The 57,671-nt window shown below is 61.5% G+C and carries 37 protein-coding genes and 2 pseudogenes (1 of these 39 running past the window's edge); 23 read left to right on the top strand and 16 right to left on the bottom strand.

Annotated elements, in window-relative coordinates; genetic code table 11:
• The 4 genes from ACQRBT_RS03795 to ACQRBT_RS03780 all read left to right on the top strand — a co-directional run.
• On the top strand, positions 1-264 hold the 3' portion of the coding sequence (locus ACQRBT_RS03795) for a hypothetical protein (RefSeq protein ID WP_060754472.1). The gene continues 33 nt to the left of window position 1, outside the view; only the last 264 of its 297 coding nucleotides appear in the window; its start codon lies beyond the left edge, outside the window; it ends in the stop codon at positions 262-264.
• A complete protein-coding gene (locus tag ACQRBT_RS03790; RefSeq protein ID WP_412047602.1) occupies positions 261-1,235 on the top strand; it encodes a CobW family GTP-binding protein in 975 nt (324 codons plus the stop codon). The genes ACQRBT_RS03795 and ACQRBT_RS03790 overlap by 4 nt, the downstream gene beginning before the upstream one ends.
• The gene (locus tag ACQRBT_RS03785; RefSeq protein ID WP_060754470.1) at positions 1,232-2,407 is read left to right on the top strand and encodes an ABC transporter substrate-binding protein; all 1,176 of its coding nucleotides are present in this window, start codon (positions 1,232-1,234) and stop codon (positions 2,405-2,407) included. The genes ACQRBT_RS03790 and ACQRBT_RS03785 overlap by 4 nt, the downstream gene beginning before the upstream one ends.
• 207 nt (positions 2,408-2,614) lie before the next feature.
• The gene (locus ACQRBT_RS03780) at positions 2,615-4,951 is read left to right on the top strand and encodes a putative bifunctional diguanylate cyclase/phosphodiesterase (protein WP_412047601.1); all 2,337 of its coding nucleotides are present in this window, start codon (positions 2,615-2,617) and stop codon (positions 4,949-4,951) included.
• 121 nt (positions 4,952-5,072) lie between these two features.
• Here ACQRBT_RS03780 and ACQRBT_RS03775 read toward each other — a convergent pair whose 3' ends face one another.
• Both ACQRBT_RS03775 and ACQRBT_RS03770 read right to left on the bottom strand, forming a co-directional pair.
• A complete protein-coding gene (locus ACQRBT_RS03775) occupies positions 5,073-7,490 on the bottom strand; it encodes a glucose/quinate/shikimate family membrane-bound PQQ-dependent dehydrogenase (protein WP_161548195.1) in 2,418 nt (805 codons plus the stop codon).
• Between the two features lie 438 nt (positions 7,491-7,928).
• Positions 7,929-9,947: a TonB-dependent receptor gene (locus tag ACQRBT_RS03770; protein WP_412047600.1), complete on the bottom strand. Its 2,019-nt coding sequence runs from the start codon at positions 9,945-9,947 to the stop codon at positions 7,929-7,931.
• A 213-nt stretch (positions 9,948-10,160) separates the two neighbouring features.
• Here ACQRBT_RS03770 and ACQRBT_RS03765 point away from each other — a divergent pair, with 213 nt between their 5' ends.
• Both ACQRBT_RS03765 and ACQRBT_RS03760 read left to right on the top strand, forming a co-directional pair.
• Entirely contained in the window at positions 10,161-10,394 is a 234-nt protein-coding gene (locus ACQRBT_RS03765; protein ID WP_060754466.1) for a VF530 family DNA-binding protein, read from the top strand.
• 4 nt (positions 10,395-10,398) lie between these two features.
• On the top strand, positions 10,399-11,022 hold the full coding sequence (locus ACQRBT_RS03760) for a Pr6Pr family membrane protein (protein ID WP_244384202.1): 624 nt from the start codon (positions 10,399-10,401) through the stop codon (positions 11,020-11,022).
• Between the two features lies 1 nt (position 11,023).
• On the opposite strand, the gene ACQRBT_RS03755 is transcribed toward ACQRBT_RS03760, so the two are convergent.
• A complete protein-coding gene (locus ACQRBT_RS03755; RefSeq protein ID WP_161548192.1) occupies positions 11,024-11,791 on the bottom strand; it encodes a siderophore-interacting protein in 768 nt (255 codons plus the stop codon).
• The gene (locus tag ACQRBT_RS03750) at positions 11,788-12,330 is read right to left on the bottom strand and encodes a PadR family transcriptional regulator (RefSeq protein ID WP_060754463.1); all 543 of its coding nucleotides are present in this window, start codon (positions 12,328-12,330) and stop codon (positions 11,788-11,790) included. Before ACQRBT_RS03750 ends, ACQRBT_RS03755 begins: the two co-directional genes overlap by 4 nt.
• A gap of 454 nt (positions 12,331-12,784) precedes the next feature.
• Between ACQRBT_RS03750 and ACQRBT_RS03745 the strand changes: the two genes are divergently transcribed.
• The 5 genes from ACQRBT_RS03745 to ACQRBT_RS03725 all read left to right on the top strand — a co-directional run bounded on the left by ACQRBT_RS03745 (position 12,785) and on the right by ACQRBT_RS03725 (position 18,425).
• Positions 12,785-13,285, top strand: coding sequence for a CS1 type fimbrial major subunit (locus tag ACQRBT_RS03745; protein ID WP_060754462.1), 501 nt, complete (start codon positions 12,785-12,787; stop codon positions 13,283-13,285).
• Between the two features lie 119 nt (positions 13,286-13,404).
• A complete protein-coding gene (locus tag ACQRBT_RS03740; RefSeq protein ID WP_412047599.1) occupies positions 13,405-15,927 on the top strand; it encodes a TcfC E-set like domain-containing protein in 2,523 nt (840 codons plus the stop codon).
• A 27-nt stretch (positions 15,928-15,954) separates the two neighbouring features.
• Positions 15,955-16,695 carry a molecular chaperone gene (locus tag ACQRBT_RS03735; RefSeq protein ID WP_412047598.1) on the top strand — a complete coding sequence of 247 codons (741 nt, stop codon included), beginning with the start codon at positions 15,955-15,957 and terminating at the stop codon, positions 16,693-16,695.
• A gap of 19 nt (positions 16,696-16,714) precedes the next feature.
• Entirely contained in the window at positions 16,715-17,203 is a 489-nt protein-coding gene (locus ACQRBT_RS03730) for a CS1 type fimbrial major subunit (RefSeq protein WP_412047597.1), read from the top strand.
• A gap of 10 nt (positions 17,204-17,213) precedes the next feature.
• Entirely contained in the window at positions 17,214-18,425 is a 1,212-nt protein-coding gene (locus ACQRBT_RS03725; RefSeq protein WP_412047596.1) for a hypothetical protein, read from the top strand.
• Here the strand turns inward: ACQRBT_RS03725 and ACQRBT_RS03720 are convergent.
• Entirely contained in the window at positions 18,383-21,562 is a 3,180-nt protein-coding gene (locus tag ACQRBT_RS03720) for a transglycosylase domain-containing protein (RefSeq protein ID WP_412047595.1), read from the bottom strand. The two genes, ACQRBT_RS03725 and ACQRBT_RS03720, sit on opposite strands and share 43 nt — an antisense overlap.
• Before the next feature lie 402 nt (positions 21,563-21,964).
• On the opposite strand from ACQRBT_RS03720, the gene ACQRBT_RS03715 reads away from it, so the two are divergent.
• Positions 21,965-23,365 (top strand): amino acid permease, encoded by a 1,401-nt coding sequence (locus ACQRBT_RS03715; RefSeq protein ID WP_412047594.1) that lies wholly within the window; start codon positions 21,965-21,967, stop codon positions 23,363-23,365.
• 30 nt (positions 23,366-23,395) lie between these two features.
• Here the strand turns inward: ACQRBT_RS03715 and ACQRBT_RS03710 are convergent, their stop codons facing one another.
• The 8 genes and pseudogenes from ACQRBT_RS03710 to ACQRBT_RS03675 form a co-directional block, all read right to left on the bottom strand.
• Positions 23,396-29,848, bottom strand: a complete 6,453-nt coding sequence (locus ACQRBT_RS03710) for an NEL-type E3 ubiquitin ligase domain-containing protein (protein WP_412047593.1) — start codon at positions 29,846-29,848, stop codon at positions 23,396-23,398.
• A 108-nt stretch (positions 29,849-29,956) separates the two neighbouring features.
• Positions 29,957-31,087: an OpgC family protein gene (locus tag ACQRBT_RS03705; protein WP_090366509.1), complete on the bottom strand. Its 1,131-nt coding sequence runs from the start codon at positions 31,085-31,087 to the stop codon at positions 29,957-29,959.
• Between the two features lie 165 nt (positions 31,088-31,252).
• Positions 31,253-32,872, bottom strand: coding sequence for an FMN-binding glutamate synthase family protein (locus tag ACQRBT_RS03700; RefSeq protein WP_161548183.1), 1,620 nt, complete (start codon positions 32,870-32,872; stop codon positions 31,253-31,255).
• Positions 32,869-33,055: pseudogene (locus tag ACQRBT_RS03695) on the bottom strand (LuxR C-terminal-related transcriptional regulator); the annotation flags it as partial. The gene ACQRBT_RS03700 and the pseudogene ACQRBT_RS03695, both read right to left, overlap by 4 nt.
• A gap of 54 nt (positions 33,056-33,109) precedes the next feature.
• Complete coding sequence (locus ACQRBT_RS03690; protein ID WP_104995628.1) at positions 33,110-34,489, bottom strand: ATP-binding protein; 1,380 nt, start codon at positions 34,487-34,489, stop codon at positions 33,110-33,112.
• Entirely contained in the window at positions 34,486-36,300 is a 1,815-nt protein-coding gene (locus ACQRBT_RS03685; protein ID WP_412047592.1) for a DAHL domain-containing protein, read from the bottom strand. The genes ACQRBT_RS03690 and ACQRBT_RS03685 overlap by 4 nt, the downstream gene beginning before the upstream one ends.
• A complete protein-coding gene (locus ACQRBT_RS03680; RefSeq protein WP_412047591.1) occupies positions 36,297-37,259 on the bottom strand; it encodes a cytochrome-c peroxidase in 963 nt (320 codons plus the stop codon). The genes ACQRBT_RS03685 and ACQRBT_RS03680 overlap by 4 nt, the downstream gene beginning before the upstream one ends.
• A gap of 21 nt (positions 37,260-37,280) precedes the next feature.
• Positions 37,281-39,155, bottom strand: coding sequence for an EAL domain-containing protein (locus ACQRBT_RS03675; protein WP_412047590.1), 1,875 nt, complete (start codon positions 39,153-39,155; stop codon positions 37,281-37,283).
• 253 nt (positions 39,156-39,408) lie between these two features.
• Here ACQRBT_RS03675 and ACQRBT_RS03670 point away from each other — a divergent pair, with 253 nt between their 5' ends.
• The 3 genes from ACQRBT_RS03670 to ACQRBT_RS03660 are packed head-to-tail and all read left to right on the top strand — an operon-like array spanning position 39,409 to position 41,632.
• Positions 39,409-40,719 (top strand): HD domain-containing phosphohydrolase, encoded by a 1,311-nt coding sequence (locus ACQRBT_RS03670; protein ID WP_412047589.1) that lies wholly within the window; start codon positions 39,409-39,411, stop codon positions 40,717-40,719.
• Positions 40,719-41,129, top strand: a complete 411-nt coding sequence (locus ACQRBT_RS03665; RefSeq protein ID WP_060754448.1) for an NUDIX hydrolase — start codon at positions 40,719-40,721, stop codon at positions 41,127-41,129. Before ACQRBT_RS03670 ends, ACQRBT_RS03665 begins: the two co-directional genes overlap by 1 nt.
• Complete coding sequence (locus ACQRBT_RS03660; protein ID WP_060754447.1) at positions 41,126-41,632, top strand: GNAT family N-acetyltransferase; 507 nt, start codon at positions 41,126-41,128, stop codon at positions 41,630-41,632. Before ACQRBT_RS03665 ends, ACQRBT_RS03660 begins: the two co-directional genes overlap by 4 nt.
• A gap of 26 nt (positions 41,633-41,658) precedes the next feature.
• Here ACQRBT_RS03660 and metR read toward each other — a convergent pair whose 3' ends face one another.
• Positions 41,659-42,576 (bottom strand): transcriptional regulator MetR, encoded by a 918-nt coding sequence (metR, locus tag ACQRBT_RS03655; protein WP_412047588.1) that lies wholly within the window; start codon positions 42,574-42,576, stop codon positions 41,659-41,661.
• A 91-nt stretch (positions 42,577-42,667) separates the two neighbouring features.
• Positions 42,668-48,274, bottom strand: coding sequence for a dermonecrotic toxin domain-containing protein (locus tag ACQRBT_RS03650; protein ID WP_412047587.1), 5,607 nt, complete (start codon positions 48,272-48,274; stop codon positions 42,668-42,670).
• Positions 48,275-48,473: 199 nt separating this feature from the next.
• On the opposite strand from ACQRBT_RS03650, the gene ACQRBT_RS03645 reads away from it, so the two are divergent.
• Positions 48,474-49,493 carry an alpha/beta fold hydrolase gene (locus ACQRBT_RS03645; RefSeq protein WP_060754445.1) on the top strand — a complete coding sequence of 340 codons (1,020 nt, stop codon included), beginning with the start codon at positions 48,474-48,476 and terminating at the stop codon, positions 49,491-49,493.
• A gap of 67 nt (positions 49,494-49,560) precedes the next feature.
• Positions 49,561-50,214 carry a DsbA family oxidoreductase gene (locus tag ACQRBT_RS03640; RefSeq protein WP_090366496.1) on the top strand — a complete coding sequence of 218 codons (654 nt, stop codon included), beginning with the start codon at positions 49,561-49,563 and terminating at the stop codon, positions 50,212-50,214.
• A gap of 3 nt (positions 50,215-50,217) precedes the next feature.
• On the opposite strand, the gene ACQRBT_RS03635 is transcribed toward ACQRBT_RS03640, so the two are convergent.
• Positions 50,218-50,988 (bottom strand): MipA/OmpV family protein, encoded by a 771-nt coding sequence (locus ACQRBT_RS03635; protein WP_412047586.1) that lies wholly within the window; start codon positions 50,986-50,988, stop codon positions 50,218-50,220.
• A 226-nt stretch (positions 50,989-51,214) separates the two neighbouring features.
• Between ACQRBT_RS03635 and ACQRBT_RS03630 the strand changes: the two genes are divergently transcribed.
• The 6 genes and pseudogenes from ACQRBT_RS03630 to ACQRBT_RS03605 all read left to right on the top strand — a co-directional run bounded on the left by ACQRBT_RS03630 (position 51,215) and on the right by ACQRBT_RS03605 (position 57,571).
• Positions 51,215-51,913 (top strand): MtnX-like HAD-IB family phosphatase, encoded by a 699-nt coding sequence (locus ACQRBT_RS03630; RefSeq protein WP_060754442.1) that lies wholly within the window; start codon positions 51,215-51,217, stop codon positions 51,911-51,913.
• On the top strand, positions 51,906-53,300 hold the full coding sequence (locus ACQRBT_RS03625; RefSeq protein WP_412047585.1) for an aspartate aminotransferase family protein: 1,395 nt from the start codon (positions 51,906-51,908) through the stop codon (positions 53,298-53,300). The genes ACQRBT_RS03630 and ACQRBT_RS03625 overlap by 8 nt, the downstream gene beginning before the upstream one ends.
• Positions 53,297-54,163 (top strand): alpha/beta hydrolase, encoded by an 867-nt coding sequence (locus ACQRBT_RS03620; protein ID WP_090366494.1) that lies wholly within the window; start codon positions 53,297-53,299, stop codon positions 54,161-54,163. The genes ACQRBT_RS03625 and ACQRBT_RS03620 overlap by 4 nt, the downstream gene beginning before the upstream one ends.
• A gap of 111 nt (positions 54,164-54,274) precedes the next feature.
• Positions 54,275-54,406 (top strand): annotated as a pseudogene (locus ACQRBT_RS03615) (GNAT family N-acetyltransferase); the annotation flags it as partial.
• Complete coding sequence (locus ACQRBT_RS03610) at positions 54,406-56,184, top strand: sensor histidine kinase (RefSeq protein WP_205344510.1); 1,779 nt, start codon at positions 54,406-54,408, stop codon at positions 56,182-56,184. The pseudogene ACQRBT_RS03615 and the gene ACQRBT_RS03610, both read left to right, overlap by 1 nt.
• A complete protein-coding gene (locus ACQRBT_RS03605) occupies positions 56,174-57,571 on the top strand; it encodes a sigma-54-dependent transcriptional regulator (protein ID WP_412047584.1) in 1,398 nt (465 codons plus the stop codon). Before ACQRBT_RS03610 ends, ACQRBT_RS03605 begins: the two co-directional genes overlap by 11 nt.
• Positions 57,572-57,671 lie beyond the last annotated feature (100 nt).

Below are 57,671 nucleotides of genomic sequence, written 5' to 3'. Positions count from 1 at the left end.
CTGCACTGGAGCGATCCCCTCGGCGATGAACTGCCCCGGCGCCGTGAGCGCCTGCGCCGGATCGCCGCGATCAATCAGGTGCTGGCGGTGTTTCGGCTCAAGGTCGAGGACTTCCAGGGCGCCTCTTACCTGCTGCTGGGCGCCACCGGCAAACAAGCCTTGGCCAGTGGCCTGGATGCATTGTGGCAGGCGGCTGAAGACATGCTCGGCCGACCGTTGGACCCGCTTGATCCACGCTTGCTGGAGTCTCTGGAGTCATCATGAGTATCGCCCTCAACGTTATCACCGGCTTCCTCGGCAGCGGCAAAACCACCTTGCTCAAGCGTCTGCTGCAGGGTGAAAGCCTGGGCGACACGGCGTTGCTGATCAATGAATTCGGCGATGTCGGCATTGATCATCTGTTGGTGGAGGAGGTCGCGCCGGACACCGTGCTGCTGCCCAGTGGCTGTGTCTGCTGTTCGATTCGCGGCGAGTTGAAAGACGCCTTGCTCGGCCTGTGGCAACGCCGCGAGCGCGGTGAAATCCCCGCGTTCAAACGGGTGATCCTGGAAACCACCGGCCTGGCTGACCCGGCGCCGATCCTCGCCACGCTCAATAACGACGTGCAACTGCGCGGGCGTTTCCATATTGGCTTGGTGGTCACCCTGGTGGACGCCAGCCACGCCGCGCTGCAGGAGCGCTTGCACCCCGAATGGCTGGCCCAGGTCGCGGCGGCGGATCGGCTGCTGCTGAGCAAAACCGACGTGGCGGGCGACTGTGCTCCTTTGCGCACGCATTTGCAGGCACTCAACGCCGGTACGCCGATCCTCACGACCCAGGACATTCACAGCGGCGACCAATTGCTGCTCGGTGAGGGCTTGCGCAGCGCTGAACCGGTTGTGGAGGTCAATCGCTGGCAGTTGCATCAAACCACCTCCGCCTCCCACGGTGCGGCGCAGGTGTGTTGCCTGACGTTCGAGCAACCGCTGGACTGGGTCGGTTTCGGGGTCTGGTTATCGATGCTGTTAAGATGCCATGGCGAACGAATCCTTCGCGTCAAAGGACTGCTCAACGTGAACGCAAGCTCGGCCCCTATCATCATCCATGGCGTGCAGCATTGCCTGCATGCACCGGTCCATTTGCCTGCGTGGCCGGGCAGCGATCGGCAATCGCGCCTGGTCTTTATCCTGCGTGGGCTCGACCCGGCGCGGTTGCGTCACTCCTTTGAGGTGTTTTCACGGCGGTTCGCGGCATGATCACCCTACGTGTCCTCGGCACTTCGGTGACGCTGCTCGAATGCCTGCGGGTGCGGGCCGAACAGGAGCTGGGCATTCGCCTGGTGTACCAGGTGCACGATGTCGAACAGGCCCAGCGCATCGCGGTGATGCAGCCCGACAGCTACGACCTGTACGACCAGTGGTTCCACAACGTCGACTTCGTGTGGCCGGCGCGGGCGATCCAGCCCATCGACACCCGGCGGATTGCGCTGTGGCATGAGATCAACGACCTGCCCAAGCGCGGTCGTCTATCGGCCAATGACCGCCTGGGCAGTGGCAGCGTGCCGAGCGAGCGTCTGTTCGTGCAGCACGACGGCAGCCTTGGCAGCACGGTGACCGAGCGCATCAGCATGTTGCCGCTGACCCATAACGCCGACAGTTTCGCCTACCGCCCCGAACGCTTGCCCGAGGGTTTCAGCCACGGTAATGAAAGCTGGGGCTGGCTGCTCGACCCGGCGTGGCGTGCGCGTACCGCGCTGCAAAGCGATGCCGCCATCGGAGCCCTCGACGCGGCGCTGGCGGTGCAGGGCGCAGGGCTGGCGCAGTTCAAGGACATCGGCAACATGAGCATCGAAGAGATCGATGTGCTCGCCGATATCCTGGTGCGCAAGCAGAAGGAGGGGCATTTCGCCGCATTCTGGTCGGATGACGAAGAGGCGGCACAACTGATGCTCAGCCCGAGTATCGATATCCAGAGCTTGTGGTCGCCGACCTTGATGCGCCTGCACCGTGCCGGCGTGAAGTACCGCCTGGCCGTGCCCCGCGAAGGCTATCGCGCCTGGTTCGGCGGCTTGTCGTTGTCCCGTCATGCGCGGGGCCCGGTGTTGGATGCGGCCTATGCCTACCTCAATTGGTGGCTGTCCGGCTGGCCTGGGGCGGTGATGGCTCGACAGGGCTACTACATCGGTAACCCGGCGCGCAGCCGTGATCATTTGACCTGCGCCGAATGGGATTACTGGTATGCCGGCAAGCCTGCGCGGGAAGAATTGCCGGGCAGCGATGGCTTGCCCCTGATCGATGTGGGCGAGGTGCGCGATGGCGGTTCTTATGAACAGCGCATGGGGCATGTCGCGGTGTGGAATTCGGTGATGGATGAGCACAACTACCTGGTGCGCCGCTGGGGGGACTTCATGCGCGCAAGGAGCGCTTAATCCGCACAGTCCTCAGTCGCCAATAAAATGACAGGCAAGTTCCAGGTTCTATTGGGTGTACTTATCCCAGGTCCCAGCTAATCTGCTAAAACACAACATCCAATCAAAATGGATGTTTTTTTGACGCCAGATCAGCAGTCGCCAGGGAGGCGCATGACACAGGGACGGCTTGGCAGAGAGCGGCGAATACTGCCCGAGGGCACTGCGATGAAGTGGCGTCACACTTTTCAGACCCGCATTGCCGGGGTGTTGGCGCTGTTGCTGCTGGTGGTCGTCGCGGCCACTTACTTTGCCGTACAGGCCGCCACCACTCGCGCCGTGGAGAACCAGGCCGAGGTGCAGTTGGAAACCGGCCGCCAAGTGTTCGAGCGCCTGCTGGACCTGCGCGGGCGTCGGTTGCAATCCGGGCTGGACTGGCTCACCGCCGATGGCCCGTTCATGCAAGCCGTGGCCGGTGGCCGCAGTGAACCTATCCTGGCCGAGTTGCGTCGGCATGGCGGCGGTATCAGCTCCAGCGAGGTGTTCGTACTGGACCTGGAGGGGCAGGTCATGGTCAGTACCTTGCCGATACTCACCCGCGGTCAGCCGTTTCCCTATGACCATGCCTTGCGTCAGGCGCGACGCAGCGGGCTGCAGATGCTGATCGTGGCGATGGACGGGCAGCCTTACTTGCTGGTGCAGGATGTGGTCCTCGACCCGCAGCCCATCGCCCGAGTGGTCATGGGCTTTCCCATGGACACGTTGTTCGCCAATGAGCTGCGCTCCATGAGCAACCTGGAGGTGTCCTTCCTCAGCGTGCAGGACGGCCAGGTCGGCCGCCTGTTCACCACCCAGCCCTACGAGTACCAGGCCAGCATCATCGAGCGGCTGCGTGACGTGCACTTGAACCCCGAAGCGCAGGTCGGCGTGTTTCATGGCAAGCGTGTACTCAGCCAGGTTCTGCCGCTGGCCAATACCGGTGATGGCGATGAGGTGCGCGTCTTGCTGCAAAGCCCGCTGGACCACGCCTTGGAGTCCTTTGCGCCGCTGGACCGGCAATTTCTCGGGATTGCCCTGGCCGTGCTGCTGGTAGCACTGGCGGCCGCGCTGTTCCTGGCGCGCCGCGTATCGCGGCCACTCGATGCCTTGGTGGCGGCGGCCGGGCGGATTGGGGCGGGTGACTATCGCACCGCCGTACGGGTTCGCAGCCACGACGAGTTCGGCTTGCTGGCCCGGGCCTTCAATGCGATGCAAAGCGGTATCGCCGTGCGTGAGCGGCAGTTGGCCCATAATGCCCTGCATGACCCGCTCACCGGCCTGCCCAATCGCGCCCTGGCCATGGAGCGCCTGGGCAGTGCGATCAGCGCCCGACGCCCGGTGGTGTTGTTATATATCGGCATTGAAAACTACCGGGTGATCAACGAAGGCTTCGGCCCTGAAGGTGTCGAGGACATGCTGCGCGAAGCCAGCCGCTGCTTGTCCATGAGCCTGCTGGCCAGCGACACGGCCGCGCGCATTGCCGGCAGCGAGTTTCTGCTGCTGTTGGAAAACACCGAGATTGACCGCGCCGTGGCGCGTGCCGACCACCTGTATGGGCTGCTCACCGAGCCCCAGCGCATCGGCCATGACGAAGTGCGCCATGAGGTGAGTATCGGCATCGCCGCGTACCCCGCCGACGGCCAGCAGGTAGACGAGTTGATCAGCCGCGCCGCCATCGCCCGGCATGACGCGGCGGCCTCGCCGGGCTACTTGCAGATCTACCAGCAGGACCGCGACTTGGCCCACCAGCGCCAGATCACCCTGATCCGCGATCTGCGCCGTGCGGTGATCGAGGGCGAATTGTTCCTGTGCTACCAGCCCAAGCTCGACCTCAACCAGGGCCACGTGCGCCAGGCGGAAGCGCTGTTACGCTGGCAGCATCCGACCCTGGGCCTGGTGTCGCCCAGCGAGTTCATCCCCTTGGCCGAGCGCACCGGCAGCATGGGCGCCCTGACCCTGTGGGTGATCGAAGAGGCGGTGCGGCAAATCGCCGAGTGGGGGCAACGGGGCTTGCCTATGCAGGTGTCGGTGAATATTTCCGTGGATGATCTGGCCGATGATGACCTGGCCATTCGCGTCACCGCCTTGCTGGTGCAATACGAGGTGGCGGCCGAGCGGCTGATCTTTGAAATCACCGAAAGCGCAATCATGCATAACCCGCAGCAGGCGCTCAGCGTGCTGGAACAGCTGCGTGGATGTGGCATCAGCTTGTCGGTGGATGATTTCGGCACGGGTTATTCGTCGCTGGCGCAATTGCAGCGCCTGCCGGTGCAGGAATTGAAGATCGACCAATCGTTTGTGCGCAACCTCGACAGCACCACCGGTGACGGTGTGATCGTGCGCTCGACTATCGAGATGAGCCACAACCTGGGGCTCAAGGTGGTCGCCGAGGGCGTGGAATTCGAGCCCAGCCTGAAATTGCTCAAGCAATGGAAGTGCGACACCGCCCAGGGCTACCTGATCGGCCGGCCGTTGAACGCCATGGCGTTCGAGATGTGGATGCGGCATCAGGGCTTTTCGGTCTAGCGCCGGGCTCGGCCCGATGTGGGAGGGGGCTTGTTCCCGATAGCGATGTGCCAGCCAAAAAAGATTCAGCTGAAAGACCGCCATCGGGAGCAAGCCCCCTCTCACAGGCTACCGGGATTGCTTAGTCCGGCAGTTTGAACGCCATCACATAGTCACCCTGCTTGGTGCCCAGGGAGCCGTGACCACCAGCCATGACCAGCACGTATTGCTTGCCGTCCTTGCCGGTGTAGGTCATCGGTGTGGTTTGCGCGCCTGCAGGCAGGCGGCCTTCCCACAGTTGCTTGCCGTTTTTCACGTCATAGGCACGCAGGTACTGGTCCAGGGTGCCGCTGAGGAACGCTACGCCACCGGCGGTGGTGAACGTACCACCCAGGCTTGGCACGCCCATGGTCAGTGGGACCGGAACCGGCGAGCTGTCGCGCACGGTGCCGTTTTTATGCATCCAGATGGTTTGGTGGGTGGTCAGGTCGACCGCTGCCACGTAACCCCAGGCCGGAGCCTGGCACGGCAGGCCCATCGGCGACAGCAGCGCTTCGAGGATCACGCCATACGGTGCGCCTTTGTTCGGCTGCACGCCTTGGGTTTCGCTGACGCGTGGGCCTTGCTTGGCGATGTCGGCAGCCGGGATCAGTTTCGATTTGAACGCCATGTAACTCGGGTTCACGAATGCGATCTGGCGGACCGGGTCGACGGAGAGACCACCCCAGTCGAACACACCGAAGTTACCGGGGTACACGATCGAGCCTTGCAGCGATGGCGGCGTGAATGGGCCGTCGTAGCGCATCGACTTGAAATCGATCCGGCAGATCAGTTGGTCAAACGGCGTCACACCCCACATGTCGCGCTCTTTGAGCGGCGGTGGCATGAAGTTCAGGTCGGACTTCGGTTGAGTCGGGGAGGTGTGATCGCCGGCCACTGCGCCTTGCGGTACAGGGATTTCATTGATCGGCACTACCGGTTGGCCGTTGCTGCGGTCCAGCACGTAGATGCTGCCTTGCTTGGTCGATGCCATTACCGCTTGCTTGACGCCGTCGGCGGTCTTGATGTCGATCAGGCTTGGCTGGCCGCCCACGTCCATGTCCCACAGGTCATGGTGAGTGAACTGGAAGGTCCACTTCACGTGGCCGGTGTCGATATCCAGTGCGGTCAGGCCGGCGCTGTATTTCTCAGAGGCCGGTGTGCGGTCGCCACCATACTGGTCGGGCATCTGGTTGCCCATCGGCAGGTACAACATGCCGAGCTTTTCATCGACGCTGAACATGGACCACATGTTCGGCGAGTTGCGCGTGTAGGTTTTGCCTTCGGCCAACGGGGTGGTGTCGTCCGGGTTGCCGCTGTCCCAGTTCCACACCAGCTTGCCGGTGTGTACGTCGAACGCGCGGATCACACCGCTTGGCTCGTCGGTGGAGACGTTGTCGGTCACGTGACCGCCGATCACGACCAGGTTCTTGGTCACGGCCGGAGGCGAAGTGGAGTAGTAACCGCCTGGAGCGAAGCTGCCGATGTTGGCACGCAGGTCGACCTGGCCTTTGTCACCGAAGTCTTCGCACATCTTGCCGGTGTCGGCGTTCAGGGCGATCAGGCGGGTGTCGGCAGTCGGCACGAAAATGCGTTTCGGGCATACGGCGCTGACCGGCGCTGGGCTCGCGCTGCCGGTAGGGCTCTGCTCGGAAGCGTACACGGCGTCATCGTGATACGACACGCCACGGCAGGTCATGTGCGCCCAACCTTTGAAGTTTGCCGCACCTTCGGTGCTCAGCTTCGGGTCGAAACGCCAGATTTCCTTACCGGTGTCCGGGTCCAGGGCAATCACCTGGCTGTGCGGGGTGCATACATAGAGCATGCCGTTGACTTTCAGCGGGGTGTTTTCCGCGGTGGTTTCACCGGGGTCGCCAGGGCCGGGGATGTCACCGGTACGGTAGGTCCAGGCCGGCACCAGCTTGTGCGCGTTTTCCGGGGTGATCTGGGCCAGTGGCGAGTAACGATCACCGAAGGCCGAACGGCCATAGGAGTTCCATTCACCGTCGGCCTGGCTCGGCGCTGCGCTGGCCATGCCAGGTACGGCGTCACGGTCCAGTTGGCCGGTCTTGACCATTTCACCCGGGTTGGTGAATTGGCTGGCCAGCGCCGTTGCACCGGCCAATACCACGGCCACGCTCAGTGCCCCAGTGCCCAGCGGCGCCGCTTGGCCGCGCAGCAGCGGGCGACGGAACCACGGGAGCAACATGACGATGCCCAAGGCGAACAACAGCGCCAGGCGCGGCACCAATTGCCACCAGTCCAGGCCGACTTCCCAGAGCGCCCACACGGTGCTGGCGAACAGCACCAGTGCGTACAGGCCCAGCGCAGCGCGGCGAGTAGCCAGCAGCAGCACGCCGGTCAGGGCGATGCCGATACCGGCCAGCAGGTAGTACAGCGACCCGCCGAGCATGCTCAGCTTGACGCCACCGGCCAGCAAGGCCAGGCCCATGATCAGCAGCAAGACGCCTAGCAGCCTGGGCAGCAGGCGGCTTGGGCTTGAGGCACCATCAGTGCTCATAGTGTGTTTCTCCGTTACGTTGGAATTATGTAACCCCGTGCTTCACTGTAGATGACGATTCAGCGCGGGCTTGGTTCATCGTTGTTTTTGGTTTTTCTGGGGTGCAGCGGGGTTATCCACAGGCGGGTGATTTATTCCCAGGCGCAGGTCGGGGTAAGACAGCGCTGTCTTTAAAAAGGAAAAAATTCGGCAAGATGGGGTCGACCGCAGGCGTGAAACGTTTCAGTTTATTGCGGGCAAGGATAATGCGGCGGCGAAACAAGAGAAAGCATGAATCGCAAGATGCATCGTTTCAGTTTTGGTAACAGTGACTAAATGTCGCTGCAAAAACAGGATGAAAAAAGGGGGCTGCTGATGGCGGTGGTTCAGTCATTGGCTACAACGACTGGAACTGCGTCATCGGGAGCAAGCCCCCTTTCACAGGGTTTGGCTGTGGTTTTAGAAGGTGGTGCGGATGCCGAATTGCACACTGCGCCCTGGAGCCGGTGCGATATCACGCAGAATCGAGCTGGCATAGCGTACGGTCTGGTTGGTCAGGTTTTCGCCGTTCACAAACGCCAGCCACTCGCTGCCGCCCACATTGAAGCGGTAACCCGCGCTGGCGCCCAAGGTGGTATAGCCATCGGTGCCGCTTTCGTTAGCCGGCACACGCCCTTGACCCGCTGCATGTTCCACATCGATGCGTGCCTGCCAGCGGTCCAGCTCCCACAGCAAACCGCTGTTCAAACGCAGCGGCGCGATGCGTGGCAAGGCTTCGCCGGTGTCCAGGTTGGTGGCGCGGGTGTAATCGCCCGACAGTTCCAGCGCGAATTTGCCGTAGGCACCTTCGCCCAACTTCCAGTGATCCTGGGCTTCGAAGCCGGCGAAACGTGCGCGTACGCCGGAGTATTTGTACTCAGGGATCCCGCCGGCGTCTTCTTCACCTTCATCGTTCAGCGTGCGACCGCTGCCCAGCAAACCGATGTAGTTGGAGAAGCGGCTGTAGAACACGCCAAAGCTGCCCTTGTGGGTACCGTTGTCAAAACGCAGGGCCAGGTCGCTGGACACGGCTTTTTCTTTCGACAGGTTGGCATCGCCCACTTCGTAAGTGCCGGTGGCGACATGGGCGCCGTTGGCGTACAGCTCGTAGAATGTCGGGGCGCGCTCGGTGTAGCCCAGCGTGGCGGCCAGGGACCACACCGGCGTGAGGCTATACACCGCGCCTGATGACAGGCTGCCCGCGTTGAAGTCATTGGAGTGGTCGGCATTGGCGAAACGCGCGTTGCCTTTGGCATCCGGGTCGATGTGGGTGTGTTCCAGGCGCCCGCCGAGGCTGAGTTTCAGGCGCTCGGTGGCTTGCATTTCTTCGAGGATGAACAGCGCGCCGGCGTTGGTGTCGGTCTGTGGCACGAAGGCTTCTTCGCCGAGGGCCGAGAACTCGTTGCGACTCACCTGGGCACCGACCACACCCTCGAACGGACCGATAGGCAGGTGACGGCCCTCGACCCGCGCTTCATAGCCCTTGTTCTTGAAGGTGGTGCCGGTCTCGCCGCCTTCAATCTCCCGGTGCTGGTAGTCGGTATACCCCGCGTCGACCTTCACCGAACTGAACGGACCTTGCAGGTTGCGCAACTCGGAGGCAAAGGCGTAATGATCCTGCTTCATGCGGATACGCACGTCCTGCTCGGCGGGCGAGCCGTAGTTGCTGTCATAGTTGCTGTAGGACAGGCCGGCATAACCGTCGTCCCAGGTGTAGGAACCACCCAGCGCACCGCCGTCCTGGCGCCCGCTGCTGTTGCCCAAACGGCCATCTTTGCCAGGGCCGTCTTCACTTTCAGGGGCGTGACGGCTGCGTGCATAACCCGGGATTTTCAGGTCGTTGAATTCCCGCGCATTGGCATCCAGATGCAAGGCGAAGGTGCCATTCCCGGCCTCCAGCTTGCCCGCGCTGCTGCGGGTGGTGTCGGCGCCGCCGTAGCGCAATTCACCGGCACCGTGGATGCCTTCGATGGCCTCGGTGGGGATGCGGTTGTCGAACGTGTTGACCACGCCCCCGATGGCACTGCCGCCGTACAGCAGCGCCGCTGGGCCGCGCACGATCTCGATGCGATCAACGTTGATCGGGTCCAGCGGTACGGCGTGGTCATAGGACAGGGACGAGGCATCCAGCGCGCCCACGCCATTGCGCAGGATGCGAATGCGGTCGCCATCCTGGCCACGAATGATCGGTCGGCTGGCGCCGGGGCCAAAGTACGAAGACGACACACCGGGTTGCTTGTTGAGGGTTTCGCCCAGGCTGCCTTTTTGTTGCAGGGTCAGGTCGTCGCCTGCGAGCACGGTGGTGGGCGAAGCGAGTTGCTCGCTGCCCAGCGGGTTGGCGGTGATGACTTGAGGTTGCAGCTCCAGGGCGTGGGTTTCGGAGCAGATCAACAAGGCGGCGGCGAGCGGGGTCAAGCGCCAGAGAGGGAAGAGGGACATCGGACATTCCTTGGCAAAACAGCGAAAAAGAGCAGGTTCAAGACGGTATCGAGATCATTACATTTGATATTTGTCGTTACAATATAACATCTCTTTTTCAGCTGGATAGCGGGAACTTTTCTCCGAGGGCTATATTCAATGCAGTGCTTCCACCTGTACGCCTCGTCGGCTAAGGTGCGCGGCTGTGTTTTCTCTTTTTGCAAAAGGCCTGGCATGACCGCGACAAGCAACGACCCGCTCCACGGTGTGACTCTGCAACATATCCTCACCACCCTGGTGGCACATTACGATTGGGCGGGCCTGGCCGAACGCATCGATATCCGCTGTTTCAAGAGCGATCCGAGTATCAAGTCGAGCCTGACGTTCCTGCGCAAAACCCCATGGGCGCGGGAGAAAGTCGAAGGGTTGTACGTGAAGCTGATGCGCACCAAACGCCCGCTGGATTGATCCCATGAAGCGCTTTGTGGCCACGGCGGCACTGGCCGGTTGGGTCGGGTTGGCGATTCAGCAGTACCTGATTTTCTATTCGCGCTGGCTCACCGATGCCAGCCTGTTGGGCGGGTTGATCAACTTTTTCAGTTTCTTCACGGTACTGACCAATACTCTGGTGGTCGTGGTGCTGAGCTATGCGCTGGTCAACCGGGATTCAGCGGCCAGGCGGTTTTTCCTGGCGCCTACGGTCAGCAGTGGGATCGCTGTGAGCATCATCGTGGTCAGCCTGGCCTACAACCTGTTGCTGCGGCATTTGTGGAGCCCTGCAGGCTTTCAATTCATCGCCGATGAACTGCTGCATGACGTGATGCCGGTGCTGTTTTTGATCTATTGGTGGCGGTGTGTGCCCAAGGGCCATTTGCGCCTCGGGCATATCGGCGCCTGGGTGATCTACCCACTGGTGTACTTCGGCTATGTGCTGCTGCGGGGCGCTTTGCTCGGGCAGTATCAGTACCCGTTCATCGATGTCGGCACCCTGGGTTATCCACAAGTGTTTGTGAATGCCGGGGGGATTCTGGCGGGGTTTGTCGCGATCGCGCTGGCGGTGGTGGGGCTGGACAGACTCATCAAGCCCCACGCCTGATTCACTCCTCGTCGCTACCGTCGGCACGCCAGTAGCCTACGGCCTTGAGGAATTCTTCATTGACCCGGTGCGTGTCCAGCAATACACGACGCACCTGGCGCGACAGTTTGCTTTCGGTCGCCACGAAGCTGTACAGCGAACCACTCGGCAGCGTCAGCGTGCGTACGGTTTCCAGCAGGTCATCCTGGCCACGGATCACCCAGATCACTTTCACGTCGGCAGCACTTTCGAGGGGTTGCCGTTCCGCCGCGTTGGCGATCTCGATCACCGCCAATACCTGGCGCCCGGCCGGCAGTTCTTCCAGGCGGCGGGCGATGGCGGGCAGGGCGGTTTCATCGCCGATCAACAGGTAGCTGTCGAACATATCCGGCACGATCATCGAGCCCCGAGGCCCACCGATATAGAGGTGCTGGCCGACCTGCGCCTGCTCTGCCCACGTCGAGGCAGGGCCGTCACCGTGCAGGACAAAGTCGATGTCCAGCTCGCCGATGCTCAGGTCGAAGCGCCGTGGCGTGTAGTCGCGCATGGCGGGCTGCGGGCCGTCGCCCTTGATCGTGAAGGTCGGGCTCTCCAGTGCTGCCTGTTCGGCGGCGTTCTGTGGGAACAGCAGTTTGATGTGATCGTCACTGCCCAGGCTGACAAAACCCGCAAGCTCAGGGCCGCCCAGGGTGATGCGGCGCATGCGCGGGGTGATATCCACCACCCTCAACACTTGCAGGCGGCGACGTTTGATTTCATGGGTAACGCGATGGATGGCTTGAGTATTCATTGAGCTTTCCCGTCGGCAATGGCTTGAGCGGTGCCGTTGAGCAGCGCCGCGACACGAACGATTTCTTCCGGGCTCCAGCGCCCGTGGTGCGAATGCAAGGCATGGCGCAGGTTGTGTACCGCTTCGTGGATTTCCGGCGGGCGGTCGTGACCACGCAGCGAACGTTTGCTGACGTCGAGACGCATGCGTACACCCTCCAGGGCAACGGCTTGCTCGCTTAAGAAGAGACGACCGGCGTCGGTGATTGTGTAGCGTTTTTTTCCGCCTTCGGTATCGCCGGTGATCAGTTCGCTCTCTTCCAGAAAGGTCAGGGTCGGGTAAATCACACCAGGGCTGGGGCTGTAGGTGCCATCGAACAGGCTTTCTATCTGGCGGATCAGGTCGTAGCCATGGCACGGCTGCTCAGCGATCAGCGCCGGCAGCAGCAATTTCAGGTCTCCGGGTGCAAATACCCGAGGGCCTCGGCCGCCGCGTTCGCGTCCCGGGCGTTTTTCAAAGCCGTCGTGATGATGGGGATGGTGGGGGTGATGCTCTCTCATGTGCTTGGCTCTCCGTTTTGGTTAGATATAACGTAAGATATATCTTAAGGCGAACGCAAGCCCTTCGGACGAATGGCTCATCTATCGCTGTCGCTGTGTTTACGCGTGGCAGCACGGTGAATTCATATCCGGAAAGAACTTTGTTAGTTGTATAAATGACGGGTTGTAATATCGTTCTGACGGAATGATCCGCCAATAAAATATTTCGTTTAATTGTGCGTAGTTTTCTTCTTACAGCTAATTAATAAGTTTTGGCAAAGTGCTATATTTTTCCTATTGACTTGATCGTTGTCCGGCTACCCAGTACAAGGAAACCACCTGCTTACGTGTTGGAAAACTCACGGGATACTTGTGTCGCGTTGAAACTTGCGAAGTTGTCAATGCACGTTATTGGAAACGCTAAAGCGCGTTCTGTAACGCCAACTCCTTTACGTTAGAAAACAGGTATTCAGTCATGTTGAAAAAAATCGCCATTGCCTCGCCACTGGTTGCCGCTGTACTGGGTTCGTCCCTGGCGTTTGCCGCGGATGATGCGCGCACTTCCATCCAGATCAAGGCGGACATTCCCACCAAGCAGTTCCACGCCCAGCCGCTGGACCCCAACTTCGGTAAAGACGAAGTCATGAGCTACAACCCCGTCAGCGGTGAGCTGAGCTCGCTGCGCGCAACCTTCAGCGTCAAACATACCGATGGCTCCGTGCACGCCTACATTGAAGGTGGCCCTACGGCAGCCGCGCTGTACAACGGCAGCAACAGTATTGCGCTGACCAACACCTTCAACGGCGTCGTGCTGACCGCCTCACCGCAAGAAGTGGTGGATGACCCGCAATCCACCCCAGGCACCCAGGCTGACCTGGTGATTACTCCGGCCAAACCGGCGGACAACCAGAACGGCCTGTACACCGCCAACTACACCGTGATCTTCGACGCTGTGCCGCGCGCGCCGGCACTGTAACGCCGCCGTGTCGTGGAGCGCCTGGTTGAGCGCCAGGCGTTGATGAAGGGGCGGTGGCCTGTCCTGGCCGCCGCCCCGTTTGACAGCTTCGGCTGTCCGTAAAAGTGAGTATTCCGTGCATGTTTCCGATGACGCCTATCGCGGGCGCCCTGGCGCTATCGCTGTGCGCCAGCGCACTGGCAGCGCCCTCAGCGCCTGGCACCACGCCGCGCAGCCTGTTGTCGCAATCCAAGGAGTTGCCCAGTGATTTCGAACAACACTTCTTCGATGTGCCGCTGGCCGTGCGCGTCGAACTCGATCAACAGTTTCTCGGCGAGGCGATGATCGTGCTGGGGCGGGATGATCGCATCACGTTACTGGCGTTCGGCGATGTTGCCGACAGTCAGTTTTCAGCCGGTGAACGCGATAAGTGGCAGCAACTCCTGCAACAGGGCATGCCCCTGGGAAGTTGTGAGCGAAGTTGCCCGTCGCAATTATTGGCGGTGCACTACAGTATTGAAAATTCGTTGGTCTCGATCCTCACCGAAAATGTCGAGCGTAATGCCGAAGTCAAACGGTATTACGATCAGCCTGAAACGGGCAGCGTGGGCTTGATCTTGAATAATCAACTCAACCTCAACGGTGGCGCCGAGGAGCAACTCGGCGGGCGCTATGGCCTGGAGGCCAGCTCCAGCATCGGCAACTGGACCCAGGCGTTGAACCTGCAGTTGTCACGCCTCGGCGGCACCGACACCACCCTTTACCACGCTGTACACGAGCTTTATAGCCAGCGCGAACTGCAAGGCCAATTCCTGCGCCTGGGTTATTTCACTCCAGGCTCCGACGGTCTGACCCGACAGATACGTGCGTTCGGCGCCAACCCCGACACCGCCGTGGGCGTGATGTATGGCAGCTCCGACAGCCTGCTGATCAACAACCCCAAGCCCAGCGTGTACCCGATCTATGTCACCGCCAGCCGCCAGGCTTCGGTGGAGATCTACCGCAACGGCTTGCTGCTTAACAGCCAGGCCGTGGCAGCCGGGTTGCAGACCCTCGACACTCGGCCACTCCCCGGCGGTATCTACGAGGTGGAAGTGCGCCTGGTCGAAGACGGCCGCACCACCTCCACCACCCAGGAACTGGTCTACAAACCCAACAACTGGCGCAACGCCGACGAGCGCTGGCGTTACAGCAGCTTCCTCGGGCGCGAGAGCAAACTGCTGAGCAACTGGGACGAACAGGCCAGCGGCTTCATGACCTATGGTGCCAGCGCCAACTACCTGGCCCATCCCCGGGTCATCCTGGGTTTGTCGACGCGCAAGGTGCGCGAGAAGCTGCAAAATGGTGTGTCGGTCGACTGGACCCTGGCCAACGCCACCAGCGTATATGCCAATGTCTACCAGACCCAGGATCACGGCACCGGCCTGGATATCCAGGGCCTGTACAGCTACGGCCATGGCAGCCTCGTGGCCAGCCACAACCGCAGCTGGCTCGACACGCGCCGCACCTATGAAACCTTGCCCGACGGCACGCGTGTGCGGCCGCGCAGCACCTTCGTCGGGCAGGCCAGCAATTCGTCGTTGTCGATCAACCATCGCCTGAGCAACAAGAGTTCGATCAACTCCCGGCTCTCCTACAGCCAGGGCAACATCGAAGGTCTCGGCCTGGACCTGGGCTGGAACCAGCGCGGTACGGTGTTGGGCAGCGATGCCAGTTGGCGTGTTTCGGTGTTCGATCGCCCGGCCACGGCCAGTACCGGCGACAAGCGTAACCGGGGTGTCGACATCAGCGTCAGCCTCGCCCTTGGCGGCCCAGGCGAGCAATGGTCGGCCAGCCTCGGCACACGCACTGCGCGCGATGGCGGCCGCGACAACAATGGCTCGCTGACCTACCAGCGCAGTCTGGATGATCACTTCCTGCAGAGCGTCTCGGCCACGGCGACTGCGGACACCTATGGCGTCGGCTTGTCCGGTCGCAGCAGCTTCCAGACCGAAGCGCTCTACGGCGACGCATTCTTGCAGCGCTCCTCGTTCAACGACAAGCTCAGCGGCGGCCTGAACCTCAATAGCACCGTTGCCGTAGGCGCGCAAAACATGGTGCTCAGCAGCCAGTACCACACCGGAGGGGCCGGGATGATCGTGGATGTCGAGACCGACCTCGACGACATCACCCTGCGCGCCGATGACCTGGCCGGTGGCAGCGCCACCTTGCGCCCCGGGCGCAACTTTGTGCCGATCACGGCTTACAAGAGCAGCACCCTGAGCTTTGACTTCGAAGGCAACCACCCGCCGGCCGCCGCTATCCAGCCGGCGCGCAGCAACTACCACCTGAACAAGGGGGGTGTGGACTATCGCAAGATCAGTGTCATGCAAACCGTCACCGTGCTCGGACGGTTGCTCGATGCCCAGGGTAAACCGCTCAAGGGCCATCACGTGATCAACCACGCCAGCCGTGGGGTCAGCGAAGTGGACGGGTTCTTCTCCCTGGAAATGCACGCCGGTACACCCACCCTGCAAGTGAGCTTTGCCAATCAATTGCTCTGCCAGTTCCGCGTGGACCCAGGCACTGCCCGCCGCGAAGGCGACGTGCTGATGATCGGCGACCTCAGCTGTACGCCGGACACCCTGGCCGATGTGGTGCATGGCACGCAAACCGCCGGTTGAAACCCTTTATCCGTTGAGGTTCAAGCAATGAAACGTTTTTGCATGCTGTTAGGCGCCACGCTGTTTTCGCTGAGCAGCCACGCCGGCCCGCAGATCAATGTCGGGGTGGTCTACGACTACCTGGATGCGGAAAAAAGTACCTATATGAAGCGCGTGTTCAACGGCGGTACCTCCACGGCTTTCGTCAAGGTCAACATTCTCGAGATGATCTACGCCGCCGATGGCAGCTACCGGGAAGTGCCGTTGCAGGACCACGCCGGCGGCACCGCCCGTGACGGCCTGATGGCCAGCCCGGCGCGCCTGATCGTGCCGGCCAACGGTACCCAGGGTACGCGCTTGCTGTTCATTGGCAACCGCGACAAGGAGCGATATTTCCGCGTGCGCTTCGTGCCCGTAGTGCCACAGAGCGAAGATGAATTCGCCCTTACCGATGAAGAGCGCGCCGAATACAAAGACAACCTCGCCGCCGGTGTGCGGGTGCTCGCAGGCTACGGCACGGTGTTTTTCGTGCGCCCGAAAAACACGCGTTTCGACACCCAGGCCGATAACGCCGCCAGGCGCTACGCCCTGCGCAACAACGGCAACAGCGTCGTGGTGGTGGATGAATTCAAGGACTGCCGGGTCGACGACCCGCGTGACTGCCGGCCCACCGTCAAGCACCACATCATGGCCGGTCGCAGTTTCAGCTTCGACAAGGAAGCGGGGCGCGAATACCGCTTCAACCTGATCGAAGGCTCCGCGAAGAAAACCGTTGAGATCAAGGGTTGATCCCGTGCCGAGGCAAAAAATGCTCAAGTTACTGACCTGCGCCGCTGTCTCCATCGTCGGCCTGCTGACCGCCACCCACAGCCGGGCGGCGCTCGAGCGGGAGACCTTCGACGTGTTCGTCGAGATCCCCACGCCGGACTTTTATGTGCTGCCGGTCGACCCGCAGTTGTTCCACCGTGAACAACGCCTGGACTACAACCCGGTGTCGTCGCAGTTGAGCCCGTTGCGCGCGCTGTTCGATGTAAAAAACACCGGCGGTGCCATCGGCGCGCGGCTTGAGGAACAGCCGTTTCTGTACAACGGCAGCGACCGTATCGATCTGCGCGTGAGTTTCAACCGGCAGGCGTTGAGCCTGGACCGCAGCGAAGTGGTGTCCACCCTTGATGCCAAGCCCGGCACGCGCGTCCCGCTGGAAATCGTCGCGATCAAACCCGCCGACGACTACCTTCCCGGCAATTACTACGGCACGGTACGGGTGGTGTTCGACGCCACTGCGCCGGGCTCATGAGGCCTCTTTCATGAAGTTGATTATCCGCGCCGTGTGCGCGCTGGCGTTGCTGTTACCGATGGCCGCGCAGGCTCTGACACAGGACATCACGGCGGTATTTCGCCCGGACCCGTCCAACCCCTTGCTCAACCGTTTCGTCAACACCACGCCCGAGAGCGGAATTTGCCCCTGGCACATCCCTGAGCGCTGCAAGGCCTTGGGGATTTTCAGCATCCGTACCAGCGACCTGAGCTTCTCATCCAGCGTACCGATCCAGGGCGGCCATACCGACCCGCGCAAAGGTGCGATGTTCAAGGTGCCCAGCGAATGGCGCGACGTGATCGTCAGTCATGCAGTCACCGGCGCGTCCGAAACGGTGAGGATGCGCATCGCGGGTATCGGTGGTCGTTTCGATTTGTATGGAGGTGTGGGCCAAACGGTCTGGGCCAGGGGCGCCATTGGCTGGAAATATGCCCCTGCACCTTGTCTGGGGACCAACTATGGCACGGGTAACAATACGTTTTTCTTGTGGTCCTGGATCACGCCGCTCAACGTCGGCGCCTGTGACATGGCTGCGATCAAGGATATCCCGGACATCCGCTACCCGGTGTTCGAGTACTCCTACGAACTCAGCACTCCGAACCCGCTGACCATGGACAGCGGTGTGTACACCGGCAGCATCACCTACAGCGTGGGGCCTCGGGCGGATTTCGATTTCGGTGACATCATGGAGCCCAACGACAACCAACTGACCTTCAACTTCATCCTGGACGTGGACCATCACCTCAAGGTCGAGGTGCCGCCGGGTGGCAATCGCGTGCAACTTGAACCCCAGGAGGGCTGGCAGGCCTGGTTGAAGAACGGACGCAAACCCACGCGCCTGTTCCGCGACCAGACCGTCAACCTGTGGGCCAGCTCGCCATTCAAGATGACCCTGGAATGCGGCGAGCCTATGGGCAATACCTGCAGTATGCGCAACGCCGCTGGCGATCAGGTCCCGCTGGACGTCGCCGTCACGTTGCCCGTCGGGTTGAACGACAGCGTCGGGCGCCCGGTCAACCGGCTGCCTTTGCGCCTGGACGGTGTGGGCACCCATTTATTCCAGCCGACGCGGTACATCGACCGCAAGCCCAGCACCCTGCACTTTGAGATCAAGGCGGACAGCGTGTCGCAGATGCTCGATCACGGGGGTGGCAGTGCCTACTCAGGCACGGCCACTGTCGTGTGGGACTCGGGGTTGTAGGCGCTTGCCGAGCCCCATGTCCTTGCGCCGGCTTCGCCTTTGGCCTGGCGGTTTTCCGCGGCCGGCACGCATTGGGTATGGCTACCCGGTTGCAGGTACGGCATCAGGATCGGCGCCATGCCTTTGAGCACCTGCACCGGCAAGGCCGAAGTGAAGGTGAAGTGTTCCGCCGAGCGGCCAGGGACGAAGGCGGTGAGCGTGCCGAAATGGCTGTCGCCCAGGTAAAACACGAAGGTCGCGGTGCGGTTGATCGACTTGGAGCTGATCACCCGGCCGCCGGCGCCGATGGCTTCGATGCGGTTGTCGCCGGTACCGGTCTTGCCGCCCATGGCCAGCGGAGTGCCGTCGGCCAGTTTGAAACTGCCGGAGACGCGTTTTGCCGTCCCCGCATCCACGACCTGGGACAGCGCGCCGCGCAGGGCTTGCGCCACCGCCACCGGCATGACCCGCTTGCCGGGCGCGGGGTCGTTGATCAGGCGGGTTTCATAGGGCGTGTCGGCGCCAAAGTGCAGGCTGTCGATGCGCAGCACCTTGGAGCGCACGCCGTCGTTGAGGATGATGCCCATCAGTTCCGCCAGCGCCGCAGGTCGGTCACCGGAGCTGCCGATGGCGGTTGCCAAGGAGGGCACCAAGTGATCGAAGGGATAGCCGACCGCCTGCCAGCGCTGATGGATATCGAGAAACGCCTCGATCTCCAGCATGGTGCGAATGCGGCTGTCGCGGGCGCTTTGATGGCGGCTCTTGAACAGCCAGCTGTAGACTTCCTGGCGCTCGAACTGGCTGGCTTTCACGGCCTCGCCGAAGGTCGCGTCGGGATGGTTGAGCAGGTAGCCGAGCAGCCACAGGTCCAGCGGATGGACCTTGGCGATGAAGCCTTGGTCAGGCAAGTCATAGCTGCCGGGGCGGTAGTCCTGATAGAGCTTGGCCAGGCGCTCGTCACTGAGCTTGCCGGCGTCCTTGCTGCCGGCCAGGTGCGAGCGCACGAAGCGGTTGAAGCTTTCCTGGCTCGCGTCGGGCAGCAGGTAACGATGCACCGCCGACAGGCGGATCGGCGTCGCACGGACACTGTCGAGGAACGTATCGAGGCGGGCCTGGGTGTCTTTTTTCTGGTACTTCTTCCAGAACCTGAGCAGGAACGCGGTGCCTTCGCGGTCGGCGAATCTGGCCAGGTATTCCTGGCGCCGAGGGTCGTTGTCGTCCTTGAGCAACTGCGCGCTGTTGTTGGGACCTGCGTAGGTGGTGTAGCGCACGATATCGCGCATCAGGCGAATGAACGGCAGGTTGATCGATTCGCGCAAGGCGTCGCGCAGGGTGGGGCTACGGCCATTGTCCTGGCTGCGAAAATTATGGAAGTGATGCAGGCCGCCCCCGGTGAAAAAACCTTCTGCCGGGTTGGCCGAGTAGGTGCGGTCAAGGGCGGCGTCGAGCATTTTTTCCAGGCTTTTGTCCGGGGTCTGGATCAGGTAGTCGATGGCCCACCGGCTGAGGCGGTCCTGATCGTTGATCGGCACTTTTTTCAACGCGGCGGGCGATTGCGCCGCGTATTGGTCGTGCAGCTCACTGATGATTTGCAAGTAGGTGGTGAGCACCCGCAGCTTGGCCGTGGAGCCCAACTCCAGCTTGCTGCCTTCATTGATATCAAACGGCTGGTCGGTGTTATCGGTCTGTACCCTGACCCGCGAACCGTCCGGGGTCAGCTCGAACAGGGTAAAGCTGTAGCGGACTTGAGGCGTGCTGGCGGCGGTCAGCAGGCGTTCGCCGAGCAGGCCGAGCTGGCGCGCATAGTCAGGGTCGGCCAAGTGCTTGAGGTAATCGCTGACCTGGGTCTGCAGGGTGCCTTGCAAGGTACTGGTCGCCGACAGGTCCAGGCGGTCGAGGTCGTACAGCGGGCGATTGAGCAACGCGGCAACCCGGCTGCGTGCGACGCTGATGCCCTTGTTGGTTTCAATCGGTTGCACCGTGGGTTGTTGCACCCAGTCGCGATAGCTGAGCGTGGCGCCAAGGGCCGCGTTGAGCAAGGGTGCGTCGATCACGCCGTTCTGGGCCAGCAATCGCAGATGGCTGTCGGTGAGTTGCGCCAGTTCGTCACGCCCCTTGACCAGGTAATGTGAAGGGCGGCGCTGGGCGATGATCAACGCCAGCACCTCGCGCAAGGCCAGCGCTTTGGCTCGCAGGTCATTGCCCACCAGCGCCTGGTTGACCTGGTTGAAATCGGCACCGAACCACACCCGCAAACCTTCGGCCAGGCCGTGCACCTCACCGTGCCCCGGCACGGCCGACAGCGGCACGCTATTGAGATAGTCGCGCACGATATTCTGCCGTGCGATCGCGGTGTCCGGCCCCGCCTGGTAAGCCCGTACGCCGGCGGAAAACATCTGCCGCAGTTTCTCCGCGCCGGAAAGGGTCAGGCCGTCCGGGGAGTGCCGGTACTTTTCCAACTGGGTCGCCAGGGTACTGCCGCCGGCACTCTGGCCGGGCAGGTGCAGGGTCTTGGCCACTTGCGACCAGGCCGCCTTGGCAAAGCGCGGCCAGTCGACGGCGGGGTTGGCCTGTGGGGCGGCGGGGTCGAGCAGGTCGCGGTTTTCGATAAACAGCAGGCTGTTGACTACCAGCGGCGGAATGGCGGCGAAGCTGGCGTAGAGCTGTTGCGGGTAGGTGTATTGGTACAGCGGCAGCGCCTGGCAATCGGTGAGCGACAAACCGGCCTGGATTTTTTCCGCGTAGGGCACGAACAGCCCCTGGCGGGTGTAATCCATCAATTGAGGGGAGAAGCGCGTCTGGGATTGCACGACGTAACCGCGTTTGAGCAAGCGGGCCAGGAAGTCGTCGAGGTCGCTGTAGCCCAGGCGTCGATCAAACGGTCCGGGGCCTGGGTACACGATGGCATCACTGGGACCGTCGGCCAGCCGGTAGGTCAGTTGGTTGGCCAGCCTGCTCAATTGCTCGGCTTGCAGGCGTGAAGTGCGCATCTCTCTGGCGGCGGCAAAGCCCAGGGCCAGCAACGCCATCAGCACGATCAGCCAGAACAGCCGGCGCCCGTAGCGGGGCCTGGGTTTATTTTGGGGTAAAGGCGCTGGTTCCGAACTGCCTTGTAGTTTCGCAGCCTTGGTCGATTCGGTTTGCCATAGTGCGCCCATAGTCGATTGATCCATTCACGCAGATTGATCGGACTTGTTTGAAGCTTAGACGGTGTGGGCTTGATGTGAGGAAATTGTGTTTTTTGCGTGGGAAGCGTCTGAATCCGCCCTTGAGTGAACGACGGCAGCTGCGGCGATTGGTCGCCGGGTATAGGTCATATGCGCCTGTGAAATTGCATTATTGTGGGCGCTTCCACTAAATTGACTGGCTTTTACAGTGAAAGGCACTGGTCGAGGCTTTTTATACTGCACGGCCCATCGTCTTGCCCTGCAAGGCGGGGCTGTTCATGAGACGGCCCCGGTTTCGATTTCCGCCTGGCCTTACCGGCAACGGCGTGTGAAACGCGACGGGCTATCCAATAACAAGATGAGGTTGTATCCCTATGCCAGTCGGCAACCCCCATGCCCCATGGCGAGACCGCTCAAGGCGGCCCGCTCAAACGCGAACTCGGTGAGCGACACATTCGCTTGATGGCACTCGGCGCCTGCATCGGTGTCGGTCTGTTCCTGGGTTCGGCCAAGGCCATTGAAATGGCCGGTCCGGCGATCATGCTGTCGTACATCATCGGTGGCCTGGCGATCCTGGTGATCATGCGTGCGCTCGGCGAGATGGCCGTGCACAACCCTGTCGCCGGTTCGTTCAGCCGTTATGCACAGGATTATCTGGGCCCGTTGGCGGGCTTCCTGACCGGCTGGAACTACTGGTTCCTGTGGCTGGTGACCTGTGTCGCGGAAATCACGGCGGTCGCGGTGTACATGGGCGTGTGGTTCCCCGATACGCCGCGCTGGATCTGGGCCTTGGCGGCGCTGATCAGCATGGGCACCATCAATCTGATCGCGGTCAAGGCGTTCGGTGAGTTCGAGTTCTGGTTTGCCCTGATCAAGATCGTCACGATCATTGCGATGGTCATCGGCGGCGTTGGCATCATTGCGTTCGGTTTCGGCAACGATGGCGTGGCGCTGGGTATTTCCAACCTGTGGGCCCACGGCGGTTTCATGCCCAATGGCGTGCAGGGCGTCCTGATGTCCTTGCAAATGGTCATGTTCGCCTACCTGGGCGTGGAGATGATCGGCCTGACCGCCGGTGAAGCGAAGAACCCGCAGAAGACCATCCCCAGCGCAATCGGCTCGGTGTTCTGGCGCATCCTGCTCTTCTATGTGGGGGCGCTGTTTGTGATTCTGTCGATCTACCCGTGGAATGCGATCGGTACCCAAGGCAGCCCGTTTGTGATGACCTTCGAGCGCCTGGGGATCAAGACCGCCGCCGGCATCATCAACTTTGTGGTGATCACCGCGGCCCTGTCGTCGTGCAACGGCGGCATCTTCAGCACCGGGCGCATGCTTTACAGCCTGGCGCAGAACGGCCAGGCCCCGGCGACCTTCGCCAAGACCTCGAACAACGGTGTGCCGCGTCGCGCCCTGCTGTTGTCGATCTTCGCGCTGCTGCTGGGGGTGTTGCTCAACTACCTGGTGCCGGAAAAAGTCTTTGTCTGGGTCACCTCCATCGCCACCTTCGGCGCGATCTGGACCTGGCTGATGATCCTGCTGGCCCAGCTTAAATTCCGTAAAAGCTTGAGCGCCGCCGAACAGGCCGGGTTGAAGTACCGTATGTGGTTGTACCCGGTCAGTTCGTACCTGGCGCTAGCGTTCCTGGTGTTGGTCGTGGGGTTGATGGCGTACTTCCCGGACACCCGCGTGGCGCTGTATGTGGGGCCGGTGTTCCTGGTGCTGCTGACGCTTGTGTTCTATGCCTTCAAGTTGCAGCCGACCGACGCGAGTGAGGGTGTGCCACGCTCCGTTTAGTGCGGGGGGAGCGAGTTCGCTCCCCTGGCGTTAGCTGCGTCTCTGGTTGGCCAGTTGTGCCGCCTGGGTCAATTGACGGATCAGGCGTTCACGTTCGGCAGTTTCCTGGTCGGTAATCGACTGGCGCCGGTCCAGGTAGGTGTCTGAGCGTTTGTCCGTCACTGCCTGGTTCAACGCATTCACCTGGTGCCGGGTGATGGTGTCAATGGTGCTGAAAGGCTCCGGGTAGCTGCGGGCGAGGTATTCGAGCCAGAAGTCTTCCTGCAACAAAGAGGTCTGCGGCGCGTCGGTCTTGCTGATGTCCCGCAGCTTCTGCCGGGCATTGGCAATATCCCTGGACTTGACCCACTCCCGTGCCGAATACAACAGCTCTTCCTGATGCACCGGCAGGTTGAACTCCTTTGCCAGGCTCATGCGCAAATACAGCTTCACCTCGGCATCGTCAGGATCGACCTGGGCCTCGCGCAGTGATTTCAGATGGTCCTCGGCGAACTGGTCGAGTGTGCGCAGGTAGAACAGGCTTTGCGCCAAGGCCAGCAGCTCGCGTTCGGCTATGGCGATGTTCGATTGCGCCTTGGCCACGTAGCGCAGGTGGCGGATTTCCATATCGATAAAGGCCAGGATCGCCCCATCACCACAGGTGCCTGCCAGGTAGGTGTTGAGGAATACGTCGTTACGTAACTCGGTGGAATCGCCCATGGCGTTCAGCAGGTGCCACACCCGTTGGGTCAGGGCTTTTTTCGAGGTTTCGTTCTTTACATAGGCATAAGACTTGGTCAGGTCCTTCAGTACGCGAAATGCGTCATCGGAGCTCGCGTCCTCGTTGCTCTTCAATAGGTCCCACAGCTTTTTGCAGGCCGCGTGTTCGGCAGCAGGGATGCCGGTAAGCCAATCATTCAAGTCGGCCGGCACGTTCTGTTGATGCTGGATGCCCGGCAAGGGGCCGCCCAGCCTGACGCCGGTCTGGGCGTAGTAGTCGTTTATCCGCTCTAGCGTGTCGGCGTCCAAGGGGTTGTCGTGCAACACCGTATTGCGATTGGTGCGGGCCATGCTGGTGTTGAACAACGCGTCGGGAAGCGTGGTAATACGGTTTTCCTGAAGCATCAACGCACCCAGGTCGTCGCGGGTTTCGGCACCTATTGGCCATTGAGTGAGGCCGGTATTGCGCAGTGACAGAACCGTCAGCCTCGGCATGCTGCTGATATCCGGTGGCAGGCCCAATGGGTTGTTATCCAGGTGCAGTTCTTCCAGGCGGGTCAGGGTGCTCAGGCGTTGCCGGGATTCGTCGGTCAGCACGATGTTGTTGTCCGCCAGGAACAACTGTTCCAACTGGGTCATCGCGGTGATGCTGGCGGGCAGCTCCGTGAGCATGCAGTCGATTTTCAGATACTTGAGGTTGGCGAACTTGCTCAGAAACGCATTACCGGTGGCCGGGAAGCTATCGGCGGCGATATGCAGGTAATCGATATGCGCAAAGCCCTGGGTGCCCAGGAGAAAATCGGTGTCGGGCAAGTCGTTGTCGCCCAGTTGCAGCTTGAGCACGTGCACGTCGAGCAGGCCGTCGGCATACAGTACGCGGGTTTCCTGACGCCACGCGCTGCGGATCTGTTCGGCCAGGTAGCGCCGCTGGCCGAGGTTCATGCCCAAGGGGTCGGTGGCGGGGGCGTCGTTGGCGTGGGGCGATTCCGCCCAGCGGGTAAGGCCGTAATCCAGGGCCTGGTATTCGGCCTTGCGCCGCTCCAGTTCGAGCAACGCGGCGGGTTCGCTCATGCCCATTGCATCAATCAGGGCGTTGGCTTTGGCCACGCTGAAACTGGTGTAGATCTCGCGCACCTTGCTGACCAGATCCACCGGCTGGCGGGCGTGGAACGGCCATAGGTCGCTCAAGGTAAACGGGTAGGCCGTGAATGAACTGTTGACCGCCATCGGCGGCTGCAGCCAGTACGGAATATTCGGCAGATCGAGCAGGGCCTTGATCGCCACGCGCTGGCCCAGCGCGAGGTCAGCGAGGCGGTGCCGCAATGGGGTCAAGTCACCGCTGTCGTCAATGCCCAGGGCCTGGCGCTCAGTTTCGGAGAGCAGGTCGGCGACGCCCCCGAGCAGGTCGCTGGTTTCTCCCAGCGCCTGGCCCATGCCGTCGTAAGCCCGATAGCCGTTGTCCATCTTCACCAGAACCCGACGATCATTGCCGTCGAGGATCCCGGCATGCTCCAGCAAGCGCCCTTTAGGCGTACCTGCGTGGATATCCAGGCGCAGGGCCGCCGGCCAGCCGGGGACGCTCTTGAGCAAATGCAGGATGATCTTTGCGCTGTCGGGGTTGGCCAGGGTCGTGAGGTACAAACCTTCGAAGGCGCGGTTCAGGCGCACATCATGGGCGGTCAGGCGCGCCTGTTCTGCCAGGCGCAGGCCGACCTCGTCGTGATCGTGCAACTGCTTGAGTTCCTGGCGGCTGGCATGCTCCAGAATCGCCTTCGCCGCGCTGATGGGGAGTGCCGGATGATGGTTCTGCAAGCGCTTTTCCAGGCGAGTGCCGCTCTGTTCGCTCTGGCGGTAGAGGATATCGAATAGCTGAGCGCGTTCCTGATGAGCATGCTCGGCGATTTTCTTCGCCAGTTTGAACAATCGCTCCTGCTGGGTCGCGGGCAGTTCGCCGAGCAGTGCCTCGATCAAGGCGGTGTTCAATACGATATTTTTCAGCGGCTCGGGGCCGTGGCTGTCGGCCTCGCTGATGCGGATCTTCTCGGCGTCGGGGTTGAGTTGGCTCGGGTACTGTCCGAGCACCTTGCCGTGGCTGTCGACCACTTCCAAGGCATGGCTGCGCGGCCATCCGGGCAAGGCGCTGACCAACAGCAATTGCAGCGAAGCCCGTGCACTGCGGTTGGCCGTGTAGGTGGTCATGGCGCGGATGAAGTGCAGGATCTCGCGCTCGAGGCGAAAGCGCTTGCTGGTATCAATCAGCAACGGAGGGGGAGCCAGGCCGGCGCTGTGCACTTCGCGCAAGGCCCGCGACGGGGTGTCGGTGAGCTTGAGGATGTGTTGCGCGGTGGCTTGGTCGACGTTGAAGTCCTCGCTGCCGAGGCGATAGAACAGGTGGTGGTCGTCCCAGGACAACGGGTTTTCGTTGGAAAGCCGCCACGCGCCACGACGATTGTGCTCCAGGCGGGGCGTGTCGACACCGACTTTTTTCGGGTGCTTGAGCCGCCATTTGAGCCGGGTGTGGTCATAGGTCACCGGGTACAACGAGCCATACAGGGGCAGCAGTTGTTGCCCGTCGAGTTCGTAAAGGCCCAGGGCGTCGGGTAACAGGTTGGCGGGCAGCACCACGCTTTGCGCGTACTGGCCCAACGACTGATCGAGCAGGGTGATGTAGCCTTCGGGGCTGCGTTGGGCGCTCATCAGGTCGCCAAGGGTGTTGCGCAAACCCTGGGCATCGGTGTCTGAGGTCATGCCCAGTTTCAGCCGTTCGTGGGGTTGCAGCACTGAGCCGATGGCCAGGTAGAAGCTGTCGACGCTCGGCGACACCGGGATCAGGCCCGCATTGCGCATGTCATAGGCCTGGTAATGACCGTCGCCGTAGTGCCGCAACTCCACGGTGGTGTCATCCGGGCCACTGTTGGCATACGGCTTGTCGTCGATCTCGGTGATTACGAAGTGCCGCTTGAGGGTATTGCGGATCAGGCTGGAGGCAAACTCCCGTGCCCATAGATCGGTGTCCGCATCAAAAGCCCTCGCGTGGTACAAACCATCGATCACGGCGTCGATGCGCAGGGCCGTTCGATGGTTTTCCAGGTGTTCACGCAGTACATGGGGCAGCGTGCCATCCTGCAGGAACTGCGCCCGCTCGGTGCTGCTGAAGCGCTGGTCGCGCAGCAGTTGATCAAGGTTGGCCGAGCTCAAGGGGGGGTACAGGTCACGCAGTTTTTTCAACACCGGGGTGACTTCCACCCGCGGCCGCGCGGCCCTGACCGGCACAAACACCCTGGCGGTATCGGTGGCTGCGATTTCATGGCGGGCAAAGCCTGAGTAGCGTGTCAGGGCGCTGAACAGGTCGATTCGCCGCGCTCGCGCCAGTCCACTGATCTGCAGGCGTATCCGGGCGATGCGCTGGGCTTCGGTGAGGTTGGGGCTGCCTTCTTTGCCCAGCACCGAGGCGACGGGTTGCGCACGCAGGATCAATTCAAACAAGCGCTCCTGGGTCACGGCGCCGCTGCCTGTGTCGCCCAAGGCGCTGTAGGTGCCGTCATCGCGGCGCGTGAGGGTAATGCGCTGTGATGTGTCCGGCGGTGGGTCGCTTTTGGCGTAGCTTTCGAGCGGCGTGCCGTACGGGTCGTACACGTCGATCAGCACCTGCGCCGGCCAATCCGGCAGTTGAGTCAACAGGCTCAGTACCAGGCTGTCGGCATGCGGTGGCCAATGTCCGCGCCGGTGAAAGTGGTTGATCAGTTGGTTGATCAACTGGTCCGCCTGCAGGCGACGTACCCCTTCAGTCAGGGTGATGGGGGCAGGGCTGCCCGACCACACGCGGTCCAGAATGGCGCGCGTGGTGGCCGTACTGCGCAGCAGCGTGTGCATATCGGCATCGGTGAGCGCATGGGTGCCGTTGGGCAGCATGCGCTCGGTCAATTGGCGGTCCGAGAGGGTATGGGCATCTTGCAGGTCCAGCACCCAGACCTGTTGCGCCGGGTCGAAGACAATCGTCGGGGCGTAGGCGGTGCCATCGCCGTGCTTGATTTTCCAGCGCATGGCTTGGGCGTCGTAGTCGACCTCCACCACCTGCCGTTGCCCGTTTTGCTCGAGCCAGGCGTACTGGTGACCCTTGATCGTGTAAGTGCCTTGTGGGCTGATGCGCTGGCCGTCGAGGAGGTTCTGGTCCGGCACCGCGTAAGGGCGGATATCCGGTGTCCACAGTTCATAGGTACTGTCGCTGCGCATGACTTTGCGTGGCTGGCCCAATCGCTGGATCAACTGCTCCAGGCGTTGCCGGTGCACACGCCCGGCGGTGGTGATCAACAAGCCGTTGACCGCAAGGTCGGCCACATCGCTCAGCGCCGCCGCGAACTGGCTGGCTTCGCCTTTGGCCGCTTCGTTGATGCCGGTGATCAGGCTGTAGCCCAGGCTGCCGAACACTACCGCCTGCATGACCCGGTTCAACCCGCTGACGCCACCTGGCACGGGGGTCAGCAGCAGTTGCAGAATCTCATCGGCGATCGCCGCTGCACCGTCGATCACCGCTTGCAGGTCGCGCTCCGAACGGGCGGTGGCGAGGGTTGAAAGGTTGGCCCGGTAGCGTTTCACCTGGCGCTGGGTCAGGGCTTCGACCAGGGTGTGTTTGCGGTTTTGCTTGGGGTCGGCGCTAAAACGCAGGCTGTCGAGAGTACGTTCGGGGAACAGGCGATGAAAGGTGTCATACAGGAACCCCGCCAACGGGTTCAGGCCAGGCGGGCGCGGTTCATCCTTGAGTAACTTCTGGAACCCGCGTAGTTCGGGGGTGGGCAGTTGCCTTGCAAACCAGCCCAGGTCGCCCTTGCGGTGGCTGTCCTTGAGTTGCTGCACAAACGTCTGGTTGGCGCTGGTGGCGTCCACGTGAAAGCGCAAGGCACCGTCGGGGCGGAACGGAAAGTAGGAGACGACGCCCAGGCTGGCCACTCGGATCATCAGCAAGGGCACTGCAATGGTTTTGCCGGTGCGTATGCTGAACGTCTCGAATTCAAGCGCGGGGCCGCTGCCGTCGATGGCCTGGCTGAGCTTATCGTAGAGCTCACGGGTCACGCCGGTACTGGCCCGGTTGCGATACGCCTCCAGGGCTTCGAACGCCAGGCTGGCACGCGCACTGGCCAGCAGCAGAGTCTGAAGTTTTCCGCCTTTGCGCAGGGCGTCGTTAAGGGTGGTTTGCAGTTGGCCGCCGAGGTCGAGGTCGCGGCTGATCTGGATGAATTTTTCGACGGTCAGATCCGGGTCGTCCACGCCACTGAGCGACGATGCATCGACAAAGGTTTGCCCCGCCTTGGGCGAATGACTGGTGGTGAAGTCGAAGTTGAGACAGGCCGCATCCCACAACGACAGGCTGGAATGGTGGGCACGGTATTTCCACGTATCGTAGGCCCGGCGAAAACGGCGTGCGCCTCGCCCATCGTTCATGGCACTGGTGCGCGGTTCCCAGGGCAGGGGGGCTTGCAACTCTTCTAGGTAGCGGGTGTGCAGGTAGGCCTTTTCGGGGTCCTGGCCGCCGATGCGGCTGCGCAATTGGGCCAAGCCGCTGGCCTTGAAGTCGCTGATCAGCTTGGCGTTTTGCGCGTCCACGGCCAGCAGGGCCTTGTGGGCTTCGCGTTGCAGCTTGACGTAGTCGCGTTGTTGCTCATGGCTCAGGCTGCTCATGGAGCGTGCGAAGGTTTCGCGGAGCATTTCCAGGGTCTCTTGGCGAGCCCAGGATTCGCTGGTTTGCAGCTCGCCCGACAATTCATTGAGCGGTGGATGGGTAGGCATCGACCATTTCCTTTCACTGTTAAGTGGAGGGCAAATGGAAGCATCCCCGTACCGTTCGCTGGCGCTACCTATATAGCTTGCGTGAACGGCACGGGGCGATTGGCGCGGCTACCGTGCGAGCGTGTGGACGAACGGCCGCTGGTCCAGGCGTTTGTTGAACTCCATCCAGGCGGCCAAGCCTCCCATCAGCAGCATGCCGGTGATGGCGGTGAGTAATTGCATGAGCAGGGTGTCGCCCATGAGTGCGTTAAGCATGTCTGCCAACGGCGCGAGCAACACACCGAGGCAAAACACTTCGAGCGAGTAACGGCCCATGCGGCACACCTGTTCGGCCGGCCAGTTGCGCGTCCAGCCGGTGGTCGGGAGCAACTTGGCGGTCACGTAGGCCAGGGCCAGGAAATGCACCAGGCGCACAGGTGACAGGTCGGTCTTGCTGATGGGGTAGATCAGGTCGCTGAGGGCAGCGGGCACCCAGGCGTCGTGCACCTGAGGCCAGCGCCAGGACAGCGTCAGAACCCCGGCCAGTAGCACGTAGAGCGCCGCCAGCACAAACACGGGTTGCTGCAACAACGGTCGCGGTTGAGTGGGCTCAAGCCTCTGGCTGTAGATCGCCGCCGCGCCGCCCAGTACAAACAGGAACTGCCAGGTCACCGGGTTGAAATACCACACGCCATCTGCAATCGCCCGCAGGTTCCAGCCCATCCAGGGCGCCAGCAGGTACACCGTGGCGGACAGCGCCACCACGGCCCAAGTCCGGCGCAGCATCAACGGCAATACCAGCGGCAGGCCGGCCAGCAGCACGATGTAGAGCGGCAACGGGTCCATCAGGTTGGGCTTGAAGCGCAGCAGCAGCTCGTCGGTTAGTGCCTGTTGCGGATGGGTGATGAAGTGCGTCAGGCCCATCTCCTGGACCAGGTCGCGGGTCTCCACATGGCTGTTGGCGAAGAACACGATGCCCATCAGCATGGCCAACAAGAAAATATGCACCACGTACAGCACCCAGGCTCGGCGCAGGATTTTCAGCGAGGCGAACCAGTAGCCATCACGTTGCAGGATCTTGCCGTAGGCCAATACGGCAGCGTAGCCGGCGAGGAACACAAACACCTCCGCCGCATCGCTGAAACCGATGTTGCGCAAGGTGATCTGGCCGAGTGGGTTGTGGGGGACGTGATCCCAGAAAATGAAGATCAACGCCAGGCCCCGAAAAAAATCGATGCGCGGGTCGCGTCCGTTCAGCATGGCGGCTGGCTCTTGAACAATAGGTTTAATGAAGACAGGCGAGCGCGCGTGTTGTCGTACGCCGCACGTCGGGCGGGCGCAGGGTGGCGGGATTTGTAAATGATTGCAAAAGCGGGTTATTACTGAATGTAAAGCCTGCCCGATGTCGGGCAGGCCTTGGGGATATCACGCAGCCTCGACCTCATTGGGCTCAAAACTGTCCGCCCGCGCCATCTGCCACATGCGTGAATAGAACTCGCCGTTGACCTCACCCGTCAGCAGCTCACCAGGCTTGAGAAACACATGCAGTTGTGAGAACAGCTTGATCTCTGTCGCTGACATGCGTCGCACCAGGTGTTTGGCCGACAGTTGCGACGGGTGTTCGAGACCCGCCGCCGCGAGCATTTCCGCCAGTGCCTTGAGGGTGCTGCGGTGGAAGTTGAATACGCGCTGGGCCTTGTCCGGCACCACCAGTGCCCGTTGGCGCAGCGGGTCTTGGGTGGCGACGCCGGTCGGGCATTTGTTGGTGTGGCAGCTTTGCGACTGGATGCAGCCAATCGCGAACATGAAGCCCCGTGCCGAGTTGGCCCAATCGGCGCCGATGGCCAGCACGCTGGCGATGTCGAATGCGCTGACGATCTTGCCGCTGGCTCCGAGCTTGATCTTGTCGCGCAGGTTCAGGCCCACCAGGGTGTTATGCACGAACAACAGGCCTTCACGCAGCGGCACGCCGATATGGTCGGTGAATTCCACGGGCGCGGCGCCGGTGCCGCCTTCCTTGCCGTCGACCACGATGAAGTCCGGGAGAATGCCGGTTTCCAGCATGGCCTTGGCAATGCCCATGAATTCCCACGGGTGGCCGAGGCAGAACTTGAAGCCCACGGGTTTGCCCCCGGAGAGCTCACGCAGTTGGGCGATGAAGTGCATCATTTCGATGGGGGTGGAGAATGCGCTGTGGCGCGAGGGGGAGACGCAGTCCTCGCCCATCATGATGCCGCGTGTCTCGGCAATTTCTTTGGTCACCTTGTGCTTGGGCAGGATCCCACCATGGCCGGGCTTGGCGCCCTGGCTCATCTTGATTTCGATCATGCGCACTTGCGGGTTCTGCGCCTGCAGGGCGAAGCGTTCCGGGTCGAAGCGGCCGTCGCTGGTGCGGCAGCCAAAGTAGCCGCTGCCCAGTTCCCAGGTCAGGTCGCCGCCGTTCTCACGGTGATAGGGGCTGATGCTGCCTTCACCGGTGTCATGGGCGAAGTTGCCGAGCTTGGCGCCCTGGTTGAGGGCGCGGATCGCGTTGGCGCTCAGGGAGCCGAAACTCATCGCCGAGATATTGAACACCGACGCCGAGTAAGGCTGCGTGCACTGAGGGCCGCCGACCATCACGCGGAAGGTGCTGGGGTCGCTCAGCGGAGCCGGGCGCATGGAGTGGCCGATGAATTCAAAGCCCGACTGGTACACATCGATCAGCGTGCCGAAGGGTTTGTCGGCGGTTTCGTTCTTGGCGCGCGAGTACACCAGCGAACGCTGGGCCCGGGAGAAGGGCAGGGCGTCGCTGTCGGACTCCAGCAGGTACTGGCGTATTTCCGGGCGGATGGTTTCCACCAGATAACGGATATTGCCCAGGATCGGGTAGTTGCGGCGCACGGCGTGGGGGCTTTGCAGCAGGTCGAAAATACCGATCAGGCTCAATAGGCCGGTGATCACGGTAATCGGCCACAACCATTCGTGTTCGATAAAGGGGAGGCTGGCGAGGGTGAAAATGACGCACACGGCAAAGAAGGCGTAACGGCTTAGTAACGACAGGCTCATACGGGGTTCCTTGGGTTCGGACTCATCGGCCAGGCGTTTTGCGCCTGAAGAAAAATCGACGACAGCTGCGACTGGGATTGGCTCCCCAGCCTGCTGTACGGGTATTTCTTATGGACTTTCACGGTTTACAGAGCCTTGAAGCTTACGAGCGATCTCCTTGCTGGAGCAACCGCTGGGCATCAAATAGCAGGCCCTGATGCCCGTCAGTCAGGAGAAGCGCCGTTATCTTGGCGCGTTCTATGCCGCCGTTTGCCGGATCGGCAGCACCACGCGAAACTTCGTCCCCTTGCCCACTTCGCTGCTGACGGAAATATCGCCCCGGTGTTTCTTGACGATGCCGTAGGACAGTGACAGTCCCAACCCGGTGCCTTCGCCCACCGGCTTGGTGGTGAAGAACGGATCGAAAATCTTCTGCACGGTTTCCGGGGCTATTCCACAGCCGTTGTCCGCCACTTCCAGCCACACGTTTTCGCCTTCCACCCCATTGCTGATGGTGATCGTGCCGCGCTCCGGCCCCATGGCCTGCGCCGCGTTGATGACCAGGTTCATCACCACCTGGTTGAGTTGCGAGGCCAGGCATTCGATCTCCGGCAAGGGCGCGTAATGCTTGACCACATCGGCCTTGTATTTGAGTTCGCTGGCGACAATGTTCAGCGTGGAGTCGATGCCGTGCTGCAGGTCGGCGAATTGCCAGGCCTGGTCGTTATCCACCCGGGAAAAGTTTTTCAGGTCTTTGACGATCTGTACCACGCGGCCAATGCCTTCCTTGGATTCACGGATGAGGATGGGGACATCTTCCTTGAGAAAATCCAGCTCCAGTTCGGTGCGTAAAGCCTTGAGCCGATCCAGCGTTTCCCCCGGCGCCAGCTGGCTTTCGGCATGGTGGTAGGCGTCCAGCATCTGTTGCAGCTGGTTGAAATAGCTATCGAGCGTACTGAGGTTGGAGGAGATAAAACCCACCGGGTTGTTGATCTCATGCGCCACACCGGCTGCGAGTTGCCCCAGCGACGCGAGTTTCTCGGACTGCACCAGCTGGCTTTCGAGGAGCTTGCGCTCGGCGATTTCCACTTGCAGCGCCTGGGTGCGTTGTTCCACCAACTGTTCCAGATGGGCGGTTTGCAGCGAGGCGCGTCGGGCCATGTCCCATTTGTTGGCCAGGGTATTGGCCATCTGCTGGACTTCGATATTGTCGAAGGGCTTTTTCAGGATCAGCAAACGGTCATGGGCGTGCAGGCGCTCTAGCAGCGTGTCCCAGGAGTAATCCGAATAGGCCGTGCAGACCACCACTTGCAGGTCGGGAGCGACTTTCCAGAGTTCTTCGATGGTCTTTGCCCCGTCCCAGCCCTGGGGCATGCGCATGTCGACGAAGGCCAGTGCGTAGGGCCGTTGTTCGGCCATGGCCGTTGTCAGCAGCGCCAGGCCCTCTTCGCCGCCATAGGCCGAATGCAACTCGAATGCCTGCGTCTTGGGTTTGCTCGTGTCGCCAAACAACGCTGATTCCATGTCATCCAGCGCCTGGTTGGAGTCATCCTGCGGCATCAGGATTTTGCGGAAGTCTTCGTGAATCGACGGCGTGTCATCAATCAACAGGATGCGCCGGTTAGGAGGCTGGTTCATGCGGGGCTTCCGGCAGGGGTAAGAGGGATTTTCAGGGTAAAGACAGCGCCTTGGCCTGGCCCATCGCTGTGGGCACTGAGCTGGCCGTTCATCTCAACGGCGGCCAGCGCGCAACTGTGCAGGCCGAAACCATGGCCTTCCTTACGAGTCGTGAAACCGTGGGTGAAGATGCGCGTCATGTTTTCGGCCGGTATACCTTCGCCTTCATCTTTTACACTGATCTCCAGCATGTCGTCACCCTGCGTCCGGACCGCGAGGGTCATCTGCCGTGGCCGGTCGCTGAGGTTGGACATGGCGTACTTGGCGTTGCTGATCAGGTTGACCATGATCAGCAGCAGCCGGTGTTTGTCGCCCATTACCTCGGGTACCGGCGCGAACTCCTTGACCACCGTGACGTGGTGACGGCTCAGTGCGCCGGCGTTCATGCGCAAGGCATCTTCCATCAGGGTGCTGATCTGGACCGGCTCCAGCGGGGTTGCGACACCGGCATAGGATTGCTGCGTGGAAACGATGTCCTTGATGTGATCGACACTTTTGCTCAGTTGCGCCAGTTCTTCAGCCATGCCTTGCTGTTCCACGGCAATGGCGTCCACCAGTTGGTTCAAGTAGTTGGGCAGCAACTTGCCTTTTTCGTCTTCGCTCAGGAAGGTGCCCAGGTCGTGCGGGTGCTCATTGATCAACTGCATGGCTTTGCCCAGGCCCTGGGCTTTGCTGCTGCGCAGTTTGCGTGCGACCAGGTCGGCGGAGATATTCACGCTGTTGAGCACGTTGCCGACATTGTGCAGCACGTTGGTGGCGATCTCGGCCATGCCGGCCTGGCGGGCGCTGTCCATCAGCTCGCTCTGGGCATCCTTGAGCTGTTGGGTGCGCCGTTCCACGCGTTGCTCCAAGGTTTCGTTGGCCGCCTGCAAGGCGCGGTTGACCCGGTTGACCTCGGCGAAACTGCGTAACAGGCGCACCGCCAGGTAGAGCAGCATCACCACCAGCAGGGTCGAGAAGATCAGCAGGTAGCGATGGTACTGATGGTCCACCCAATCGGACGCCTGCTGGTCCTGGTCGAGATGGGTGCTCAGGTTCTCCAGGCTTTCGGCCACCGGGACCGCGGCAATGTGCTCAAGCAGGCCATTGACCAGCGGCTGCTCGCGCAGGATCAACTCAATATGATTGCTCAGGATGTCGACTGGCGCCTGAAACTCACTGGGCAGGGTTTCCTTGTTGATCGCCAGTTTGCCCAGGCCCACCAGAATATCCGCCGCCCGCTCATCGCTGGTGACCTGGGCAAACTCCAGGCTGCTGAGCAGCAGGTCGTAGGTGTCGGTGGCCACGCTTTGTACATGCAGCCTGCTTTCATCGTCAACGCGGTTGAATTGGGCCTGGATATCGTCTTCGGCGGTCGGCAGGAACGCGAGGGAATTGCGCAGCACCGCGTTGTGGGATTTGAACTGGTCCACCAGCCGGGCTTTTTCCTGGAGGGCGGCTTCGTAGGCTTGCTGGCTGGCTTGCCAGCCAGCCAGGTCGGGACTGTCGTGGTAAGACTCACGGTTTTTCAGATCGGCCCATATCCGGGTCATTTCCAGCAAAGGCGAGACCAGCGGGTCGTAGTTACGGGTAATGGAGATCCTGGCCTTGAGCACCTCACTGTCCCACTGGGCATTGAGTTGCTGCAGTTGCCGGATCAGGTCCCGGGACTGGGTGTAGGTGGCGGTCTGGTCGCGGGTTGACTTGAGGTACAGAAACACCAGGATCGAGGCCAGAACCAAGGTCATCAGGGTGAGCAGCAGGGTGCTGGTATGGCTGCGAGACAGGGTCATAGTGGCTTACCCTCCCATTGGCCGGTCAGGGTCTTGAGAAACTGGATGATCAGGTCTTTGTCGTCCTGGGAAGGGTTGCGGCCCAGTTGGTACTTGAACATGACATCCACCGCGTCCTCCAGGGTCTTGGCCGAGCCGTCGTGGAAGTACGGCGCAGTGACCGCGACATTGCGCAGGCTGGGCACCTTGAACACGTGACGGTCTTCTTCATCCTGGGTCACCAGGTAACGGCCCAGGTCCGATTCGAGCGGGTTGCCGCGGGCCTTGAAGTAATCGCCCATCACGCCGAACTTCTGGAACATGTTGCCGCCGATGTTCACGCCCTGGTGACAGGCGATGCAGCCGTAATCTTTGAAGCGCTGGTAACCGTACTTTTCCTGGATCGTCAAAATCTCGGTGTTGCCCTGCAAATATTGATCGAACCGAGAGTTGGGGGTGAGCAGCGTACGTTCATAAGTCGCCAGGGCGTCTTGCACGTTGGCGGCGGTGACGCCATCCGGGTAGGCCTTGGAAAATGCAGATGCGTAGAGGGGCATGGCGGCCAAGTTCTGCACCACGGTTTTCCAGTCGCTGCCCATTTCAGTCGGGTTGATGACCACGTGTTCGGCTTGGGCTTGCAGGGTGTCCACCCGACCATTCCAGAACTGTTTGAAGTTCAGGCTGGCGTTGAACACGGTCGGCGTGTTGATACCGAGCGGCTTGCCATCGAAGCCCAGGGAGAATGCCTTGTTGTCGGCCCCTCCGGTTTCCAGGCGATGGCAGCTGGCGCAGGACAATGTGTTATTCACCGACAGGCGTGGCTCATTGAACAGTTGGCGGCCCAGCTCGACTTTGGCCGGGTCCAGGGTGGGCACCGGCGGCAGCGGTTTGAGCGCTTCGTCCAGCGGCGCGGCCATCAGCGGCGCGCCTAGGCCCAGCCATATCGCCAGGGTAAGCCCGTAGGTTGACACTGCTTTCAATCGCGCACTCCTTGCAAACGACTAATGATCGGGCATCAGGCTGGTCTTGCCCGCCTGCAGCAACAAGATGAACTCCTGCGCAGGCACTGCCTTGCTGAACAGGAAACCCTGGCCTTCCTCGCAGCGCTCGGCCTGGAGGAATTTCAGCTGTTCGAGGGACTCTACCCCTTCGGCGATAATGTTCAAATCCAGGCTTTTGCCCATGCCGATGATCGCGCTGATCAACTGCGCATCCTGATTGTTCACAATCAGGCCGCGAATGAATGACTGGTCGATTTTCAACACATCGATGGGGAAGCGCCGCAGGTAGCTGAGGCTGGAATAGCCCGTGCCGAAGTCGTCCAGGGCCAGACGGACACCCATGGCTTTGATCCGGTTCAACGTGATGACGGTGGTGTCGACGCTCTGCATCAACACACTTTCCGTGATCTCCAGTTCCAGCTGGGCCGGGGGCAGCCCGGTCTGCTTGAGAATGGCGGCCAGGTTCTCAACGAAGTCGCGCTGGCGGAAGTCGATCGAGGAGATATTCACCGAGATACTCAGCGGGTTCAGGCCCAGGGCGTTCCAGGCTTGAGCCTGCTCGCAGGCGCGACGCAGCACCCATTTCGTCAGGGGCACGATCAGCCCGCAGTCTTCGGCCACCGGAATGAATTCGGCGGGGCTGACCCAGCCGGAGCGTGGCTGGAACCAGCGGATCAACGCTTCGGCGCCAACGATGTGCCCGGACTTCAAATCCAGCTTCGGTTGGTAATGCAGTACAAACTCATCACGCTCCAGTGCCTGGCGGATCGCACTTTCCAGGCCCTGTTGGCGTTGCGCGCGCAGGTTCATGTCTTCAGTGTAAAAACGGAAGTCGTTCGGCCCCAGTTCCTTGCTGTTGTGCATGGCGGTTTCAGCGTGCTTGATCAACTCCACCGCCGAGCCGCTGTCATTGGGGTAAGTGCTGATGCCCAGGCTGGCGGTGACGCTCAGGTCATGCCCGGCCACATGGCGGGTCACGCTGATGGCATTGAGAAATTTTTGCGCGATATGCTGGGTTTGCTGGAGATTCTGGACATCGTTGAGCAGGACCACGAACTGGTCAGAGCCATAACGGAACACCGAATCCGATTCCCGCACGGCCTCCAGCAGGCTTTGGCTGACCTGTTGCAGCACTTCATCGCCCACCGGGTAGCCCCAGGCATTGTTGACGCGTTTGAAACGGTCCAGGCCGATAAAGACCACCGCCAGCTGGGTCTCGTGCCGTCGGCCCAGGGCAATCGCCTGGGACAGACGGTCCCCCAGCAATGTGCTGTTGGGCAGGTCGGTGAGCGTGTCGTATTGCAACAGGCGCGAGACCTTGAGCAATTCCTGCACCCGTTCCTCGATGGTGCGCTCCAGGTCGATCATCTTCAGGGCGACATCCTGGGCCAGTTGCCATTTCCAGGTGAGGGCACTGGCCATCTGGCGGATTTCCAGGTGATCAAAGGGTTTTTTCAGGATCAGCAATTGGTCGTTGTACTTCAGCCGCGCTTCGATGGCCTCGAATGAGTAATCGGAATAGGCGGTACACAGCGCGATTTGCAGCTTGGGATCGACGTTCCATAGCTGTTCGATGGTTTGCAAGCCATCCCAGCCCGGAGGCATGCGCATATCGATAAACGCCATGGCGTAGGGGGATTGCTGCGCCAGGGCTTTGTTCACCAGCTCAAGGGCTTCCTGGCCCTGATAGGCCGAGTCCAGCACAAACGCCTGGCGCACGGGCGCGGAGGTGCCGAAAAGCGTTGCTTCGAGGCTGTCCAGGGACTTTTCGCCCTCTGCTTCGGCGCAGAGGATCTTGCGAAAGTCCTCGTGGATCGAGGCGGTGTCATCGACGATCAGGATGCGACGGTTGGCCCGTCCCGGGTCGATGTTCATGGCGCGCTCCGCACAGGCAAAAGGCTCGATTGCATAACGGCTCCTTCCTTGGCTTCACCTCTGAGTGGGGGGCGAGTTGCTCTGACAGCATAGTCGAGCTCGCTTGATATCGACGGCCAGTTGGCGTCAAATTAACGCGATTGCCGCGCGATGACCTGCAGCGTGAGTCCCCCTTGCCTACAAGCGAAGGCGCAAGGTACGACACGAGGGTTCAATTTAGCTCAACTTTGTTTTATTTGAAGGCAGAGTCACCATGGATGAACAGCTCGCTACGAAATCCGTCGTTTTGCTGGTCGACGACGAAGAATCGATCCTCAACAGTTTGCGCCGCCTGTTGCGTACTCAGCCCTACGAAATACTGCTGGCCGGCGGTGGTGCCCAGGCGCTGGAGATTCTGGCCGGGCGGCACGTCGACCTGGTGATGAGCGATGCGCGCATGCCCGGAATGGACGGCGCGCAGCTCCTGGCCGAAGTGCATCGTTTGTATCCCGCCACCAGCCGCATTTTGTTGACGGGTTATGCCGATGTGGCAACCATCATCAAGGCGATCAACGAGGGCCAGATTCACCGCTACATCAGCAAGCCCTGGAATGACGACGAATTGCAGTTGGTCCTCAATCAGTGCCTTGAGCACCAGCGCCTGGAGCGCTTGACCCAGCAGCAGAATGAACAGCTCAAGGTGCTTAACAGCACACTGGAAAAACGCGTGGCGGCGCGCACCTCCGAGTTGCAACAGACCGCCGACATGCTTGACCTGGCCTACGAAGAGCTCAAGCGCAGCTACGTGACGGGCACTGAGGTGTTCTCGCTGCTGGCCAACTTGCGCCTGCCCAAGGACAAGCAGACCAACCGCGCCTTGATCGAGCTGATTCGGGTGTATTGCGCCGCCCAGTCGATGGATGAAGCCAGTACCCGCGACCTGACGATGGCCGCTGCGTTGTACAACATCGGCAAGCTGAGCTGGACCGATGGCATGATGGTTGCGCCGTCGGACAGGTTGCACAGCACCGACCGTGAGTTGTATCGCGCGTACCCGACGCAAAGCGAGTCGCTGTTGATGACCCTAGAGCCGATGAAGGATGCGGCGCGGCTCATTCGGCATCACCAGGAACGCTGGGACGGTACGGGTTTTCCCGACCATCTCAAGGAGGAGGCGATTCCGTTCGGCTCACGCCTGTTGAAGCTGGCGGTGGACTTTATCGAATTGCAAAAGGGCCTGATCCTAGAGCGGTATCTGAACAGCGACGAAGCGCTGTTGTATATCCGCAAGTATGCCGGGCGCCTGTACGATCCGGCACTGGTCGAAGACTTCGTCAAAGCCTGCGCTACTTTTTTGAGCGATGTAACCCTGGGCGACCCCAGCGTCAAAGTCCTTTCCACCCGGGAACTGGAAGCCGGCATGGTCCTGGCACGCAACCTCAATGCCGATAACGGCATGCTGCTGCTCAACGCCGGCAAGGTGTTGAACCTGCCGCTGGTGGACAAGCTGATCGCGTTCGAAGCGATGGAGGGCGCCAAATACAGCGTATTTATCAAACTACCCGAAGAGACCCCCATTCTTTAATGAGCCTTTCAACCATTCGTATTGCCGCCGCCCTCCTGATCGGCCGCGACGGCCAGACCCTGCTGGTGCGCAAGCGCGGCACCCAGGCGTTCATGCAACCGGGCGGCAAGATCGACGCCGGGGAACAACCGGCCCAGGCCCTGGCGCGCGAGCTGCATGAAGAACTCAACTTGCACATCGACCCCAGCCAGGCCCTTTACCTCGGCCACTTCTCGGCCCCGGCCGCCAATGAGCCCGGTTTTACCGTGCACGCCGAGTTGTTCCAGGTACACATCGACGTGGCGGTGGTGCCCGCGGCGGAAATCGAGGAGGTGCGCTGGATCGACCCCATGGGCGACGGCGGCCTGCACTTGGCGCCGTTGACGCGTGACCTGATCCTGCCGTTCTATCGCCAGTCGCTGACGGCATGAAGATTCGCCCGCTGGTGGCCGGCGACGCCACCGCGTATCGCGAGTTGATGCTGGAGGCCTACGGCGCCTATCCACAGGCGTTCACCTCCAGCGTGGCCGAGCGTGCAGCGATGCCGTCGAGCTGGTGGGAAAAGCGCCTTTCCAGCCCGCTGGATCGGTTGCTGGGTGGGTTCGACGGTGATGAGCTGGCCGGGATTGTCGGCCTGGCCTTTGAACCCCGCGAGAAGGCCCGGCACAAAGTGACCCTGTTCGGTATGTACGTGAGCGCGGCGCATCAGCAGCAGGGGCTTGGCCGTCAATTGGTGGAAGCGGCGCTCGATGACGCACGCCGCCAGCCCGGCCTCAAAGTGATTCAACTGACCGTCACCGCCGGCAACGATGCAGCCTTGGCGTTGTACCAGCGGTGCGGGTTTATCCAATACGGCCTGGAGCCGTTGGCGGTGCGGGTGGGCATCGAGTATTTCGACAAAATCCACATGTGGCGTGAATTGAAAGGTCAGTGATCAGCCACGGTGCTGCTCCGCGTCGTTTATCGAACGGCGCTGACCCCATCCAGCGTCGAAAACGATGTGTCCTTGGCCGTCAGCAAGAAGTCGCGCATATACGGCGCATCCAGCATGTCGGCGCGAATCCCGGCATACAGCGTCGCAAACAAACCTTTCTCGCCCAGGCGCTTGGCCTTCACGTAACCCCGCGAGCTGTACTCATGCAGCGCCCAATGAGGCATGCCGCAGACGCCACGGCCGCTGGCCACCAACTGCATCATCATCACCGTCAATTCCGAGGTGCGCACCTGGGCCGGTTCGACGTCGGCCGGTTCCAGGAAACGCGTGAAGATATCCAGGCGGTCACGCTCCACCGGATAGGTGATCAGGGTTTCGCTGAGCAGGTCTTGCGGCACGATATAGGACTTGTTCGCCAACGCATGCTGGTTGGCGACCGCCAGCATGGCTTCGTAGGTGAACAGTGGTACATAAGTGATGCCCGGCAGTTCCAGCGGGTCGGAGGTCACCACCAGGTCCAGATCGCCACGGGCCAGGGCCGGCAGCGGGGCGAAGGCGAAACCCGAGGCCAGGTCCAGCTCGACTTCCGGCCAGGCGTCGCGGAACTGGTCGATGGTCGGCATCAGCCACTGGAAGCAGCTATGGCACTCGATCGCCATGTGCAGACGCCCGGCGGTGCCGCCGGCCAACCGTGCGATATCGCGTTCGGCACCGCGCAGCAAGGGCAGGATGGCGTCGGCCAATTGCAGCAGGCGCAGGCCGGCGCTGGTGAAACGCAGCGGCTTGGTCTTGCGCACGAACAGTGGCATGCCCAGGCGTTCTTCCAGTTCCTTGAACTGGTGGGACAGTGCCGATTGCGTCAGGTGCAGGCGCTCGGCGGCTTCCACCAGACTGTCGGCTTCGCGCAAAGCGTGCAGGGTCTTGAGGTGACGAATTTCCAGCACCAGGGCCTCCATGAGTAAAACTTGCCAACACATTAATTAAGTTGAGTTTGTCTCATGTTCCCGTTGCGGACAAGCCGGTGCGCGGCGGCGACTAGAGCAATCCATCCCACGCCGTCTGGAAATGCTGCCTTGCCAGTGGTTTATTAATGTCTCCCCGCCAGATCGCCACGTCGCCCGTTGCCCCGTCGCGGGCTTGAGTCTGTTGCCATTTCAGCCCGAGGCGACGCTGAGCAGGCAATTTGAGGTGGCCTTTGACAAAGACATCGAGTTGCTTGGGCGTTGCCGACTCGTAGTGAAAGTGCGCGTACCACAGCGGCTTGGGCGTGGCCTGGCGTATATCGCGGATTTCAAATTCCTGCATGAAATCCGGCCGGCCATCCTGGCGCCGTCCCAGGTCCTCCAGGGCGCCGGTCTTGCGGATGTCGACAATCGGTTTGTCATCCAACTGCTGACTGAGCAGATAGTCCAGGTAGCCCTCGGTCGGTGTCTGGCTGGCGATGGACTGGTTGATCCGCAGCCGCCGGCCTTGCTCGCGCAGGTCGGTGGCCTTCTGGCGCAGTTGCCGGACCAAGGCCGCATCTCCCGCCAACTCTGCGAGGTGACGGGCTTGCAGCTCGAGGGTATCTGCCTCGCTGGTCATCATGAACTCAAGGTCCGCCGGGAGCATTTTCTGGCGTCTGTAGCCGTCGACTCGGGCCTGGTGGGCGGCAAGGTTCTGCAGACGATTCTTGGCGTCCTGGGTCAAGGCGTTCAGATCGCGGGGGGTGGGTTGCCATGCCGTCGGGCTCGCTGCATCGACGCGGCGGAATTTGCCGTCGCTGCCTTGTTCCCAGACATGCTCCTCGCCCCGTTTACCCGTGAGGGTGTAGCGCGGTTTTTGCGGGGCTGAGGTTTTATCGGCGTCACCAATCAGCAGCAGGTTGTCGTCGGTCTCGAACACGCGTTTGCCGGGTGCGCCCGTGGTCTTGGGCGTGACGGTGGTCAGGGCTTTTTCGGCGCGTGTGCGCAGGGCGCTGAGCTGTTGGTGCATCTGCGCGACATAGGTGTCATCAAACAGCTGCGGTACACCGGCCGTCCAACTGTTCAACTGGCGCTGATAGGTGTCGTAGGTGCTGATGCAGTGCTGCAAGATGCGGTTGCGCTGGCTGGGGTTGGGGCTTGCCTCGAGCAGATGACGTTGCAGGTACAGCGCCTGTATCAAGGCGTTCTCGGCGTTATTCAGCGGCCCCTGCAGGTAATGCCAGGCGATGTCGTGCCCGGGTTTGCGATGCGCGATGAGCTCGGTCAGGGCCTCGGTCTTGAAGCGTGCGCGTTCAAGTTCGGAATAACGGCGGTTGATGACCTCGGCAGTCGTGACCAGGGTTTTTCGATTGATTCCGGGGCCCAGGGGCAGCCATCGGTTCATCAGTTCAACCGCTGCGTCGGTTCGCTGGTAGCAGTCAAATGCCTGGATATCCAGGTTGCGGATCTGTTCCCGGAGGGTTTGCCTGCCGGTCACCTGGTCAAAGGGCATGGCCTGAAGACGAGTGTTGAGGGCGGCGGCTTCGTCGGAGTATTTCAGGACTTGTTGCAGGGACACCCTCACCTGCAGTTGTGTGCACAGGCATACATCATCGGCCACATCGCCGCGGGCCTTCCTCAACATCTGGCTGCGGTTCCCTCGCAGGTAGCGTGAGATGGACACCAACTCTTCATCCATTTTCTGGGCCTGCGCCGTGAGATTGTCCATGGCGCGTTCAAGCTCCGGGATCACAGACAGATCATCCGCGTGGTAGCGCGGCAGCAACCGATTGACCTCTGCGCCACTGGCGTTTATCGACTGCAGCGCCGTGCCGATCCGCGATATCAGCCTGCGCTGCTGGCGCAAGGCATGGTCGGTCCACCAGCGCGGCAGCCATTGGCGAATCATCGCCGGCCACAGCGGGTCGAGGCGGTCGGCCACGGCGCCCAGCACATTGCCGCCCCCCGGCAGCCCGCCATCCACCAAGGTGCCGTAGAGCGCGCCATGGGTGTCCCATTGGCCGTTCTCGTCCAGCCCGATGGGCTGCTTATAGGATTTTTTACGCGTGCCGCTCAGTCGCAGGGTTTGATAAGCCTTGTCGAACTCCACCTGGAAGATCTGGCCTTGGTTGAGGATGAAGTCACCTGCGGGGTGGCGATAGACCTGGCGATAAATGCCCTGTTTGCCCGGTTGCAGGCCCGCCAGTGGAAGCGGTTTTTCATACGCATAACCGTCGAACCGCGTCAGGATGCTTGCCCGGCTGTGCGATGCCAGGGAGCGCCAGGCGCCGCTGCTGACGCCGGCATGGGCCGATTGTCGCAAGCGCATCAACCGGCGCGCCGCATCGGCCCGTACCGACGGCACGGCGGCCATCGGCACAATATCCATGGCCGCAAACAACAGGCACTCGAACACCGATGCCAGCTGTTCAATGCCGGCGTGCGTTTCACCCTGATGGAACGCGACGACGGCACCGGCCAGTTGGGTGACACCATCCACTAGCGACACCGCCGTACCGACAAAAGGCACGAACCCCAAGGCGATCTTGATCCCGTTGAACAGGTGCCCGCTTTGCAGCGCGTAGCGTTCCAGCGCAAGGTCTTCGTTGGAGCGGGCATCATTGCGGTTGGCCTCGATCAGCCGCCCCATGTGCGCATCCAGCAGATGCGCCGACAGTGAGGTGGTGACCGGCCAACGTTCGCCCGCGCCGATCATGCCCGTAAAGTGTTTTTGCTGGGCCTGGTCGATCCGCTGCATATGCGCACGGACATCGCCCTTGATCGCACGGCCGGCGACGTACTGCACCATCTTGTCCAGCCGGCACAGATCGAACAGGCCCTTGCGCGCCTGGTCCAGGCTGGCGTAGCGACGGAAAAAACGTTCGTCAGGTGCGTCGGGCAGATACAACAAGGTCAAGCCGCTCGCTGCGTCGTGAATGAAGGTGATGCCCGACAAGGTGATCGGCTGCTCGTCACGGGTATCACGCCCTCCCGTCGCGAGGTGGGCCGGCAGCAGGCGCATGCGCCGTGACCCTGAGTCCCAGGCCGTGGCGGTGTCGGCATCGATGGCGATGTCGAGCAGTTGCAGGTCCGTTTCCGTCAGCTGGTTTTGCAGCACGGCACAGCGCCCTTGCAACTGCAACAGCAGGCGCCAGGGTTTGATCAGCACTTCACGGCGGTACTGCTGTTCAAAGGTCGATTCATCCGGGTGCCCTCTGAACGTGGCGTAGATATGGTCTTCATATTTCTTGGCCAGGTTGAGGTCCCGCACCATCTTGCTCAGGTAGTCGGCGCTGAGTCCGGCCTGCAAGGCACGGCCGTCCTCGGCGGCGTCGCTGGTCACGATTGCGCGCATAAAACCCAGGCGCAGGCTCAGCGTGCTGTCAATGTTGCTCAATGCCAGTTGTTCCAGGGTCAGACTGCTGCGTGCGCGACTGGGAACATCCACCAGGCGTGTCGGTGTGCCGCCGATATTGCCGCCGGGGATGATGTCGCGCTGCTGTTGGACAGAGTCCGGCAGTTCCACGGCGATGGAAAACCCTTGCTCAAGGGCGAAGTCCTTGCGCAGGCGCGCATCGATGTGTCGCCGCACAAAGTCGCCACGCGCGGGCAGGGACTGGTCGAATAACTGTTGTGCCTGTTCGATCGCCGGCAGGTAAGCCTGCATCAACGGTTTGAGGCTTGCACGTTGTTGCGCGGTGAGGCTGCGCAGCCAATCGGGGAGTTGTTGGGCCAGATGGGCACTGTTGTCTTGTTCGAGCACCTGCAGGCAGGCCAGGTCCCGGGCTTCGTGCAGCGGCACGCGCAGGCCGTGAAGTGTCTGCAGGCGCAGTTTTTCCAATTCGGCCGCACGGCGGCGGCCGTGGGGTGGTGCCGGATGGTCCGAGCGTATCTGTGCGGCCTGCTCCTCGAACGCGACGTGTTGCAGGTTGAGGCTGTAGTCGAGCGGGTCGACGGTCAGCTCCTTGAGTTGCATGGAAAGCGCCTGTTCCTCGGGCATCAGGCGTAATACCGATGTGGCCAGGGCCTGGCACGAGTCGAACCGCTGCAGGCCGCCGCCGGTGCCGGGCCAGTACAGCAACAGGCTATGAGGAGTGTCAGGTGGGTCGGTCAGCGCAAGCGCACAGGTGATGACCAGCGGGCCTTTGAGTTCGGTGGTGGTGACGGTGGTCGTGGCGTTGTTCTGGCGGGTGATCGACAGCCATAGTGCGGCCACGCACGCGTCCTCGTTGCGCGCGGCGCGCAGCGGCTGGTCGAGTACCGTTTCCAGGCGGGTGAGTTCGTGTGGGTTGATTTGCTCAAGGCTGCGTTGCAGCCTGGCCTCGGCTCTCAAACCTTCGCGCCTGGCGGTATACAGCGCTGTGTACTGAATATTGAGGGTCGTGGTATCCAATGGCCGCCTTTCCAGCATTGCCACAGCGGCAGCGTCTGCCGCCAATTGCTGAACGGTCAGTTCGGCGAGGGCTTGCTTGAAGGCGTTCATGCGCGGTTCATCGCCTTGCAGGGTTTCCAGGGCCAGGCGTTGTTGTCGGATCATCGCCCGGCGATGGCTGGGGTCAAGGTCGGCGCCCAGCCAACCAAAGGGTGGTGGTGAGTCCAGCTCGATTTCTTCGGCCGACGACGTTTGCCTGGGCGGTGCCGCCGAGAACAGCGGGCGGGTGCGTCGCAGCAAGTCCAGTTCGTCACTGTGCAACAGCGCCAGGGGGGCTCCATCGCGGAAAACCGGGTGCTGCGGCGCGCTGCCCAGGCTCTGCCATTGCGCGTCGACCAGCCAGGCCAGCCATTGCTCGATGCCGTTGGCCAAGGGCCGTGTCTGGAGCCGGTAGTGGAGGGTCGCCAGGGGGGCTTCAGTACCGAACAGTTCGCGCTGGTGCTCCAGCAGCCAACGCTCCATCCCGGCACGTTGGCTGAAGACCTGCCAGGCCGGTTGGTGAAACGGCACATATAAAAGCTGGCTGACGGGTTGTTCTGCGTCCAGTGTGACCACCCAGGCGCCGGGCAGTGCATGCAGGCTGGCGTCGGAACGTTTAAGCATCAGTTGCTCGGTGAATATTTTCTGCTCGTTCACTGACGGCGTGTCGTCCGACGACTCAAGCAGTACGAACAGCGGTGTGAGCGGGGTCGCCCGCTCAATGTCTTGAGCCTTGAGCCACAAGCCCGTCGCCTCGAAATGCTCGCGATACAGCTGTGCGGCACGTTGGCGTCGGCTGATCGGGGTCTGCGGTGCCCGGCCCGCCCAATAGCGGTTCCAGGCCTGGGTGAGGGCGGCGCGGATATCCAGGCGGCGGACCTGCTCCAGCAGTTGCGGCGTCGTCAGCTTGGCCAGTGGATGGTTGGCGGGCAGGTGTAATACCTGCACGTCGCTCAGTGTCGCGGTGTCAGTGGCCGGGTACTTGAGGAGAAACGCGCAAGCGTCGGTCAGGGAACAGCGGCCGGCCGCGTGCTCGCCCTCGGATGGGGTTTGCAGCCCTACCTGGGCGCCGTCCAGGCCCAGGTGTTGCTGGAGCGTGTCATGGATGGTCGCTCGCAGTGTCGGCGCGTGGCTCATCAGTTCGAGCATGTCCCTGCGGCAATCACGCAAGCGTTGTTCGGCGCGCAGCAGCAGGTTCTCGTCCTGGTTCAACGCCAGGGTCGTATGTGAAGGGGTAAAAGTCGGCAGTGGCAGGTCAGCGAGTGCTGGCGCAGGCAGGTCGGGCATGATGGGGGTTCCTTGGGCAAAAGGCCGATGGCTTCCGGCATCCGCCCATTGAACGCACCTGCTCCGGCGAGTTGGCGCTACATGTGTAGACCTGACCGCTGGGCACTCTTCATCAAACTGTCATGGAACTGTGGCAGCGCGCTTGAACAAACTTCATCAGACTCGCGCTCTACTGGGGTTCTGCGTTTCGGTGTTTTTCATGCGCGTGTTTTTTCTACTGGCCGCTCTCTTGTTCGGCCTGCCGTCTTTTGCGGCTTCTCGATGTGATGTCAATGTCCCGACCCAAACGGTCGACCTGGAAACAGTCAGTATCGCCTACCAAAGTATCGGGCGGGCGTCGGATCCTGCGTTGCTGCTGGTGATGGGGCTGGGCGGGCAGTTGATCCATTGGCCGGATGAAGTGGTGGTGGCCCTGTGTGAGCAGGGGTTCCGGGTGATTCGCTACGACAACCGTGACGTCGGCCTGTCCACCTGGCGCCAGGCCCCGGCCAGCGCCAACCTGACCTTCGAAGTACTGCGCTACAAGCTTGGCCTGCCGGTGGCGACGCCTTACACGCTGACGGATATGGCCGATGATGCGCTGGGTTTGATGGATGCCTTGCAGATCCGGCAATTCCACGTGCTGGGCGTGAGCATGGGCGGCATGATCGCCCAGCACCTGGCGGCGATGGCGCCGCAGCGGGTGGAAAGCCTGACGTTGGTGATGACCAGCTCCGGCGCCGAGGGCCTGCCGGCGCCGAGTGCGGCGCTGGTGCAATTGTTGTCGCGGCGCAGCGCGCCCAATCGCGAGGTGGCGCTGGAGCAGCAGGCGGACCTGCTCGCGGCCCTGGGCAGCCCGCAGGTGAAAGATGATCGTCAGGTATTACTGCATCAGGCGGCACTGTCCTATGACCGTGCCTTCAACCCGGACGGCGTGAAGCGCCAGATCATGGCAATCCTCGCCGAGCCCAGCCGCGTGCCGTTGCTCAACCAGCTGCGGGTCCCGACACTGGTGGTGCATGGCACCGCCGATCCCTTGTTGCCGGTGATGCACGGCGTGCACCTGGCCGCGCATATCCAGGGTAGCCAACTGAAACTGATTCCGGGCATGGCCCATCGATTCCAGGAAGCGTTCAAGGCACCGCTGCTGACGGCGGTGCTGCCCTACCTGCAAGCCCATCGCGAAGACGTTGCGCATTGGGCACAGATTGACCTGGGTGAGTCTTCGAAGGTGCTGTGAACTTGGTGTATGGTGCAACCTTTACGGCGCGTCAGTGCCGACAAGAACGCCTGCGAGGTTGCCTGCCATGAGTACTCCCCTGAAAATCGATTTCGTCAGCGACGTGTCTTGCCCCTGGTGCATCATTGGTCTGCGCGGCTTGACCGAAGCCCTCGACCAACTGGGTAGCGAGGTACAGGCCGAGATTCATTTCCAGCCATTCGAACTCAACCCGAACATGCCCGCCGGCGGGCAAAACATCGTTGAGCACATCACCGAGAAATACGGCTCCACCGCCGAGCAGTCCCAGGCCAACCGCGAACGCATCCGCGACATGGGCGCAGCCCTGGGCTTCGCTTTCCGCACCGACGGCCAGAGCCGTATCTACAACACCTTCGACGCCCACCGCCTGCTGCATTGGGCGGGGCTAGAAGGCTTGCAGTACAACCTCAAGGAAGCGCTGTTCAAGGCGTATTTCAGCGATGGCCAGGACCCATCCGACCACGCGACCCTGGCGATCATCGCCGAGAGCGTCGGCCTGGACATCCAGCGTGCGGCCCAGATCCTGGCTAGCGACGAGTACGCCGCCGAAGTGCGCGAGCAGGAAGAACTGTGGGTGTCCCGTGGCGTGAGCTCGGTGCCGACCATCGTGTTCAACGACCAGTACGCGGTCAGCGGCGGCCAGCCGGCGGAAGCCTTTGTGGGCGCGATTCGTCAGATTATCAGCGAAGCCAAAGGCTGAGCTTCAGTCAAACTTGTAGCTGATCGCCGTCTGCACCTGGCCCTGGTTCACGTCGCCGGTTTTCTTGACGATGCTGCTGTTGGCCGCCGAACCGACCAGGCGCGTCCAACTGGCGCTGGTCAGCCACGACCAGTGGGAGGTCAGCGGGAACTCGAAACTCTGGGTCAGCGTCAGGTTCTGGAAGCCGGCGCTGGCGTTGTAGGCCCGGATACCTGAGGCGGCGGATTCATTGGCGTCGACGCCAAAGAACGCCTGGGTCTGGCGGGCGTCGGCAAAGTAGGCCATCAGGCCCGTGCTGCCGATGATGTCGCCGCCCATCGGGTAACCCAGTTCACCGCCGAGTTTGCCCAGCATGCCGGTTCGACTGCGTGCGCCGCCGACGGCCTGGCCGACCTGGGTGTAGACGCGCCAGAAATCGGCCGGGGCGTATTGTACGAACCCGCCGACTTCGGCCATGTCCGGCACATCACGCAAGCCGCGCAGTGAGCCGTTGGCGGTCCGGCCCGGCAGGTAATTGATGTAGGGGCCGGCGGTAAAACCGTTGGTATTGAGTACGCTCCAGGTCAGGCCGTCGTCTGTCGCCAGGCTCACGTTGCCCCAGTCCAGGTCGAGTTCGGGAACCGGTTTGACTTCGTAGCTGCTGGCGGTGGGGTCGCGGGGCTGATAGCTGAAGCCGGCACCCACCTGGCCGGTGAGACCGGCGGCCCAGGCGGCGCTGGAAACGTCCAGCAGACCGAACAGACCTGTGAGTACCGCGCAAGTGACTTTGAGCATGGAGCGGATTCCTTACCTGAACTGGCGCGCATTCACGCGCGAAGGTAGCCCTGCGCGCAAGCACTCATCTTGTTTGTAGCAAGCTACAAAAATTGTAGCTTGCTCGACACATATCACCACACATCTTGGCCAAAAGCCCAGCCCCGCTGGCGTTCAGCCAGTTGGCACGCTCTCTGCTATACCTCTTGGGCAAGCGCATACAGCGCGCTCCATCAAGGTAAACGCAATGATCCAGTGGCATATCGTGTGTGACTTCGACGGGACCATCACCCCCACCGATGTCATCGACAACGTCCTCCAACGCTTCGCCGGCCCCGAGTGGGAAACCATCGAACAGGAATGGCTGGATGGACATATCGGTTCCCGCGAATGCCTGAGCCGCCAACTGGCGCTGATCAAAGCGACCCCGGCAGAACTGCTGGCGTATTTTGACAGCGTCGAAATCGACCCGGACTTCCCGGACTTCGTCGATCACGTCATGGGCCTGGGCGCTACCATCGAGGTGGTCAGCGATGGCATCGAACAGGGCATCGCGCGCATTCTGTCGCGCAACTACGTGACCCTGCTGCCGATCCTCGCCAACCGGCTGCGCCAGGTCGACCAGAACAGCTGGCGCATCGACTTCCCGTATTCCAGCGATGCCTGCCGTGCCGCGGCCGGCAACTGCAAGTGCAAATCCACCCCACGCAACAAACGCGTGCTGGTGATCGGCGACGGCAAGTCCGACATGTGTGTGGCTTCCACCGCCGACTTCGTCTTCGCCAAAGGCAGCCTGGCCAAATACTGCGAAGCCAACCATATCCCTCACGTGCGCTTCGACACTTTTGCCGAACTGCCTGCGCTGCTGGCCAAACTGCCGATGGGCATCGCCGCCAACGCCACCACCTTTACCGCTGAAAATCAGGAACTCTTCCACCATGTCTGATATCCGTATCGCTACCGCCGAAGACCAGGTTCTTCTGGATAAAGAAGCCAAGTATTGCTCTTACGGCGACACCGTTCACTACATCGAGCCACCGCGCATTTTCAGCCGCTGCGAAGGCTCCTACGTGTGGGATACCGAAGACCAGGCGTATCTCGACCTGCAAATGTGGTACTCGGCCGTAAACTTCGGCTACGCCAACCCACGCCTGAATAACGCGCTGAAACAGCAGATCGATACCCTGCCGCAAATCGCCAGCCAGTACCTGCACAAAGGCAAGATCGAACTGTCGGAAATGATCGCAGTCGACGCCAAGAAGAAATTCGGCCTCGATGGTCGCGTGCACTTCAACGTCGGCGGTTCGCAGTCCATCGAAGACTCCCTGAAAGTCGTGCGTAACGCCAGCAACGGCAAGAGCCTGATGTTCGCCTTCGAAGGCGGCTACCACGGTCGTACCCTCGGCGCGTCGTCGATCACTTCGAGCTACCGCTACCGTCGCCGCTACGGCCACTTCGGCGAGCGTGCGCAGTTCATCCCGTTCCCGTACCACTTCCGCGGCCCTAAAGGCATGACCAAGGAAGAATACGGCAGCCACTGCGTGCAGCAATTCGCCCGTCTGTTCGAGACCGAATACAACGGCGTGTGGGACCCGAAAGTCGGTTCCAGCGAATACGCAGCGTTCTACGTCGAGCCGATCCAGGGCACCGGCGGCTACGTGATCCCGCCAATGAACTTCTACCGCGAGCTCAAGCAAGTACTGGATCAACACGGCATCCTGATGGTGTCCGATGAAATCCAGATGGGCTTCTACCGTACCGGCAAACTGTGGTCGATCGAGCACTTCGACGTGCAGCCGGACGTGATCGTCTTCGGTAAGGCGCTGACCAACGGCCTGAACCCGCTGGGCGGCATCTGGGCTCGTGAAGAATTGATCAACCCGAAGATCTTCCCACCAGGTTCGACCCACTCCACCTTCGCCTCCAACCCACTGGGTACGGCGGTAGGTCTGGAAATGTTCAAGATGACCAGCGAAGTCGACTACGGCGCCATGGTCATGGCCAAGGGCAAATACTTCCTGGAAGGTCTGCAAGACCTGCAGAAACGTTTCCCGATCATCGGCGACGTCGATGGCCTGGGCCTGGCCCTGCGCTGCGAAATCTGCGCTGCGGACGGCTTCACGCCAGACAAGGCGACCCTGGACTACATGGTCGAAGAAGGCATGAAGGGCGACATGATCGTTGACGGCCAGAAACTGGGCTTGATTCTCGACGTGGGCGGCTACTACAAAAACGTGATCACCCTGGCACCGTCCCTGGAAATCAGCTACCCGGAAATCGACCTGGGCCTGAAACTCCTGGAGCAACTGCTGGTGCGAGCGACCAAGCGGTGAACAACATCGGAGTCGACCTCGGTGAAGGTGACGCCGGCTTCGTGTTGGGTGAAGGTCCGGTCGGGATTCTGTTGATCCACGGCCTGACCGGCACCCCGACGGAACTGCGCCAAGTCGCCAAGGGGCTGGCCAAGGTGGGCAACTGCACGGTGTACGTGCCCACCCTGGCTGGGCACTGCGGCGATAACAGCGACTTGCAGGCGACCGGCTGGCTGGACTGGTATGAAGGCGTGCGCAAGACCTTTGCGCAGGTCAAGCAGCGCCACGAGCAGGTGTTTGTCGGTGGCTTGTCCATGGGCGCGGTGATGTCGATGTATGTGGCCGCCGAGCACCCAGGACAAGTGGCCGGGTTGCTGATGTATTCCACCACCTTGAAGTACGACGGCTGGAGCATTAACAAATTGGCGTTCCTGACGCCGTTGTTAATGAAGATTCCATTCGGCGTGCACGTCTGCCGCTTTGAAGAGAAGCCGCCGTATGGCATCAAGAACGAGCGCCTGCGCTCGATCGTCGAACGGCAGATGAAGGAGGGGGAGAGCAGCGAAGCCGGTTTGCTGACCATGGAGGGCATCACGGTGCGCGAGTTGCACCGCATGAACGCCGTGGTCAAGAAACGCATGCCTGAGATCAAGGTCCCGGCGTTGGTGCTGCACTCCATCGAGGACGACATCACCAGCCGCTGGAACGCCGATTACGTGGAGCGCCATCTGGGTGGTCCCGTGACCAAGATCCTGCTGGACAACTGCTATCACATGATCACCGTCGACCTGCAATACCGCCGGGTGATCGAGTTGAGTGCCGAGTTTGTCGAGCAACATGCCGCCGCTGTCCAAGCGCCCGTGGATTACCGACAGCGGGCATGAACCTGAGCACTCGACGTGATCATCGCCCAAGCCAGCTTGGGCGTTCGAGCCATCCAGCGCTGTGTCTGGAACGGCTTGAAGAACGCGCGGTCTGTGTCTGGGTAAACGAGCGAGCTTGAGTACAACAGCCTGTTCTTGCGCCAGCGTAATCGGCGGGTGAACGGGCTGTTCAATTTCGCGAAAATGTTTCTTCGACCGGATCGTTCCGACCCTGCCATGGCTGCTGTGATAAGCGAAACCTGATGATCACCAAGACCCGCCCGAAAGCCCGCCCCTTTGCCATCTCGCGCTGGAGCGTCCAGCGCAAGCTGGTGCTGGCGTTCTGGTTGGTCAGCGTTATTCCGACCATGATTGCGGCCGAACTGGCGGCAACCACACTGTCACAGATCTTCGACAGCAACGTGCGCATCTGGCTGCAAGAGTCGACCAAGATCGTCAAGGACGAGGTCGGCAACATCCTTCATGACAACGCGCGCATGGCCAAGCTGTTCCTGCGCTACACCAGCCCGCCGTCAAGCAAGCAAGCCGCCAAGCACGACCGGCTGACCGCCGACATTGCCAACGCCACTGATATCGACGTAGTTGCGCTGATCCGCGCCAGCGATCACAAGGTGGTGTTCACCACGGCGGCTGACGATGTGGTCAAGCAGATCAACCTGACCAGCAATGCCGTCTTGCAGACGGTGCAGGTGGCCGGCGTGACGACGGGCATGGTGGTCTCCACGTTCGAAACCACGCAGGACGGGGAGGACTACCTGCTCCTGGTCGCTACCTACCTGGACAGCAGCTTCCTCACCAGTGTGGCGGATGTCCACTCCCTCGACCTGCGCCTGTACCTGGCCAACCCTTCGGGTTTTTCCGAGATATTCTCGACCCAGCGTTTTGATAATCACCCGTCGCGCATCCCGAAGAATGTCGAAACGGCCATGCGCGCCACCAAACAACCGAGCGAACAGTTCACCAACAATTACAGCGGTTTGTACTGGCCGATCTTCAACGACGCCGGCGACCTGCAAGGCGTGATCTTCAGTGGCCTGCTGCGCCATACCAGCCTGGTGGGGTTGGTGAACCAGAGCAACCTGTTCTTGCTGATTTTCCTGCTCAGCTCGGCGCTGTCCCTCGGCGCCGGGGTACTGGTGTCACGGCGCCTGACCAAGCCGCTGCGGGACTTGTCCCTGGGGGTGAACGCGGTGATCTCCGGCAATTATGAGCACCGGGTGCTGGTCAGTGGCGGCGACGAATTGGCGCAGTTGAGCAGCACCTTCAACCACATGACCGAACGCCTGGGCGAGCTGCACCACCTGGAAGCGCAACTGCGTCGTCGAGACCGGTTGCACGCCCTGGGCGAAGTCGCCATGGGCCTGGCTCACGAAATCCGCAACCCGCTGGGTATCATCAAGACCGCCACCCAGCTGTTGCACCGCCGTGCGGACTTGGCGGAGACCGACAAGCGCCATCTGGAATACGTGATCAGCGAAGTCAGCCGCATCAATGAACTGATCACCGAGTTTCTCGACTTCGCCAAACCCAACCCACCGTTGCGTGTGTTGCAGGCGGCACGCCCGGTAGTCGAAGAAATCCTCGGTTTCTGCGGCCCCGAATTGGCCACCCACAATATCGATGCACAAATTGTCGACCAGGCCCCCGGCGCGACGCTTTATGCGGATGCCAAGCAGATCAAGCAGGCGTGCCTCAACCTGATTCTCAATGCCGTCGACGAAATGCCTGAAGGCGGGCGCCTGACGCTGGGTATCGCCAGCACGAACGGCTACACGGTGATCAGCATTGCCGACACCGGCCCGGGCATTCCGGCGGATATGATGGAGCGTATCTTCACGCCATTCGTCACCACCAAGGCTTCGGGCACCGGCCTGGGGCTGGCTAAAGTCTATTCGATCATGGAAAGTCACGACGGCAGCATTGAATGCGCCAGTGAGAAAGATGCCGGCGCCACCTTCAGCCTGTACATTCCGGCACAGGGTGAAGACGATGGCGACGATGAGGAAGGTCATGACGCATAACGTATTGGTAGTCGACGACGAGCCGAAGCTGTGTGATTTGTTGTCGTCTGCCTTGAGCCAGAATGGCATCCAGGTGTTCACCGCGAGCAACGGCCTGCATGCGCTCAAAGTGCTGGAGCAGGAAGACATTGACCTGGTGATCAGTGACTGGCGCATGCCGGGCATGGACGGGCCGGCATTGCTGGCCGAGATCAAGGTGCGTTTTCCGGACCTGCCGGTGATCGTGATGACGGCCTACAGCACGGTGAAAAATGCCGTGCAGTCGATGCGCAATGGCGCCTATGACTACATCGCCAAGCCCTTCGACATCGACGAGCTGGACATCACCGTGGCCAAGGCTTTGCAGTTTCGCGACATCCTGCGCGATAACGCGCGGCTGCGTGCCGAGCTGGATCACCATGCCCAATTCGACAGCCTGGTGGGCGAAAGCCCGGCCTTTCGCCAGGTGCTGCACGCGATCGACTCGGTACGCGACAGCAATGCAACCATCCTGCTGACCGGCGAAAGCGGCACCGGCAAGGAAATGGTCGCTCGCGCCATTCACAAGCATGGCAGCCGGGCCGACAAACCGTTCGTGGCGGTCAACTGCGCGGCGATCCCCGAAGGCTTGCTGGAAAGCGAGATGTTCGGCCATCGCAAGGGCGCTTTCACCGGCGCGGTCAGTGACCGGGTCGGGCGCTTCCAGCAGGCCGACAAAGGCACGTTGTTCCTGGACGAAGTCGGCGATATGCCCCTGGCCCTGCAGGCCAAGATCCTGCGTGCATTGCAGGAGCGGGTGATCGAGCCGGTGGGTGATCCACGCGAGCGCAAGGTCGACGTACGAGTGATCGCCGCGACCAACAAAAACCTGCTGGATGCGGTGGCCAACAAAGAATTCCGCGAAGACCTTTACTACCGCCTCAACGTGTTCCCGATTCCGCTGCCGCCCCTGCGTGACCGTGCCGAAGACATCGTGCCCCTGGCCCGGCACTTCGCCGAGACCCTGAGCGCCACCGCCGGCAAACGCATCACCGGCTTCAGCCCGGAGGCGTTGCAGGCCATGGCGGCCTACAACTGGCCGGGCAATATCCGTGAACTGCAAAACTGCGTGGAGCGCGCGACCATCGTGGCGGCCAAACCGGTGATTGAAGATATCGACTTGCCGGCTTACCTGTTCGCCTCCAAGCCCGCCGAGGGTGGCGTGACGGCGGTGCTCAGCGAGGGCCTGGGTGTGCCTCAGGACCTGGATGCGGCGCTGGCGGAGGTGGAGAAAGCCTACATCCTGGCGGCCTTGCAAGAGAGCAACGGGGTGCAGGCAGCGGCGGCGTCGAAGATCGGGATTTCTGAAAGAAGCTTCTGGTATCGCCTGAAAAAACTGGGCATCCAGGTGGAAAAGATCATCCGCTGAAAGCAGACCTGTAGTGAGCGGGCTTGCCAGTCAGTTAAGCGATAGAACGGACGATGAATAACTTGTGGGAGGGGGCTTGCTCCCGATGAGGGTGTGTCAG

The sequence above is a fragment of the Pseudomonas sp. R19M genome (genome assembly GCF_050312585.1).
Taxonomy (GTDB): Bacteria; Pseudomonadota; Gammaproteobacteria; order Pseudomonadales; family Pseudomonadaceae; genus Aquipseudomonas; species Aquipseudomonas palleroniana.
This window is presented reverse-complemented; position numbering and strand designations above follow the sequence as displayed.

Excerpts from the sequence above, each read along its gene's own strand:
- ACQRBT_RS03790 (WP_412047602.1), top strand. The coding sequence starts at position 261 with ATGAGTATCGCCCTCAACGTTATCACCGGCTTCCTCGGCAGCGGCAAA.
- ACQRBT_RS03785 (WP_060754470.1), top strand. The coding sequence starts at position 1,232 with ATGATCACCCTACGTGTCCTCGGCACTTCGGTGACGCTGCTCGAATGC.
- ACQRBT_RS03780 (WP_412047601.1), top strand. The coding sequence starts at position 2,615 with ATGAAGTGGCGTCACACTTTTCAGACCCGCATTGCCGGGGTGTTGGCG.
- ACQRBT_RS03775 (WP_161548195.1), bottom strand. The coding sequence starts at position 7,490 with ATGAGCACTGATGGTGCCTCAAGCCCAAGCCGCCTGCTGCCCAGGCTG.
- ACQRBT_RS03770 (WP_412047600.1), bottom strand. The coding sequence starts at position 9,947 with ATGTCCCTCTTCCCTCTCTGGCGCTTGACCCCGCTCGCCGCCGCCTTG.
- ACQRBT_RS03765 (WP_060754466.1), top strand. The coding sequence starts at position 10,161 with ATGACCGCGACAAGCAACGACCCGCTCCACGGTGTGACTCTGCAACAT.
- ACQRBT_RS03760 (WP_244384202.1), top strand. The coding sequence starts at position 10,399 with ATGAAGCGCTTTGTGGCCACGGCGGCACTGGCCGGTTGGGTCGGGTTG.
- ACQRBT_RS03755 (WP_161548192.1), bottom strand. The coding sequence starts at position 11,791 with ATGAATACTCAAGCCATCCATCGCGTTACCCATGAAATCAAACGTCGC.
- ACQRBT_RS03750 (WP_060754463.1), bottom strand. The coding sequence starts at position 12,330 with ATGAGAGAGCATCACCCCCACCATCCCCATCATCACGACGGCTTTGAA.
- ACQRBT_RS03745 (WP_060754462.1), top strand. The coding sequence starts at position 12,785 with ATGTTGAAAAAAATCGCCATTGCCTCGCCACTGGTTGCCGCTGTACTG.
- ACQRBT_RS03740 (WP_412047599.1), top strand. The coding sequence starts at position 13,405 with ATGTTTCCGATGACGCCTATCGCGGGCGCCCTGGCGCTATCGCTGTGC.
- ACQRBT_RS03735 (WP_412047598.1), top strand. The coding sequence starts at position 15,955 with ATGAAACGTTTTTGCATGCTGTTAGGCGCCACGCTGTTTTCGCTGAGC.
- ACQRBT_RS03730 (WP_412047597.1), top strand. The coding sequence starts at position 16,715 with ATGCTCAAGTTACTGACCTGCGCCGCTGTCTCCATCGTCGGCCTGCTG.
- ACQRBT_RS03725 (WP_412047596.1), top strand. The coding sequence starts at position 17,214 with ATGAAGTTGATTATCCGCGCCGTGTGCGCGCTGGCGTTGCTGTTACCG.
- ACQRBT_RS03720 (WP_412047595.1), bottom strand. The coding sequence starts at position 21,562 with ATGGGCGCACTATGGCAAACCGAATCGACCAAGGCTGCGAAACTACAA.
- ACQRBT_RS03715 (WP_412047594.1), top strand. The coding sequence starts at position 21,965 with ATGCCCCATGGCGAGACCGCTCAAGGCGGCCCGCTCAAACGCGAACTC.
- ACQRBT_RS03710 (WP_412047593.1), bottom strand. The coding sequence starts at position 29,848 with ATGCCTACCCATCCACCGCTCAATGAATTGTCGGGCGAGCTGCAAACC.
- ACQRBT_RS03705 (WP_090366509.1), bottom strand. The coding sequence starts at position 31,087 with ATGCTGAACGGACGCGACCCGCGCATCGATTTTTTTCGGGGCCTGGCG.
- ACQRBT_RS03700 (WP_161548183.1), bottom strand. The coding sequence starts at position 32,872 with ATGAGCCTGTCGTTACTAAGCCGTTACGCCTTCTTTGCCGTGTGCGTC.
- ACQRBT_RS03690 (WP_104995628.1), bottom strand. The coding sequence starts at position 34,489 with ATGAACCAGCCTCCTAACCGGCGCATCCTGTTGATTGATGACACGCCG.
- ACQRBT_RS03685 (WP_412047592.1), bottom strand. The coding sequence starts at position 36,300 with ATGACCCTGTCTCGCAGCCATACCAGCACCCTGCTGCTCACCCTGATG.
- ACQRBT_RS03675 (WP_412047590.1), bottom strand. The coding sequence starts at position 39,155 with ATGAACATCGACCCGGGACGGGCCAACCGTCGCATCCTGATCGTCGAT.
- ACQRBT_RS03670 (WP_412047589.1), top strand. The coding sequence starts at position 39,409 with ATGGATGAACAGCTCGCTACGAAATCCGTCGTTTTGCTGGTCGACGAC.
- ACQRBT_RS03665 (WP_060754448.1), top strand. The coding sequence starts at position 40,719 with ATGAGCCTTTCAACCATTCGTATTGCCGCCGCCCTCCTGATCGGCCGC.
- ACQRBT_RS03660 (WP_060754447.1), top strand. The coding sequence starts at position 41,126 with ATGAAGATTCGCCCGCTGGTGGCCGGCGACGCCACCGCGTATCGCGAG.
- ACQRBT_RS03650 (WP_412047587.1), bottom strand. The coding sequence starts at position 48,274 with ATGCCCGACCTGCCTGCGCCAGCACTCGCTGACCTGCCACTGCCGACT.
- ACQRBT_RS03645 (WP_060754445.1), top strand. The coding sequence starts at position 48,474 with ATGCGCGTGTTTTTTCTACTGGCCGCTCTCTTGTTCGGCCTGCCGTCT.
- ACQRBT_RS03640 (WP_090366496.1), top strand. The coding sequence starts at position 49,561 with ATGAGTACTCCCCTGAAAATCGATTTCGTCAGCGACGTGTCTTGCCCC.
- ACQRBT_RS03635 (WP_412047586.1), bottom strand. The coding sequence starts at position 50,988 with ATGCTCAAAGTCACTTGCGCGGTACTCACAGGTCTGTTCGGTCTGCTG.
- ACQRBT_RS03630 (WP_060754442.1), top strand. The coding sequence starts at position 51,215 with ATGATCCAGTGGCATATCGTGTGTGACTTCGACGGGACCATCACCCCC.
- ACQRBT_RS03625 (WP_412047585.1), top strand. The coding sequence starts at position 51,906 with ATGTCTGATATCCGTATCGCTACCGCCGAAGACCAGGTTCTTCTGGAT.
- ACQRBT_RS03610 (WP_205344510.1), top strand. The coding sequence starts at position 54,406 with ATGATCACCAAGACCCGCCCGAAAGCCCGCCCCTTTGCCATCTCGCGC.
- ACQRBT_RS03605 (WP_412047584.1), top strand. The coding sequence starts at position 56,174 with ATGACGCATAACGTATTGGTAGTCGACGACGAGCCGAAGCTGTGTGAT.